At 69.6% G+C, this 57,242-nt stretch carries 52 protein-coding genes and 1 tRNA gene (1 of these 53 running past the window's edge); 23 read left to right on the top strand and 30 right to left on the bottom strand.

Going from position 1 to position 57,242, the window contains the following annotated elements:
- The 6 genes from ACFY1H_RS10620 to ACFY1H_RS10595 all read right to left on the bottom strand — a co-directional run.
- Window positions 1-7 carry the beginning of an ATP/GTP-binding protein gene (locus ACFY1H_RS10620; RefSeq protein WP_366577912.1) on the bottom strand. 524 nt of this gene lie to the left of the window's left edge, so 7 of the gene's 531 nt are visible here — the first part of the coding sequence; its start codon is at window positions 5-7; its stop codon lies off the left edge, out of view.
- Window positions 8-59: 52 nt separating this feature from the next.
- A complete protein-coding gene (locus tag ACFY1H_RS10615; protein ID WP_386946024.1) occupies window positions 60-419 on the bottom strand; it encodes a DUF742 domain-containing protein in 360 nt (119 codons plus the stop codon).
- On the bottom strand, window positions 416-829 hold the full coding sequence (locus ACFY1H_RS10610) for a roadblock/LC7 domain-containing protein (protein WP_366577603.1): 414 nt from the start codon (window positions 827-829) through the stop codon (window positions 416-418). The genes ACFY1H_RS10615 and ACFY1H_RS10610 overlap by 4 nt, the downstream gene beginning before the upstream one ends.
- 67 nt (window positions 830-896) lie before the next feature.
- Complete coding sequence (locus ACFY1H_RS10605; RefSeq protein WP_386946022.1) at window positions 897-2,348, bottom strand: ATP-binding protein; 1,452 nt, start codon at window positions 2,346-2,348, stop codon at window positions 897-899.
- Between the two features lie 494 nt (window positions 2,349-2,842).
- On the bottom strand, window positions 2,843-4,054 hold the full coding sequence (locus ACFY1H_RS10600) for a glycosyltransferase 87 family protein (protein WP_386946021.1): 1,212 nt from the start codon (window positions 4,052-4,054) through the stop codon (window positions 2,843-2,845).
- A 149-nt stretch (window positions 4,055-4,203) separates the two neighbouring features.
- Window positions 4,204-4,911: a LysR substrate-binding domain-containing protein gene (locus tag ACFY1H_RS10595; protein WP_386946019.1), complete on the bottom strand. Its 708-nt coding sequence runs from the start codon at window positions 4,909-4,911 to the stop codon at window positions 4,204-4,206.
- Between the two features lie 37 nt (window positions 4,912-4,948).
- On the opposite strand from ACFY1H_RS10595, the gene ACFY1H_RS10590 reads away from it, so the two are divergent.
- The 4 genes from ACFY1H_RS10590 (at window position 4,949) to ACFY1H_RS10575 (ending at window position 7,000) form a co-directional block, all read left to right on the top strand.
- A complete protein-coding gene (locus tag ACFY1H_RS10590) occupies window positions 4,949-5,320 on the top strand; it encodes a DUF5997 family protein (RefSeq protein WP_386946017.1) in 372 nt (123 codons plus the stop codon).
- Between the two features lie 116 nt (window positions 5,321-5,436).
- Window positions 5,437-6,240, top strand: coding sequence for a metalloregulator ArsR/SmtB family transcription factor (locus ACFY1H_RS10585; protein ID WP_386946015.1), 804 nt, complete (start codon window positions 5,437-5,439; stop codon window positions 6,238-6,240).
- Entirely contained in the window at window positions 6,237-6,824 is a 588-nt protein-coding gene (locus ACFY1H_RS10580) for a dihydrofolate reductase family protein (RefSeq protein WP_386946013.1), read from the top strand. Before ACFY1H_RS10585 ends, ACFY1H_RS10580 begins: the two co-directional genes overlap by 4 nt.
- A 100-nt stretch (window positions 6,825-6,924) precedes the next feature.
- Window positions 6,925-7,000: transfer RNA gene (locus ACFY1H_RS10575), tRNA-Lys, on the top strand.
- A gap of 11 nt (window positions 7,001-7,011) precedes the next feature.
- On the opposite strand, the gene ACFY1H_RS10570 is transcribed toward ACFY1H_RS10575, so the two are convergent.
- Window positions 7,012-7,509, bottom strand: a complete 498-nt coding sequence (locus ACFY1H_RS10570) for a contact-dependent growth inhibition system immunity protein (RefSeq protein WP_386946011.1) — start codon at window positions 7,507-7,509, stop codon at window positions 7,012-7,014.
- 376 nt (window positions 7,510-7,885) lie between these two features.
- Here ACFY1H_RS10570 and ACFY1H_RS10565 point away from each other — a divergent pair, with 376 nt between their 5' ends.
- Window positions 7,886-9,148 (top strand): MFS transporter, encoded by a 1,263-nt coding sequence (locus ACFY1H_RS10565; protein WP_386946009.1) that lies wholly within the window; start codon window positions 7,886-7,888, stop codon window positions 9,146-9,148.
- Here the strand turns inward: ACFY1H_RS10565 and ACFY1H_RS10560 are convergent.
- The 9 genes from ACFY1H_RS10560 to ACFY1H_RS10520 form a co-directional block, all read right to left on the bottom strand.
- On the bottom strand, window positions 9,145-10,011 hold the full coding sequence (locus tag ACFY1H_RS10560; protein ID WP_386946007.1) for a GNAT family N-acetyltransferase: 867 nt from the start codon (window positions 10,009-10,011) through the stop codon (window positions 9,145-9,147). The two genes, ACFY1H_RS10565 and ACFY1H_RS10560, sit on opposite strands and share 4 nt — an antisense overlap.
- 7 nt (window positions 10,012-10,018) lie before the next feature.
- Window positions 10,019-10,474, bottom strand: coding sequence for an AraC family transcriptional regulator (locus ACFY1H_RS10555; RefSeq protein WP_386946855.1), 456 nt, complete (start codon window positions 10,472-10,474; stop codon window positions 10,019-10,021).
- A gap of 178 nt (window positions 10,475-10,652) precedes the next feature.
- Window positions 10,653-11,627: a GlxA family transcriptional regulator gene (locus ACFY1H_RS10550; protein ID WP_386946005.1), complete on the bottom strand. Its 975-nt coding sequence runs from the start codon at window positions 11,625-11,627 to the stop codon at window positions 10,653-10,655.
- Window positions 11,624-12,982 carry an MFS transporter gene (locus ACFY1H_RS10545; protein ID WP_386946003.1) on the bottom strand — a complete coding sequence of 453 codons (1,359 nt, stop codon included), beginning with the start codon at window positions 12,980-12,982 and terminating at the stop codon, window positions 11,624-11,626. The genes ACFY1H_RS10550 and ACFY1H_RS10545 overlap by 4 nt, the downstream gene beginning before the upstream one ends.
- Window positions 12,983-13,203: 221 nt before the next feature.
- On the bottom strand, window positions 13,204-13,644 hold the full coding sequence (locus tag ACFY1H_RS10540) for a nitroreductase family deazaflavin-dependent oxidoreductase (RefSeq protein WP_386946001.1): 441 nt from the start codon (window positions 13,642-13,644) through the stop codon (window positions 13,204-13,206).
- 101 nt (window positions 13,645-13,745) lie between these two features.
- Window positions 13,746-14,348, bottom strand: a complete 603-nt coding sequence (locus ACFY1H_RS10535; protein WP_386946000.1) for a TetR/AcrR family transcriptional regulator — start codon at window positions 14,346-14,348, stop codon at window positions 13,746-13,748.
- A gap of 156 nt (window positions 14,349-14,504) precedes the next feature.
- Window positions 14,505-15,209, bottom strand: coding sequence for a GAF and ANTAR domain-containing protein (locus tag ACFY1H_RS10530; RefSeq protein WP_366577581.1), 705 nt, complete (start codon window positions 15,207-15,209; stop codon window positions 14,505-14,507).
- A gap of 118 nt (window positions 15,210-15,327) precedes the next feature.
- Entirely contained in the window at window positions 15,328-16,047 is a 720-nt protein-coding gene (locus tag ACFY1H_RS10525) for a glutamine amidotransferase (RefSeq protein WP_386945998.1), read from the bottom strand.
- Complete coding sequence (locus ACFY1H_RS10520) at window positions 16,044-16,586, bottom strand: helix-turn-helix domain-containing protein (RefSeq protein WP_386945996.1); 543 nt, start codon at window positions 16,584-16,586, stop codon at window positions 16,044-16,046. The genes ACFY1H_RS10525 and ACFY1H_RS10520 overlap by 4 nt, the downstream gene beginning before the upstream one ends.
- Before the next feature lie 127 nt (window positions 16,587-16,713).
- Between ACFY1H_RS10520 and ACFY1H_RS10515 the strand changes: the two genes are divergently transcribed.
- The gene (locus ACFY1H_RS10515; protein ID WP_386945994.1) at window positions 16,714-18,159 is read left to right on the top strand and encodes an amidase; all 1,446 of its coding nucleotides are present in this window, start codon (window positions 16,714-16,716) and stop codon (window positions 18,157-18,159) included.
- Here the strand turns inward: ACFY1H_RS10515 and ACFY1H_RS10510 are convergent.
- From ACFY1H_RS10510 to ACFY1H_RS10500, 3 genes are all read right to left on the bottom strand, one after another.
- The gene (locus tag ACFY1H_RS10510) at window positions 18,156-19,226 is read right to left on the bottom strand and encodes a WxL protein peptidoglycan domain-containing protein (protein ID WP_386945992.1); all 1,071 of its coding nucleotides are present in this window, start codon (window positions 19,224-19,226) and stop codon (window positions 18,156-18,158) included. The genes ACFY1H_RS10515 and ACFY1H_RS10510 overlap by 4 nt on opposite strands.
- Window positions 19,227-19,315: 89 nt before the next feature.
- Complete coding sequence (locus ACFY1H_RS10505; protein ID WP_386945990.1) at window positions 19,316-20,920, bottom strand: fibronectin type III domain-containing protein; 1,605 nt, start codon at window positions 20,918-20,920, stop codon at window positions 19,316-19,318.
- 121 nt (window positions 20,921-21,041) lie between these two features.
- Window positions 21,042-22,142, bottom strand: coding sequence for a HupE/UreJ family protein (locus ACFY1H_RS10500; protein WP_386945988.1), 1,101 nt, complete (start codon window positions 22,140-22,142; stop codon window positions 21,042-21,044).
- 293 nt (window positions 22,143-22,435) lie between these two features.
- Here ACFY1H_RS10500 and ACFY1H_RS10495 point away from each other — a divergent pair, with 293 nt between their 5' ends.
- The gene (locus tag ACFY1H_RS10495; RefSeq protein ID WP_366577567.1) at window positions 22,436-23,089 is read left to right on the top strand and encodes a hypothetical protein; all 654 of its coding nucleotides are present in this window, start codon (window positions 22,436-22,438) and stop codon (window positions 23,087-23,089) included.
- A gap of 61 nt (window positions 23,090-23,150) precedes the next feature.
- On the opposite strand, the gene ACFY1H_RS10490 is transcribed toward ACFY1H_RS10495, so the two are convergent.
- Both ACFY1H_RS10490 and ACFY1H_RS10485 read right to left on the bottom strand, forming a co-directional pair.
- Window positions 23,151-24,041 (bottom strand): SDR family oxidoreductase, encoded by an 891-nt coding sequence (locus ACFY1H_RS10490; RefSeq protein WP_366577565.1) that lies wholly within the window; start codon window positions 24,039-24,041, stop codon window positions 23,151-23,153.
- 42 nt (window positions 24,042-24,083) lie between these two features.
- Window positions 24,084-24,827 carry an SDR family oxidoreductase gene (locus ACFY1H_RS10485; protein ID WP_220245805.1) on the bottom strand — a complete coding sequence of 248 codons (744 nt, stop codon included), beginning with the start codon at window positions 24,825-24,827 and terminating at the stop codon, window positions 24,084-24,086.
- Between the two features lie 321 nt (window positions 24,828-25,148).
- Here ACFY1H_RS10485 and ACFY1H_RS10480 point away from each other — a divergent pair, with 321 nt between their 5' ends.
- Entirely contained in the window at window positions 25,149-28,490 is a 3,342-nt protein-coding gene (locus ACFY1H_RS10480; RefSeq protein WP_386945985.1) for a phosphodiester glycosidase family protein, read from the top strand.
- Window positions 28,491-28,541: 51 nt separating this feature from the next.
- On the opposite strand, the gene ACFY1H_RS10475 is transcribed toward ACFY1H_RS10480, so the two are convergent.
- The 3 genes from ACFY1H_RS10475 to ACFY1H_RS10465 form a co-directional block, all read right to left on the bottom strand.
- A complete protein-coding gene (locus ACFY1H_RS10475) occupies window positions 28,542-28,922 on the bottom strand; it encodes a DUF427 domain-containing protein (protein WP_386945984.1) in 381 nt (126 codons plus the stop codon).
- 156 nt (window positions 28,923-29,078) lie between these two features.
- Window positions 29,079-29,450: a hypothetical protein gene (locus tag ACFY1H_RS10470; RefSeq protein WP_386946853.1), complete on the bottom strand. Its 372-nt coding sequence runs from the start codon at window positions 29,448-29,450 to the stop codon at window positions 29,079-29,081.
- Between the two features lie 22 nt (window positions 29,451-29,472).
- Complete coding sequence (locus tag ACFY1H_RS10465) at window positions 29,473-29,838, bottom strand: hypothetical protein (protein ID WP_366577557.1); 366 nt, start codon at window positions 29,836-29,838, stop codon at window positions 29,473-29,475.
- Window positions 29,839-30,372: 534 nt separating this feature from the next.
- On the opposite strand from ACFY1H_RS10465, the gene lanKC reads away from it, so the two are divergent.
- From lanKC to ACFY1H_RS10425, 8 genes are all read left to right on the top strand, one after another.
- Window positions 30,373-32,919: a class III lanthionine synthetase LanKC gene (gene lanKC / locus ACFY1H_RS10460; protein WP_386945982.1), complete on the top strand. Its 2,547-nt coding sequence runs from the start codon at window positions 30,373-30,375 to the stop codon at window positions 32,917-32,919.
- Window positions 32,920-32,951: 32 nt separating this feature from the next.
- A complete protein-coding gene (locus ACFY1H_RS10455) occupies window positions 32,952-33,104 on the top strand; it encodes a SapB/AmfS family lanthipeptide (protein ID WP_220245799.1) in 153 nt (50 codons plus the stop codon).
- Window positions 33,105-34,185: 1,081 nt separating this feature from the next.
- Window positions 34,186-35,817, top strand: coding sequence for an ABC transporter ATP-binding protein (locus ACFY1H_RS10450; RefSeq protein ID WP_386945980.1), 1,632 nt, complete (start codon window positions 34,186-34,188; stop codon window positions 35,815-35,817).
- Window positions 35,818-36,445: 628 nt separating this feature from the next.
- Complete coding sequence (locus tag ACFY1H_RS10445; protein WP_386945978.1) at window positions 36,446-38,161, top strand: ATP-binding cassette domain-containing protein; 1,716 nt, start codon at window positions 36,446-36,448, stop codon at window positions 38,159-38,161.
- Between the two features lie 418 nt (window positions 38,162-38,579).
- On the top strand, window positions 38,580-41,006 hold the full coding sequence (locus tag ACFY1H_RS10440) for a nitrate- and nitrite sensing domain-containing protein (RefSeq protein ID WP_366577551.1): 2,427 nt from the start codon (window positions 38,580-38,582) through the stop codon (window positions 41,004-41,006).
- Between the two features lie 51 nt (window positions 41,007-41,057).
- Complete coding sequence (locus ACFY1H_RS10435) at window positions 41,058-41,483, top strand: roadblock/LC7 domain-containing protein (protein WP_285970952.1); 426 nt, start codon at window positions 41,058-41,060, stop codon at window positions 41,481-41,483.
- A 34-nt stretch (window positions 41,484-41,517) separates the two neighbouring features.
- The gene (locus ACFY1H_RS10430; RefSeq protein WP_285970953.1) at window positions 41,518-41,886 is read left to right on the top strand and encodes a DUF742 domain-containing protein; all 369 of its coding nucleotides are present in this window, start codon (window positions 41,518-41,520) and stop codon (window positions 41,884-41,886) included.
- Window positions 41,867-42,457 carry an ATP/GTP-binding protein gene (locus ACFY1H_RS10425; RefSeq protein WP_285970954.1) on the top strand — a complete coding sequence of 197 codons (591 nt, stop codon included), beginning with the start codon at window positions 41,867-41,869 and terminating at the stop codon, window positions 42,455-42,457. The genes ACFY1H_RS10430 and ACFY1H_RS10425 overlap by 20 nt, the downstream gene beginning before the upstream one ends.
- Window positions 42,458-42,527: 70 nt before the next feature.
- On the opposite strand, the gene ACFY1H_RS10420 is transcribed toward ACFY1H_RS10425, so the two are convergent.
- Together ACFY1H_RS10420 and ACFY1H_RS10415 are read right to left on the bottom strand one after the other, a co-directional pair.
- Complete coding sequence (locus ACFY1H_RS10420) at window positions 42,528-43,901, bottom strand: tryptophanase (protein ID WP_366577549.1); 1,374 nt, start codon at window positions 43,899-43,901, stop codon at window positions 42,528-42,530.
- Window positions 43,902-43,946: 45 nt separating this feature from the next.
- Window positions 43,947-45,080, bottom strand: a complete 1,134-nt coding sequence (locus ACFY1H_RS10415) for a tryptophan dimethylallyltransferase family protein (RefSeq protein ID WP_366577547.1) — start codon at window positions 45,078-45,080, stop codon at window positions 43,947-43,949.
- 341 nt (window positions 45,081-45,421) lie between these two features.
- On the opposite strand from ACFY1H_RS10415, the gene ACFY1H_RS10410 reads away from it, so the two are divergent.
- Entirely contained in the window at window positions 45,422-46,243 is an 822-nt protein-coding gene (locus ACFY1H_RS10410) for a methyltransferase domain-containing protein (protein WP_366577545.1), read from the top strand.
- Between the two features lie 78 nt (window positions 46,244-46,321).
- Here the strand turns inward: ACFY1H_RS10410 and ACFY1H_RS10405 are convergent, their stop codons facing one another.
- The 3 genes from ACFY1H_RS10405 to ACFY1H_RS10395 all read right to left on the bottom strand — a co-directional run bounded on the left by ACFY1H_RS10405 (window position 46,322) and on the right by ACFY1H_RS10395 (window position 49,935).
- A complete protein-coding gene (locus ACFY1H_RS10405; RefSeq protein ID WP_366577543.1) occupies window positions 46,322-47,632 on the bottom strand; it encodes an MFS transporter in 1,311 nt (436 codons plus the stop codon).
- A 36-nt stretch (window positions 47,633-47,668) separates the two neighbouring features.
- Window positions 47,669-48,994, bottom strand: a complete 1,326-nt coding sequence (locus tag ACFY1H_RS10400; RefSeq protein WP_366577541.1) for an MFS transporter — start codon at window positions 48,992-48,994, stop codon at window positions 47,669-47,671.
- A gap of 170 nt (window positions 48,995-49,164) precedes the next feature.
- The gene (locus ACFY1H_RS10395) at window positions 49,165-49,935 is read right to left on the bottom strand and encodes an IclR family transcriptional regulator (RefSeq protein WP_366577539.1); all 771 of its coding nucleotides are present in this window, start codon (window positions 49,933-49,935) and stop codon (window positions 49,165-49,167) included.
- 217 nt (window positions 49,936-50,152) lie between these two features.
- Here ACFY1H_RS10395 and ACFY1H_RS10390 point away from each other — a divergent pair, with 217 nt between their 5' ends.
- From ACFY1H_RS10390 to ACFY1H_RS10365, 6 genes are read left to right on the top strand one after another with little or no spacing between them, the layout of a single operon-like run.
- Window positions 50,153-50,755: an SRPBCC domain-containing protein gene (locus ACFY1H_RS10390; protein ID WP_366577537.1), complete on the top strand. Its 603-nt coding sequence runs from the start codon at window positions 50,153-50,155 to the stop codon at window positions 50,753-50,755.
- A complete protein-coding gene (locus ACFY1H_RS10385) occupies window positions 50,752-51,636 on the top strand; it encodes an FAD binding domain-containing protein (protein WP_386945973.1) in 885 nt (294 codons plus the stop codon). The genes ACFY1H_RS10390 and ACFY1H_RS10385 overlap by 4 nt, the downstream gene beginning before the upstream one ends.
- Window positions 51,593-53,911: a xanthine dehydrogenase family protein molybdopterin-binding subunit gene (locus ACFY1H_RS10380; protein WP_366577533.1), complete on the top strand. Its 2,319-nt coding sequence runs from the start codon at window positions 51,593-51,595 to the stop codon at window positions 53,909-53,911. Before ACFY1H_RS10385 ends, ACFY1H_RS10380 begins: the two co-directional genes overlap by 44 nt.
- Entirely contained in the window at window positions 53,908-54,387 is a 480-nt protein-coding gene (locus ACFY1H_RS10375; protein WP_285970963.1) for a (2Fe-2S)-binding protein, read from the top strand. Before ACFY1H_RS10380 ends, ACFY1H_RS10375 begins: the two co-directional genes overlap by 4 nt.
- A complete protein-coding gene (locus ACFY1H_RS10370; RefSeq protein ID WP_366577531.1) occupies window positions 54,384-55,169 on the top strand; it encodes an alpha/beta fold hydrolase in 786 nt (261 codons plus the stop codon). The genes ACFY1H_RS10375 and ACFY1H_RS10370 overlap by 4 nt, the downstream gene beginning before the upstream one ends.
- Complete coding sequence (locus ACFY1H_RS10365) at window positions 55,166-56,611, top strand: UbiD family decarboxylase (RefSeq protein WP_386945971.1); 1,446 nt, start codon at window positions 55,166-55,168, stop codon at window positions 56,609-56,611. Before ACFY1H_RS10370 ends, ACFY1H_RS10365 begins: the two co-directional genes overlap by 4 nt.
- An 88-nt stretch (window positions 56,612-56,699) precedes the next feature.
- Here the strand turns inward: ACFY1H_RS10365 and ACFY1H_RS10360 are convergent.
- Window positions 56,700-57,242: transposase family protein (locus tag ACFY1H_RS10360; RefSeq protein ID WP_386945969.1), on the bottom strand; the 543-nt coding region annotated here is incomplete at its 5' end.

The raw sequence follows: 57,242 nt of genomic DNA, 5'->3' as shown, positions 1-57,242 counted from the left end.
CGATCACGATCTTCAGCCCGTCGGCGGCGGTGGCGGCCAGCGGGGCGCGAGGGGTGCGTTCAGAGATTGCGGAGTCCAACGAGCACCTTCTTGAGGAATTCGGAGTCGGGGATGGACGCGCGCTGCAGCGCCGACGAGGGGTGGCGGGCCGAGACCTTGCCGCTGTCGAGCAGATCCGTGACCAGGATCTTCACGACGCTCACCGGCAGCGAGAGCTCCGAGGAGAGCTCGACGACCGACGTCGGGTGCAGGGTGATCCGCAGGATCCGCACGTGCTCGGACTGCATCCCGGCCGACGGCGCCGACTCGGCGACGATGATCGTGACGAGGTCGAGCTCGATGTCGTCGGTGCGGCTGCGCCCGCCGGTGAGCGTGTAGAGGCGGTCGGGGTCCTCTTCCTCGACAGCGCGGCGGATCATGCCGTCGGACCGGCCTGCGCGTAGCGCGGAGCGGCGGTCAGGAACGCGCCGATCTGCTCGACCAGCTCGTCCATGTTGTGGCCGATCAGGCCGACGTCGGCGTCTTCGGCGGCGATCACCGCGAGGTGCGCGCCGATGCCGGCCTCGACGATGAACAGGATGCCGCCGTGGAACTCGGTCATCGAGTTGCGGATGCCGCCGCTGCCGTCACCGAACTCGGCCGACGCGCCGTGTGAGAGCGCCTGCACGCCCGCGGCGATCGCGGCCAGCTGGTCGGCCTTGTCGACGCTGAGGCCGGCGGTGTGGCAGAGCTTGAGGCCGTCCTTCGACAGCACCAGCGCGTGGACGGCTCCCGGCGTGTTGCCGACGAGGTTCTCCAGGAGCCATTCGAGGTTCGTGTTCTGGGTCATCGAGGATCCGGGGGCGGAAAACGCGCGCCCCCTCACTCCAATCTGGGGGTTCCGGTGCGGCAGGGGCTCAGTCGTTGTCATCGGCGTCCGCCTGCGACTCGGCCGGACTGGTGGCGACCCTGCGGGTGCGGCTCTGCTGGAACGCGCCGAACCGGGCGCCGCTGTCGCCGTGGCTGCGGTTGGTCGGCCGCGGGCCGGGGCTCGGCGCCAGCTGGCGCGACGCCGCGAGCGTCTGCCCGCGTGGGCGCTTCGGCAGGCCGCCCGACTCGCTGAGCGCGGGCTCCAGCGTGCCGCGCGTGGACTCGCGTTCCTCGACGCGCACGGCGCTGACCACCGCTTCGCGGCGCGACGGCGTGTCCAGGACCGGGTCCGAGAACGGGTCGGTGCGCGGCTGCGTGATCAGGTGGTTGGGGATGCGCAGGACCACGCCCGTGCCGCCGCGCGAGGACGGGCGGAAGAACACGTGCAGCTGGTGCTTGCGGGCGAGCTGGCCGACGACGGCGAGGCCGAGGCGCGTGCCGGAGATCGTGGTGAGGTCGAGCTTTTCGTTCTGCGCCACGGCGAGCTCGGCTCGCATGAGCGCCTGCGGCTTCATGCCGAGGCCGCCGTCCTCGATGGTGATCACGGCGCCGTTGTGGAGGTCCTCGACGTAGACGTGGACCTCTTCGGAGGGGGCGGAGAACTTGGTGGCGTTGTCCATCAGCTCGGCCAGCGCGTGCATCACGTCCTCGGCGGCGTACCCAGCAATGGCGCTGCCGCTGGTGGAGTGGATGCGGACTCGCGTGTACGCGCCGATGCGGCCCATGGCGCCGCGCAGGATGCTCTCCATGCGGATCGGCTTCGCCCAGCGGCGGCCCGAGCGCGCGCCCGTGAGCACCGCGATGGAGTCGGCGAGGCGGCCGGCCTGGGCGGTGCTGTGGTCGACCTTGAGGACCTCGCCGAGCATGTCCTCGGGGCAGTGGTTCTCCATCTCGCGCAGGTCGGCGAGGATGCTGGTGGACAGCGCCTGCACGCGGCCGGCGGCGTTCGCGCACGCGGCCGTGGCGGCGGCGCGGCGGCGTTCGCCCTGGGCGACCTCGTCGATGAACAGGCGCATGATCCGGTTCTGGAACGGGTCTTCCGGCAGCTGCGTGGAGTTGTAGACGTCGGCGGCGCTCGTGCCGTCGCGCAGGCGGTTGGCGACGGCCGGCAGGATCTGGTCGACCATCATGGAGAGCTCGAGGTTCACGGCCGTCGTGTGCCGGGCCTCGACCTCGGCCCGGTGCTCGGCGTGGCGGGCGCGCTCCTCGATCTCCGTGAGCGCCGACGACCCGCGCGTGGCGAGGTAGACGGCGACGACGAGGGCGACCCAGGTGACGGCCGCGACGACCGCGACGAGCACCCGGCTCTGCTCGGGCACCTCCAGCGTCACCCACGCCCACAGCGCACCGGCGACGACCGCCGTCACCGGGACCGCGACCGCGGCCGGGACGGCGCGCCCGCGCTGCTGCGCGTGGCGGGCGGGCAGTTGTTCCGACATGGCTTCAAGTCCTCGCGTCCGGTTGGTGGCAGGCCGTGCGCCGGGTTGGTGGTGTTGCTTGCTGTTCCGGTTCGTCGTTCTGGCTCGTTGTTCGGGCTCTTCGCTGGTTCACGGCTTTCGGCAAAAGCGCGGTTTTCGCTTCCCGCCGGTGGCGCCGCTCCCCCATGCCTGGATGACGGGACCCGGATATTAGCGCCATCACATCCAGGCTGCGAGCACCAGTGCCCTGGCGAGGTGCTAATAGGGCCTCACGGCAGTGGTTTGACGAGGGATTTCCGGCCTGTCGCCACTCTTCGCGTTTCCCGATGTGACGCTGCGTGTGATCACGGCGCACCGCGGGACCTTTCGCGCGGCCCGGGCGTTGTGCGTAGCAATTCCCCCGAACAGAGCAGTGCGTTCACCGACTCAGCCCTGGCGGGCTCGCGGCGGGGTGACCGATTGTTTGGCGCGGTCACTCGACGGGGAGGAAAATTGTTCTGTTTCGGCGGTCGCGATTATGAATTCTGTTCGGTGAGTGGGGAAAAGCGTCCGGCGGCGGTTTGCGCCGGTTCTTCGAGGCGGACCGCGGCCGGTTGCGTGACGACCAGCAGCCAGGTGAGGAAGCCGAGGGCGAGCAGGAGGTAGGAGTCGCCGACGACGTGCTGCCAGGGTGTCCAGGCGAGTTCGCGCATGTCGCTGTTGGGCAGGAAGGCGTGAGGCGCGGCGATGAACACGAGCGCGCCGGCGGCGAGGGCCGCGCCTTGGCGGGTGGTGCGGACGCGGGTGGCCAGGATGATCAGCGCCGGGGCGACCCAGACCCAGTGGTGGGACCAGGAAATCGGCGAGAGGACGAGGACGGCCGTCGCGTTGACGACGAAGGCGAGCGGCGGGTCGACGCGGCGCATCACGGCCACGGCGGCCGCGATGACGAAAGCGGAGATGCCGAGCCAGAGCACGTCGTACGCCAGCGGCGGCAGGTTGAGGCGGTGGAGCGCGCCTTCGATGGTCTGGTTGGTGGCGTAGGGCGAGCCGCTGAGGCCGGCCGCGCCGGTGAGGCCGCCGTGGAAGAAGTACTTCGCGGAGGCGGCCGGGGCGACCAGGAAACCGAGGGCGGTGGCCGCGGCGCCGGCGATCAGGGCATTGCGGGCGGAGCGGAAGTCCTTGGTGAGCAAGAAGAACAGGAGGAAACCCGCGGGGGTGACCTTGATGGCGGCCGCGATGCCGACGCCGATGCCGCGGGGCCGGCGCGGGTGGGGCATGAGGATGTCGACGGCGACGAGGGCCATCAGGACGAGGTTGATCTGCCCGAAGGAGAGCGTGGAACGGACGGGCTCGAAGGCCAGCGCGGCGACGGTGAGCGCGGTGGCCGGGAGCACGGCGTTGAGGCTCGGTTTCACGCGGCGGACGGTCGCGTAGAGCGTGACCCAGAGGGCGACGACGGAGACGAGGTCCATCAGCACTGCCGAGACGGCGAGCGGCGGGAGCGTCATGACCGTGAAGACGACGGCCGCGAACGGTGGGTAGATGAAGGGCAGAGGGGTGCCAGCGGTGGTGGCGGGGAGCTGTCCGTAGAGGTCACCGCCGTGGAGGACCGCTTCGGCGCCGAAGCGGTAGACCTGCAGGTCGACGCGGCCGAAGCTGCCGACGACGGCGAGCACTCCCCCGACGATCACCGCTGCGGCGGCAGCGAAGAGCAGTTTTCGCTTGGCGGGTTGGTCTTGCAGCATGTCCCCAGTCACCTCGTGCTCCGGTGTGCTTGATCCGGAGTCCGAGCTTGCTGGGAACGGCGTTTTTGTTGATCATCTGAACGGCCGGGGTGGGCCGGCCGTTTGGCTGGGGTTCGCGGGTGAGGTTCGGCCGAATGGCCGAGGCGGAGTCAGCCGCGGCGGCGGGGTTTGCCGCGCTTGGGAGGCTGTTGGGGTTTCTTGGGGTTCTTGGTTTTGGCTTTGGCCTTGGGTTGTTTGGGTTCCGGCGCTTTTCCGCGGGTGCTGTTGACGGTGCGGCCGCGGACGATGCCGATGAACTGTTCCATCAGGTCCGTGGTCTCGTCTTCGAGCCAGGACAACGCGACCTGGGATTCCGGGACGTCGGCGAGAGGCCGGTAGGTGAGGTCGCGGCGGTGGTGCAGCCGGGCGAGCGACTGGGGCACCACGAGCAGCCCGACGCCGGCGGCGACGAGCTCGATCGCGTCGGCCGTGGTCTCGGGCCGGTGCTCGGCGAGCTTGCCGGGCGGGTGGGGCCAGTCGAGGGTGTCGTCGTGGGGGTGGAGGAAGAGCTCGTCGGCGAGGTCTGCGAGCGTGACCTCGTCGGCGGCCGCGACGACGTGGTCCTTCGGCACGACGACCACGGTGGTCTCGATGTAGAGCGGGATCGCGTGCAGCCCGGTGCGGTCGATGGGCAGGCGCAGGAGCGCGGCGTCGACTTCGCGATCGTGGATCTTCTGGGTCGCTTCGGGTGGGTCGATCGTGTTGAGGATCAGCGGCACCTTCGGCAGGCGCTCCTGCCAGGTGCGGACCCACTTGCCGGGCGTCACGCCCGGGACGTAGCCGAGCGTGAACGAGGGCGGTGCGTCCGGGCCGGTCACGCAGGCCAGGTTACCGACGGTGGTTACCCTGGGCCCCATGACCTCGCGCAAGACCCCTCAGACGATGAAGCCCGCCACCGCCGCAAAGAAGCTCGGCGTGTACCTGGAGGCGACCCCCTCGTCGTTCCAGGAGGGCGCCGTGTCGCGCGACGAGCTCAACGCCCTGCAGACCGACCCGCCCGAATGGCTCCGCGACCTGCGCCGCAACGGCCCCCACCCGCGCCCCGTGGTGGCGGCGAAGCTGGGCATCTCCATCGGCGGCCTTTCGCGCGCGGGCCTCACCGAGCCGCTGACGACGGCCCAGATCGACGAGATCAAGGCCGCGGAGCCGGAGTGGCTGGAGCGGGAACGCGCCACGCACGCTGAGGTGCGCCGGGAGGCGGCTCGGGTGAAGGGGTCGGAAGGCTGAGTCTTCGGGCTCTGCGGACTTCTACCGGCTGATTTTTCTTGGTAAACCTGCAGGCCAGGGGTCTGTTTGCGTATATTCCTTGACAAGAATATTCTTGTCGAGGAATACTTCTCCGCATGAACGAGATCGCAGCAGCTTTGGGTGACGGGGCGCGGTGGCGCATCGTCGAGTTGCTGGCGGGGCGGCCGAGGTCCGTGGGGGAGCTTGCGGAGCTCACGGGGCTGCGTCAGCCGCAGACGACGAAGCACCTGCAGGCGCTCGCGAAGGTCGGGCTGGTGTCCGTGACGCCGCTCGGGCAGAGGCGGGTGTACGCGGTCGACGCCGTGCCGCTGAGGGCGTTCACGGATCGGCTGGAGGTCATCCTCGGCAAGGTCGAGGCGCACGCCGGCGAGCGAGACGTGCTCGAGCGGTACCGGGCGGCCGTCGAGGCCGAGACGGCGGCCGCGGATCGGGACAAGTGGGCGGACGGGCGGGAGTTCTCGTTCGAGCGCCTGGTGCCCGCGCCGCCGGACGTGGTGTGGCGGTACTGGGTGGAGCCGGCGAAGCTAGCCGGCTGGTGGGCGCCGCCGGCGTTCTCGGTGGTCGAGGTCGTGCTCGACCCGGTGCCGTGTGGCGCGGCCGTGGCGGAGTTCCGCGACGCCGAGGCCAGCTACCGGTCCGAGGGCCAGGTGCGGGAAGCCACCGAGAACGAGCGGCTCGTGTTCGACCTGGCCGTGCTGGGCGACGCGTCGTTCACGACCGAGTACGACCTGGAGCTCGACGAAGTCGCCGAAGGCACCCACCTGCGGCTCGGGCTGCGCATCACCGACACGACCGTCGAGGCGGCGCCGCACATCGCCGGCATCGCGACCGGCTGGGGCCAGGTCCTCGACAACCTCATGGACACCATCAAGACCGACACCCTGGGAGCACAGAAATGACCCGCACGGTTTCCGCCAACATCAGCATCACCCTCGACGGCCGCTACAACGGCGCGGGCGGCCCCGGCGACCTCGCCGCGATCGTCCCGTACGCCATGACGGAGGTCGCCCGCAACCACCTCGCCCGCCTCCACGACGGCGCCACCACGGCCGTCCTCGGCCGCGTGAACGCCGAAGGCTTCCTGGGCTTCTGGCCGACCGTCATCGACAACGAGGACGCCGACCCCCGCGACCGCGGCTACGCGAAGTGGCTGGTGGACACGGAAAAGGTCATCCTGTCGACCACGCTCACCGAGGCCCCATGGCCCCACGCGCGCATCGCCAACGCCCCCGCCGCCGACGTCATCGCCGACCTGAAGGCCAGCGGCGAGGGCGACATCCTGGTCAACAACAGCACCACCGTGATCAAGGCCCTCCTCCAAGCCGACCTCCTGGACCGCCTCTACCTCATGCTCACCCCCGAAATCGCCGGCGCCGGCCAACGCCTCTTCGACGACGGGCTGCCCGCCACCAAGTGGCAGCTCTCCCTGCAGGAAACCGGCGCCCTCGGCGAGATGGCCATGGTCTACGACCGGGCCCGGTGAGCCCCTGTCCACTGTGGATCCCCCACCCCACCCACAAGGTGACGAGGATCAAGGCCCACCCTGCTGATGAGACGGCGACCGCCCGCTAAACTGACCCCGCGGGCCGCTAGCTCAGTTGGTAGAGCAGGAGACTTTTAATCTTCGGGTCCAGGGTTCGAGCCCCTGGCGGCCCACCACTTTCCGCAGGTCAGAGCTCTGATTCAGTCGAACGACCTGTCTTCGTGGCGTGTTCTGCCCGAGTGTCTCGTGGGTCGCTTTCGGCGCGACGGAACTCGTCGATCTGGTGCCAGATGGTGTCGTGTGGCGCGTCGTGGTCGTCAAGGTTGCCCAAGGCTTCGACTGCTCCGATCACGGCCGACGCACGACGATGTTGGTCGGGGTGCTGCTGCCAGTACGGCTGTGGGATCTTCAGGACCGCCACGAGCAGGTCGCCGGGGTAGAAGTCGCCTTCGGAGAGTGGGCGCTGGTCGAGGCGGGACAGGGCAAGGGGCATCAGGACGTCAACGCTTTCCTGCTGAAGCAGCAGCACGCGAAGGTCTTCGGTGTCCATGGCACCGATTGGCTTCTGCCGCAGCTCGTAGACGGTTTCGACCAGCCGGGTTGCATCGGCCGGCGGGTTGCCCCAGTGACTGTTTTCGATCTGCTCGAGAGTGAGCGACTTGTCGACATCAGGACTGGTCCCCATGGCTCCTCGTGTCAACTTTCGTGGCCATCTGCTGGAAGGTGCTGTCCGCGCGAAACCCAGCGTTCACGGTAGTCGAGTAATCGGCTTGCTTCGGACAGGTCAGCCTCGGCAGTAGGGGTCTTCCGACGTCAGACGGCTCGCTAGTGCCCTCGTACTCACTTCGCAACGATCATCGACGGTTCAACCGTCGGCCGGGATGGGGTGCGTTTTCGGAAGAATGCAGTGCTCGTCTCTACGTCAGAGGAGAGACCATGAAGGGCGAGAACCGTTGTTTCCGACGATAACCGCCGCATAATCAACCCAGTCAGGAACAACCGCTGATTGTCAAGCCTGGCAATTGCAATTCTCCGCACGGTAAGATCATTCAGTGTCGAGCGTGGCGAAACAGAAAATGGGCGTGCTGTTCCGACATCGCGATTTCCGGCATTTTTGGCTGGCCGACGCGATCAGCCAAGTCGGCACAAGGGTGAGTGGCACCGCGATCTCGCTGCTGGTCGTGATCACGCTGCACGCCACGACGTTCGAGGTTTCGGTGCTGCGGACGCTGCAGACGTTGGCGTACTTACTCATCGGACTGCAGGCGGGGGCGTGGTGTGACCGGGTGCGGAATCGGCCGGTGCTGGTGGGTGCGGATTTGGGGCGGGCGGTGGCGCTGGGGTCGATTCCGGTGGCCGCGGTGTTCGGGGCGTTGACGATCTGGCAGGTGTACGCGGCGGTTTTCGTCGCGGGGGTGTTGACGGTGTTTTTCGATGTGGCGCACCAGTCGTTTCTGCCGAGGCTGGTGGCGAAAGCGGATTTGATCGAGGGGAACGCGAAGCTGAAGTTCAGCACGTCCGCGGCGGCGTTGGTGGGGCCCGGGCTCGGTGGGCTGCTCGTGCAGTGGCTGGCGGCGCCGGTGGCCGTGCTGGTAGATGCGGTGAGTTACCTGTGGTCGGCAGCGTGGTTGAGGACGGTGCGGGTGCGGGAGGTCGTCGCGCCTGAACAGCGGGAAGCGGCGTTGCGGGAGCAGATCCGGGAGGGGTTGCGGCTGGTGCTGCGTCATCCGGTGTTGCGGGCGATCGCGTTGAACAACATGGTGTCGGCGTTGTTCTCGAGCGCGTACCTGGCGATTTCGACGCTGTTCCTGGTGCGGGTGATCGGGCTGTCCGCCGGAGCGGTGGGGCTGCTGGGGAGCCTCGGCCTGGTGGGGGCGTTGCTGGGGTCGGTGCTGGCCAGGCGGCTGAGCAGGAAGGTCGGCGCGGCGCGGTTGCTGGTGACGGTCGTCGTGGTGGAGGGGCTGGCGTACCTGCTGGTCCCGCTGACCGGGCCCGGGTGGCAGCTGGCGTGGTACGTGGTGGCGGGGCTGTTCACGAGCACGTGCGTGATCATCGTGATCGTCGTGCAGGTGAGCTTCCAGCAGACGCTGTGCCCGGATCACCTGCTCGGCCGCATGAACGCGACGATGAACTTCCTCTACTGGGGCGCCGCGCCGGTCGGCAGCCTGCTCGCGGGCGTGCTCGCGACCGGGATCGGGTTGCGGCCGATGCTGTGGGTGGCGGGCGGCGGGATGCTGCTGGCCGCGGTGCCGCTCGTCTTGTCGCCGTTGCGGAGGATGGTCGATCTGCCCGCGGGTGAGGTGAGCGAGACGTCGCCGAGCTAGGCGGGGCGGTAGCGGTCGTGGATTTCGGGCAGGGCCTCGAAGCCCGCGGACCGGTAGGTGGCCACCGCGCCCGTGTTGGAGCTCAGCGTGTAGACGAGGGCGCTCGACGACCCCAGCGACCGGAGGGTGGCGGCCGCGGCGACGGTGATCGCGCGACCGTAGCCCTGGTGGCGGTGGTCGCGGTGGACGCCGAGGGGTTCGATGAGGCCGGGGCGACCGGGGCCGGCCGACCAGACCGTGATGGCGGCGACCGGGGTCCCGTGGGGGTCGGCGGCGAGGAGACAACGGGCGTCGGCGTAGGGGGCGCCCGCGGCCATCGTGTGCCAGGCGTCGGTGGTGAACGTCGACGCGGTGAAGGCGGCACGTTGGACGGCGGCGCGCGCGGTCGCTTGCGGCGGGCCGACGATCTCGAAGCGCACACCGGGCGCCTCCATCGGGGCCGAAAGGTCGCGGCGAAGCGGGGTCCACGGCTCGTCGAGCGGCCAGCCGGCGTCGGCGAGCAGGCCGTGGAGCAGGGCGTCGGCGGGGACCTCCAGGTTGACGCGGCCCGCGGGGAGGACGCCCCGATGAGGCGAGGTGACGTCGGCGAAGAGCCGCTGGGCCAGGCCGTCGTCGCGACGGGTGTCGGGCGACGTGGTGAGGCGCAGCAGTGTGGGGCCGTCCTGAAGACCGACGGCGACGAGCCGCCCGGCGCGGCGCCAGGTGCGCAGGGCCTCGGCCGTCCGCGCAGCGCCGGCGCGCCAGAACCAGCCCACGTCACCCGGGTGGAGCTGCCACGGGGCGCGGTCGCGCTGCCACCCGCGCAGCGCGTCCACGACCTCGGGCAGCTCAGCGACGGCCGGGGCGCTCAGCACGATCGACATGGCCCGATCAGACAAGACCACGCAGACAGCGGCAAACGATTAACTCAGCCGCCAGTACTGGTGAACCGCCTCGCGAAAGGCTCGGTGGTCGCCCGAACCGGCAGGCGAAAGCGCGCCGCAACAACGTCCGAGCGAACCTGACCTCGCGCGCAATGGTGGCGATCGGAAGGCCGCTGGGGCCACACCGAACCGGCGGGCGAACCCGCGGCCCAACGACGACGGCGAACCCGCCCAGCGCACGATGGCCGCAACGGCATCGTCGAACGATCCACTCGGCCACCCGCGCTGGTGCAACGCTCCCGAAAGCCGCCGGGGTCACGCCGAACTCACGGGCGAAAGCCCGCCGCAACGACGACGGCGAACCAAAACCGACCTCGTGCGCACTGGTGGCGATCGCGCCGTCGCCCGACCAACTCAGCCGCCAGTGCCGGTGAGCGCTCGCGGAAGGTCGTGGGGGTCGCACCGAACCGGCGGGCGAACGCACGGCCCAACGACGACGCGAACCCGACCAGCGCACGATGGTCGCAACGGCATCGTCGAACGATCAGCTCAACCCCGCGCCGGGGCAACGTTCTCGAAAGCCGCGCGCGTCATACCGAACTCACGTGCACTGGCGGCGAGCAGACCGTCGAACAACCAACTCAACCCCCCGTGCTGGCGAACCGCTCCCGAAAAGCCGTAGGCGTCACACCAAACTCACGCGCAAAAGCGCGACGCAACGAAGCCGGCGAGCCGAACCCGACCTGGCGCGCGATGGTGGCGATGGCGTCGTCGCAGGATTCGAGGCGGGATTTGGCGGCTTCGATGCGGAGTTGTTCGACGTAGTGGGCCGGGGTGGTGTCGAGTTCGTCGCGGAAGAGGCGGTTGAGGTGGCGGACGCTGAGGCCGGCCGTGCGGGCCATGCTGGCGAGCGAGTGGGGCGCCGCGGGGTTGGCGGTGATGGTGTCGAGGAGTTTGCGCAGTGGCTCGTGGCGCGGGTGTGTGATCCTCGATCGGACGCTGAACTGCGACTGCCCGCCCGGGCGCTGCATGAACACGACCATGTCCTTCGCGGCGGCGCGTGCGACGTCGGCGCCGAACTGGCGTTCCACCAGGGCCAACGTCAGGTCGATGCCGGCGCTGACGCCTGCGGACGTGACGACCTTGCCGTCCCACACGAAGAGGGCGTCGGGGTCGACGGTTGTCGTCGGGAAGCGCGTGGCGAGTTCGCCGGTGAAGCGCCAGTGCGTGGTGGCGCGGCGGCCGTCGAGCAGGCCCGCGGCGCCGAGGAGGAAGGCGCCGGCGCAGATCGACGCGACGCAGCCCGCCCGAGCTGCGAGGGCGCGCACCGCGTCGACCATCGGCGGTTCGAAGGCGCTCGACGCCCAGTCCGCGCCGCCCGCGACGAGGAGGACGTCGCAGGTGCCGGTGACGTCGGCGATGCGGCCGTCGACCGCCAGCGCGGTGCCGTTGGACGTCGCCGCGGGGTGGCCGTCGGGTGAGACGACCGTGATGTCGTAGCGCGCGCCGAAGTCGTTGGCGGTGGTGAGGACTTCCAGCGGCCCGGTGAGGTCGAGCAGCCGGACGCCGTCGTAGGCCAGCACCACGACCCGGCGCGCACCGTTCGACGCGCTCACCCGCCACCTCCGTTCAGGGTCGGTTTCGATGCTAGCCGCGGCTTCGGCAGGAAGACGGCCGCGACCAGCGCGGTGAAGGCCATCAGACCCGCGGTGACGGCGAAACTCAGCGCGTAACCACCGGCGGCGGCATGGGCGCCGTCGGCCCCGGACGAAAGCAGCGAACGGGTGTGCGCGTCACCGACCGCGACGAGCGTGGCCAGGCCCAGGGCCATGCCGATCTGCTGGGACGTGTTGTTGATTCCGCTGGCCGTACCCGCGTCGGCGCCCGTGGTGCCGTCGACGCTGGCGATCATCCCCGAGATCACCGCGAAGCCGGCGCCGAGCGGGAAAAGCAGCATGCCGATGAGAACGTCACGGACATAGGAACCACCGACGTCCACGCCCGCGAACATCACGAACGCGGCGGTGAGCAGCAGCAGGCCGAGCACCATGACCGCGCGCTGGCCGATGCGCGGGATGAGCCGGGCCGTGAGCCAGCCGGTGAGCATGAACAACGGGCCGATCGGCAGGAACGACAACCCGGAGTACAGGGCGTTCAGGCCGGCGACCTGTTGCAGGTACAGCGCCATCGTGAAGAACAGCACCCCCATGGCCGCGCTGAACGTCAGCAACACGAAGTTGCCGATCGCGCGGCGCCGGGAAAGCAGGAAACCCAGTGGCACCAACGGGTTGCTCGCCTTCGACTGCCACCAGCCGAACACGAGGACCAGCACTACACCCACCACCGCGGCCCACCGGCCGGCGGACGCGAGCAGGCCGTAGACGATCAGGGTCAGGCCCACGGTCGCGAGCACGGCGCCCGCGATGTCAGGACGGCCGCGCCGCGGGCTCCGGCTTTCCGGCACCAACGCGGGCGCGCACACGAAAGCGACCACCGCGATCGGCAGGTTCACGAAAAACACCCAGCGCCACGACAGGTACGTGACCAGCACGCCGCCCAGCACCGCACCGAGCGCGGCGCCCAAACCGCGCAGCACGCCCCACGTCGACAGCGCGCGGGCGCGTTCGGCGGGTTCGGTGAACAGCACCGTGACCAGCGACAACGCGGCGGGCGCCACCAACGCGCCGCCGACACCCTGGAGCACGCGGCTCACGACGAGCATCGCCGGCGTCACCGCCACGCCGCCGATCGCCGACGCCACCGCGAACAACGCGAGCCCCGCCAGGAACACGCGGCGCCGCCCGAGCGCGTCGGCGATCCGCCCGCCCAACAGCAGGAGACCGCCGAACGGGAGCGTGTAGCCGTTGACCACCCACGAAAGCCCGACGTGGGAGAAGGCGAGGTCGTGCTGGATCGGGGCGAGCGCGACGTTGACGACGGTGGTGTCCAGCAACAACATCAGTTGCGCCACGGCGAGGACGATCAGCCCCCACCACCGCCTCCGGGCGGCAGTGGGGGACGCCGTGCTGGGCAACGCTGAGGACATCGAAGGCACTCCCAAGACACTCCACGGGCCGGCGCTGATCGCCGGCCCGTGGGTTCCAACTGCCACCGATGCCCGGGCGATGGTCCAGAACGTGCCGTGCGACGGGCAGTTCTGGCCACCGTCACCCGCGACGAAGTCGAGAGCGCTCAGGCCTCGATCGGGCTGAGGACGAAGATCGGCATCTTGCGGGTGGTCTTGGTCTGGTACTCGGCGTAGTCGGGCCACACCTCAACTGCGCGGTCGTACCAGGTGGCGTACTCGGCGTCGTGGACTTCGCGGGCCTCGTAGTCCTTCTTGACGGGGCCGTCCTGCAGCTCGACGTGGGGGTTCGCGACGACGTTGTAGTACCAGACCGGGTTCTTCGGCGCGCCGCCGAGCGAGGCGACCACGGCGTACTCGCCGTCGTGCTCGACGCGCATCAGCGGGGTCTTGCGGAGCTTCCCGGTCTTGGCACCCACCGAGGTCAGCACGATGACGGGCTTGCCCTGGTTGTCCGTGCCGTCCTGGCCACCGGACTTCTCGATCAGCTCCGCCTGGTCACGGCTGAAATCGAAGGGGCTCGGCTCGTATTCGCCGGTCAGCGGCATGTCCGCACCTTTCGTATCGGGGGCCTCGCCCTGAGACCCTTAAACGGACTATACCCCGCTTCGCCGAGTGGACGTGACCGCGGCAACACCGACGGTGAAGATCAGCCGCAGACGCGTTCGACCAGGGTTTTCCAGCCGGCCGCGAGATCCCGCGGCATGGTGGCGGGGGCGGTGCCGTCCGGGGCGCGCAAGTAGAGCAGGAGCGGGCCTTCGAGCGCGGCCGTCAGCTGCAGGGCCAGCGCGTGGACTCCCGGGACGTCGGGGCAGGCCTCGCGCAGCAGCATCTGCAGGTGGAACAGCGACGGGCTCGCCGAGACCGGGATGGGCTGCCCCGGGTCGAGTGCCGCGCGGGCCAGCACCGTGTGCTCGATGAGGAACGCCATGCGCGCGTGGCCGAAGGCGACGAGGCGTTCGACGGCGGGCGCGCCCGGACCCAGCGGCGGCGGGCCGTTGAGCACGCGCTCCTGGAACGCCGTCTCCTCCACGTCGAGCAGCGCGAGAAAGATGCCGGCGCGCGTGCCGAAGCGGCGGAAGACGGTGCCCTTGCCGAGGCCGGCGCGCTCGGCGAGGCCGTCCATCGTGACCTTGTCGGCGCCGAGTTCGTCGACCATCGCGCGCGCGACCTCGATCAGGTGCGCGCGGTTGCGGGCCGCGTCGGCGCGCTCCTCGCGCGGGCCGCCCAGGGGGATCGCGATGGGTTCCACGACCGGCACGCTACCCGTCGCGGGTCACCCAGCTCCACGGTCTCGCAGTGCGACTCGGACGTGCGCACCCGGCTGAGCCGCACAGGAATCGCGGCTGCGCGGGAATGTCCGGTCGATCCGGTGGTACCGGTTTCGCCGGCGCCGCGGCGGGATGGGTCAGCGGTCGGACACCGTGGTCACGAAACGCGTGGCGATGTCGCGGAGTTTCGTGTTGGTCGTCTGCGATTCGGTGATCAGGCGTTGCATGGCTTCGTCCGCGGTGATGCGGTGGATGGCCATGAGCATGCCCTTCGCCTGTTCGATCACGGCGCGCGACTGCATCGCGTGGTCGAGCTGTTCGGCGCGGCCGCGGGCGGCGCGGTAGCGGTGGTGGGTGCGAAGGCCGAAGGCGACCATGGTGACGTAGACCTTGAGCAGCTGGCTGTCGAGCTCGCGGAAGCCGTGGTCGCCGAAGCCGAAGAGGTTGAGGGCGCCGGAGAGCTCCTCGTCGATGCGCAGCGGGGCCGCGAGGTAGCTGCCGAGGCCGAATTCCTTGGCGACGTCGGTGAACTCGGGCCAGCGGTAGTCCGCGGCGGGCAGCGACAGGCGCACGATCTCGCCCGTGTCGGCGGCCTGCAGGCAAGGGCCTTCGCCGGCGGCGTACTGCGCGGCGTCGACCTGGGTGGCACGCGGGTCGGTGGTCGCGGCGGTCTCGCCCTTGCCCGAGCGGATCACGGTCACGCTGGCCAAGTCGGCGCCCGGCACGGCGCGCACGGCTTCCGCGCAGATCACCTCGAAGAGCGCGGTTCCCTGCTCGTCGTCCTCGAGCGCGCGGGTGAGCCCGTGCATGGCCTCGGTGAGCTCGTCGAGCTCTTCCGACATCTTCGTCTCCTCATCCACTCCGCCTGTTCTCCTGTCGTGCCCGTGCAGGCGGGTTCCGATCCCGCCGGCCTCCGTGAAGCCGCTGGGATCCCAACGGAACTTTCCCGATTTTACCTGGTCACGCGAGACCGGCGAGCATCTCTTCGGCTTCGTCGAGCCACGACGCGAAGACGGTTCGCGCCGCGCGGGCCAAGGCCGAGCCATGGGTAGCGGCGTCGGCGCGGAGGGTGCGGGGATCGACGCCCGCGGCGGCCAGTTCCGCACTGTGGCCGATGAGCCAGGGTTCGAGGCGGGTGTGGTCGGCCTCCAGGTGGAACTGGAGGGCGAGGGTGCCCGGGGCGGGGCTGAAGGCCTGGTGCGGGAAGCCCGGGGTTTCGGCCAGCGTCGTCGAGCCGGCGGGGATGGCGAACTGGTCGCCGTGCCAGTGCAGGACCGGGACACCGTCCAAAGGAGACAGAACGGAGTCGCGGCCGGCGGGGGTCAAGGTCAGCGGGGCGTAGCCGATTTCCTTCTTGCCCGTCGGGGTGACGTCGGCGCCGAGGGCGGCGGCGATGAGCTGGGCGCCGAGGCAGATGCCCAGGGTGGGGCGGCCCGTCGAGAGCCGCGCGGCGATCGCGGTGAGTTCGGCCGACAGGTTGGGGTACAACGCGGTGTCGCCGACGCCGATGGGGCCGCCGAGGACGACCACGAGGTCCGGGGCGGACAACAGCTCCGGCGTGATCGGGTCGACGCCGGCTTCGAGGTAGTCGACGGTGTAGCCGTGGGCCAGCAGCAGCGGTTCGAGAACGCCGAGGTCCTCGAAAGCCACGTGTCGCACCGCCAACGCGCGCCTGGTCACGGTTGCTCCTCCGGGGCCGCGATCACCACGAGCACCTCGGCGGGCTCGGCGCTGATCGACTTGACATAGTGGGGAATCCCGCCGCGGAAGTACACCGAGTCGCCCGCGGCCAGGCGTTCCGTGCGGTCCGGGAAGCGCATCTCGATCTCACCGGAGCGCACGAGGATGAGCTCGTCGCCGGAGTGGGCGCGGTAGAGGCACTCGACCTCGTCGGTCGGCGGGTAGATGAGGAACGGCAGCATCTGCTTGCCGACCACGCCGCCGGCGAGGTACACAAAGCTCGAGCCGGAGTCGGGGACCGTCGGGTCCGCAGCGGCGCCGGCGCGGCGGACTTCGAGGTTGGCGCTGTCCTGCGCGTCGCCGAAGAGCTGGGTGACGTCGACGCCCAGGGCCTCCGCGAGGCCGATCGCGACGGCGATGGAGGGCGTGCTGTTTCCCCGCTCCACTTTGGACAGATACGACTTGGTGAGGCCCGTCCGGCGGGCGAGCTCGTCGAGCGTCCAGCCGCGTTCCCGGCGCAGCATCCGCAGGGTCCTCACGTGTCGAAGCCTCTCACCTGGTCGATGTCTCATAATGATACACGGTTGACGATAGGAAACCTTGTGTCATGGCACCGCGGTGTCCTACCTTCGAAAAGCCCACCAGCCGAACAGGAAGGGCACCGCGATGAGCAGCACCGCCGCTGTTGACGAGTCCCTCTGTTACCTGCCCGCCGAAGAAGCCCTGCGCCGGTTCAAGGATCGCACCCTCGCGCCCAGTGAACTCATGGCCGCCGTGATCGAGCGCTGCGAAGAGGTCAACCCGCACGTCAACGCGATCACCAACCGGTTCTACGACCAGGCCCGGCAGCAGGCGGCCGATGCCGACCAGCGCTACCGCGACGGAACCGCGCGCCCGCTCGAGGGAATTCCCTTCGCCGTCAAGGAACTGCACCCGGTGAAGGGCGTGACGACTTCGTGGGGCTCCAAGATCTTCGAAGGCGTCGAAGCCGACCACACGCTGCCGGCCATGCAGCGCATGTTCGACGCCGGCGCCATCATGCACATCCGCACCACCACGCCGGAGTTCGCCCACTGCGGCCACTGCCACAGCCCGCTCTACGGCATCACCCGCAACCCGTGGAACCTCGACTTCAGCAGCGGCGGCTCGTCCGGCGGCTCGTCCGTCGCCGTCGCGACCGGCATGGCCGTGCTGGCCGGCGGTGACGACGGCGGCGGCTCGCTGCGCATGCCCGCGTCGTCGTGCGGGATCGTCGGGTACAAGGCGCCGTTCGGGCGCAACCCCTCGGCGCTGCTGGACACGATGTTCGAGGCCATCGTGCACGTCGGCGTGCTCGGCCGGACCGTCGGCGACGTCGCGCTCGCGCAGAACGTCGTCTCCGGCCAGCACCCGGACGACATCACGACGCTACGCGAGCGCGTGACCATTCCCGCCGGTCCGGGCTCTGTCGAGGGCCTGCGGATCGCGTACTCGCCGGACCTGGGTTACGTCGAGGTCGACACCGAGGTGGCGCGCAAGACGGAGGAAGCCGTCGCGAAGCTCGCCGAGGCCGGCGCCGTGGTGGAGCAGGTGGACCTCGGCTGGAACGAGAGCACGTACGACGCCTGGGTCACGCACTGGCAGGGGCTGTTCGCGGCCATCGCCGGGGAGCACATCCCGCAGTGGCAGTACAAAATGGACCCGTTCGTGCGCCGGCTCATCCGGCAGGGCCAGCAGCTCGACCACGTGCGGGTCAAGAAGACGGAGCTCGTGCGCACGGAAATGTGGACGAAGCTGTCCGCCGTGTTCGCGAACCACGACCTGATGGTGTGCCCGACGCAGGCCGTGCCCGCGCTGGCCGCGGACCACCAGAACGACGACAAGTCCTTCACCGTCAACGGAAAACCGGTCGACGCGTACCTCGCGTGGGCGCTGACCTACCCGTTCAACCTGTTGAGCCAGCTGCCGGTGCTCACCGTGCCGTCGGGCGTCAGCGACTCGGGAGTGCCGACGGGCCTGCAGATCGTCGGCAAGCCGTACCACGACGAGACGGTGTTCTCGGCGGCGAAGGCGTTCGAAGCTGTCGCACCATGGGCGCAGCGACACCCGAACCTTGACGACACAGCGGTTTAGGACACAGCAGTTTCGGACTCGGCGGTTTCGGGCTCCGCAGCGGTTTCAGGCGTCTCGGAGGGGAGCTCGACCGGGCTTCCTTCCGCCGAGCCCGCCCGGCGCTTCCGCAGCCGGCGAATCACGAAAACCACAACGAGCACCAGCAAAACCAGCACGACCAGCAACGTCCACGGAATCGCCCAGCCACCGGCCGAACCCGTCACGACCGCGAGCGGCGCGACCGAGCCGGACGCGTCCGTGAGCAACGGCGTCAGCGAGACGTCGGCGGACAGCCGCACCCCCGGAACCACACCGTGGACGGGCACCGAAACGTGCCACGTCTCCCCCGGCAGCAGCTGCGGCGAGTCCGGGATCGTGGCGGCCGGAGCGGTCCAGGCGCCGAACAGGCTGGAGACCGACGCGCTCTGGCGCGCGGCGGTGATGGCGTTGCCGGTGTTGTGCAGGGTGTAGGACAGCGTGGCGTCGCCCGAGCCGAACGGGTTCGCCGTGCCCGAGTAGTCGACGTGCGCGTCCTCGACGGACAACGCGGGAGCCAGGTCACCGCCCACGCGCAGGCGGATCCGGATGCCGAGGCGGCGCTCGACGGTGCCCTGCTGTACCGAGGTCACGATGCCGCCCAGGAAGTCACCGGCCTTCGTGCCGGAGGGAACGGTGATCGTGAAGGGCACGTCGGCCGATTCGCCGGGCCCGAGCTTCACGTGGTCGGCCGCCGCGCGCGCCCACGCGCCGACGCCGACGGACTTCTTGTCGCGCGCGAGGAGGTCGACCTGCCCGTCGGGCCGGGTGAACGCGTCCGCGGTGTACACGGCCAGCTCCAGCGGCGCGGTGCCGTTGTTGACGACCTTGAGGCCGTCGTGCACCTGCTCCCCGGCCCCGGCGGTGTAGCTGTAGTTGACACGGTCGGCGCCGAACTCGTTGGCCGCGGTGCTGACGGCCCAGGGGACGGTGTCCTGGGAAGCCGTGTCCTGGGAAGCCGTGTCCTGGGCGGCGGCAGGCATCGCCGCCGTGGCGGCGAACCCGGCGGCGAGCAGCACCGCGGCGAGCGCGCGGGTGAGCGTGGAACGCATGTGCAGTCCTCGGGCAGGTGGGCAGAGCGGGGTGGGCGGCAGGGGCGGGTGCCGGCGAGCACCCGCCCCTGCCTGGGGGATCAGGCGAGTCAGCTCAACGCGGTGAGCGTGGAGCCGAGCTTGCCGAGGGTCTGGCTGACCCAGCGCGGACCGTCGTGGTCGTCGTGACCGTGACCGTCGTTGCCGTGGCCGCCGTTGCTGCTGCCACCGCCGTTGTTGCCGTGGCCGTTGTCACCCTTGGTGTGGATGACGACCTGGTCGATCACGGAACCGACCTTGCCCGCGGGCGAAGCGCCCTCGTTCGGGCCGCACCACTTGACGTTGCCGCGCTCGACGGCGGCGTTCGGAGCGGCACAGGTGCCGCTGCGGACTTCCTGGACCTCGAGCTTGTCGTCCCGCACCTGGACCTTCACGTACGTGCGCACGTGCTCCTGGTTCTCGACGGAGTTGGCCCAGTGGTTGTCCGGGTTGAGCGGGTCGGCCCCGTAGTTCGGGTCCTTCGTGGTGTCCGGGTCGGTGAGGTCGTAGTACTTCGACCCCGACGCGGAGTTCGCCGTCACGTAGACGACACCACCCGGGCCCTGGACCACCGAGGTGGCGCCGGGCTGCTCGGCCGGGTTGGCCTTCTTGCCGTTCTTGATCACGTAGCTACGCGAGTAGCTGTGGTCGTGGCCCTGCAGGACCAGGTCGACACCCAGGTTCGAGAACGCCGTCGGGAAGTCCTGGCGACGCAGCTGGTTGTCACCGTCGTTGGCGTGGTCGGCCGGCGAGTAGATGGAGTGGTGGTACACGAGCACCGTGTACTTGGCGTCCTTGCCGTGTTTCTTGATCACGTCGGTGACGTACGCGATGTGCGCGTCGTCCGCGCCGTTGGCGTAGGCGTTGCTGTTCAGGTCGATGAACAGCACACCCTTGTAGGTGTACCAGTAGTCGCCACCGGAGTTGGTGTTCTGCGAGCCGTTGTAGAAGGGCGTCGAACGGTCGGTGTTCGGCGTCCAGAAGTGCTGCTCGTAGGACTTGCCACCCACGTCGTGGTTGCCGATGGTGGCGGCCCACGGGTACTGGCGCAGCTTGTCCGAGCCGAGGAACGCGTCCCAGTCCGCCTCGGTGTTGGCGGTCTCGACCTGGTCGCCACCCGACACGAGGAGCTCGGCCTTCGGGTTGGCGGCGAGCGACACGTTCAGGGTGTCGGCCCAGCCGGCCCCGTCCTTCGCGACGTCGCCCGACGAACCGATCTGCGGGTCACCGTAGAACAGGAAGTCGAAGTCGCCCTTGAAGGACTGCGTCTTGAAGGAGTACGTCGGCGACCAGCCGTCACCGTTGCCGATGCGGTAGGAGTACGCCGTGTTCTGCTGCAAGCCGTCGAGCGTGGCGTGCGCGTTGAACCCACCGTTGACCGCGTTGCTGCCAATGACCGCCGCGAACTTCTTGGCGTTGGTGGGGAACTTGCCGTGGTTGAGCCAGTTGGTCGGCACCAGTTCGACCGTCTGGTCGGCGTTGGTGTCGGTGTACCACGACAAGACGCGCTGCGATTCCTTGGCACCGACGCCGAGGACGATGGTGTTCGCCTTGGCCGGCGCGGTCGGCGTCCAGGTGGCGGCGGTCGCCGAACCGTTGCCGAACGCCAGCAGGAGGCTCACGCCCACCGTGGCGACACCGAAGGCGAGGTTACGCCCGGTTCTGAGTGGTTTCATCGGATTTGCTTTCCCTTTCGGGTCAATGGGTCGGGAAGACCGATTAGTAGCGTTATCGCCCTCGGTGTGCGGTAGGTGAACTTCGCCCGAAGGACGGGTGGACCACCCAGGAATAGCGCGGTCACCCAGCCGCGATGCGCTGCACGAACCAGGTGAGCCCCATCACTGAAACGGCCGCGGCGATCACACCGGTCGTCCACTGTGGAGCGAAGGTCGCCCGGCGGCGGATCAGCACGAGAAGCGGGAAAACGATCGCAATGATCGCCAGCTGCACCGTCTCGATGCCGACGTTGAACACCAGCAGCGACCACAGGAGCGTCCAAGACCACGCCGTGTCGATGCCCAGCGCCGAAGCGAACCCGAGGCCGTGGCAGAGACCGAAGCAGAAGACCACGGCGAGCCGGGTCCACCCGGTGCGGTCGAGGCTGAAGTGGCCTTCGCCGAGGAGGTCGTCGTCGATGCCGTTGACCTTGCGCCGCCACAGGCGCCAGAGCGGCCAGGCCGCGACCACCGCGATCGACAGGGCGATGAGGGGTTCGATGATCGCTGCGGGCACCGTGACCAGGCCGAGTGCCGCCAGCACGAAGGTGACGGAGTGGGCGAGGGTGAACGTGGTCGCCGCCAGCACGATCTCGCGCAGGCGCCGGGAGCCGGCGATGAGCGCGAGCAGGAAGAGGATGTGGTCGAGACCAGTGAGCAGGTGCTCCGCACCGAGCCGGAAGAACTCCCAGAACCGCTCGCCGAACGACTGCTGCGTGGAGAACGACGGCTGGTGCGCATCGAGCGCGGCACTGCCCGAGGTCAGGTCGAGGTCGTAGGTGACGACCGTCTTGGTGTCGCGGACGTATCCCTCGGCGTCGGGGAACAGCGCGCTGCGCACCTCGTGGGCGTCGGCACTGCCGCAGCGGTAGTCGAGGTCGAGCAGCGCGTACGGGACGCCTTCCCGCTGCTCCATGCGGAAGCCGCCGTCTTTCGTTGGCGCGCAGGGACTTTCCGTGCTCACGTGGAAGCGTTCCGTCACGTACTTGATCACCGCGGCCGAGTGGTCTTCGAGCGCTTTCGCCTGTGCGGCCGAATCGCGTGCGTCGAACGCAGCAGTGCCCTGCTGGAACAGCGGGTCGTCGTGTTCGGCGTCCGCGACGGAAACCACCAGCAGGTCGTACTCGAGGCCGAGCTCCGCCCGCACCTGTCCGGAGCCGGGTGAGGTGACGCCGGCGTACACGACCGATGAGAAACCATGCGCCGAAGCGGTGGAAGTACCGAGAATAACCGCCAGCGCGGCGAACGCGAAAACTGTTGCCAGGCGGGCGAAACTTCTGATGCGGCGGGGCATGGACTTCCTCTTTCCCGGTTGCTCGCCCGCACTTTGCTGGGCTCAAGCGAACAACTGGCGGAGAGCGGGCGAACATGCAGCGACCGGATTCCGACGGAAGAAAGCGGCGCACCGGAAACCGACGGCGATCGGGTAGGAAGGAGGCCGACTCGCTCACCACTGCCCTGAAAGGACGATCCGGCTTGCGTTCACGATTCGTGGTCGTCGGTGCACTGACGGCAGTGCTGCTGAGCGGATGCGGCGCCACCGACGATTGGTCGGGACCACATCCCGCGCCCACCGCCGTCGGCGTGCTCGGCCAGGGCTTCACCAGCACGCCGCCGACGCCGGAAGCGACGATCACCCCGCGGCCGGGCTCGTGGGACACCGTGCACCCGGCGCCCGGCTACCGCGTAGTGCTCCTGACCGCCGGCGCCGACCCGCAGACGAAGACGCTGGTCGGCGCGGTCAAGGACTGGGCCGCGCAGGAGAAGGTGAGCCTCAAGGTCGTCACGGCCGACGACCCCGCCCGCCACATCGACAGCATCGTCGAGGCCATGAACCTCGCCCCGGACCTCATCATCACCGCCGGCAGCGAGCTGATCGACGCGGTGACGGTGGTCACGGCCAGCCACCTCGACCGGCAGTTCCTCGTGCTCGGCGCGGAGATCGCCGAACCGACCTTCAACGTCACCGCCGCCAACTGGGCGGGCGCCACCTTCCGCGGCTCCGGACTCACCGCGGCCACGGGCGACGACCCCGGGTCCTTCACCCCGGCCCGGGCGGCGGCGGCCGTGCGCGCGGGGGTGGCGAGCATCCTGAGTGGACTCACGGGGATCGTCATCCGGGTGAAGTAGACACGGCGAAGGGAAGGAAGCCGGAGCTCCCCTCCCTTTACCCACGGTCCCTTCCGGACGGTCACTTCCGGATCGTGAGCAGATCCGCCAGGTCGATGCGCTCGTAGAACTCGCGGTGGATGCGGTCGGCGACCGCCGAGACCTCGGCCGACCCGTCGTCGGACGGGTCGATGATCACGCGGTACGGGCGCTCGCCGCGGGGCAGGGCGACGATGCGGGCGATCTCGGCGGCGACCGACGAGACGTCGGCGTCGGCCGGCTCGAGGGCGGCGAGCTTGCCCGAGACCTGCTCCATCAGGCCGGCGTACTTCGTCTCGTAGTCGGCGACCACGGCGTCGTCGGCCGGGCGGCCCGAGTGCGCGAAGTGGTTGGTGCCCGAGGTGAACGCGCCGGGGACGACGATCGAGGTCTCGATGCCCCACCGCGTCAGCTCGGTCGAGTAGCTCACGGCGAGGGCGTCCATGCCGGCCTTCGCGGCGAAGTACGGCGCGAGGTACGGCGGGGTGCCGCCCTTGACGCTGGAGCTGGAGACCCACACGACCAGGCCCTCGCCACGGCGGCGCATGCCGGGCAGCACGGCGCGGTTCACGCGCTGGGTGCTGAGCACGTTCACGTCGTAGAGCTCCGCGAGCTGCTCCGGTGTGAAGGCCTCGGCCGGGCCGGTGACCATGTGGCCCGCGTTGTGGATCAGCACGTCGATCGAGTCTCTCTCCGCCTCGATCTTCGCGACGGCCGCGTCGATGGACTCCTGCGAGTTCACGTCCAGCTCGACGGCCCGCAGGTCGACGCCGTGCTCCTTCGAGTAGTCGGCGACGGCCTGGACCTGCGGGGCGTTGCGGCCGGTCGTCTCGCGCATGCCGGCGTAGACGGTGTGGCCTTGGTCGGCCAGGGCGCGGGCGGTGAGGGCGCCGAAGCCGCTGGAAGCACCGGTGATGACGATGGTCTGGGACATGGGAGTTCTCCTTCGAAGCCTCAGTTGCCGGGACGGGGTGACTCAGATGGCTCCGCCGTTGGCGTAGATGACCTGGCCGTTGACCCAGCGGGCCGGGCCGGCGAGGAAGGCGACGGCTTCGGCGACGTCTTCGGGCACGGCGAGGCGCTCGAGCGGCGGGACCTTGGCGAGGCGGTCGATGACTTCCTGCGGCTTGCCTTCGAGGAACAGGGCGGTCGCGGTGGGTCCGGGGGCCACGGCGTTGACGGTGATGTCACGTCCGCGCAGCTCGCGGGCCAGGATCAGGGTGATCGCGTCGACCGCACCTTTGGAAGCGGCGTAGGCGGTGTAGTTGTTCAGCGCCAGCTTGGTCACCGACGTCGAGAAGTTGATCAGGGCGCCGCCGGAGCGCAGCCGGCGGGCGGCCTGCTGGTCGACCACGAAGGTGCCGCGGATGTTGACGCGGTGCATGCGGTCCAGGTCGTCGAGCTTGAGCTCGGTCAGCGGGGCCAGGAGCATGATCCCGGCGGTGTGCACCACCACGTCGACCCCGCCGTAACGCTGCTCCGCGGTGTCGAACAGGGCCTCTACCTGGGCCTCGTCCGCCACGTCGGCTTGCGCCGAGCTCGCGGTGCCACCGGCGGCGGTGATCGCGGCCACGACCTCGTCGGCGCGCTGCGGGTTGCCCGAGTAGTGCACCAGCACCTGCATGCCGTCCTTGGCCAGGCGCTCGGCCACGACCCGGCCGATCCCGCCCGACCCGCCGGTCACGATCGCGACGCGCTGCGTGGTCTCGTTGCTGGTCATCTCAGTCTCCGTATCGTCGTTTCGCTCTGTTAGTACCAACGTTACATCTGAACTCGTATCCGCGCTAGAGAATTCCCGTATCAACGTTATGACCTAGGCAACACCAGCGCGTAGCGGCGCTTCTCACGGCTACCCCCGCTCATGTGGCGCAACCCACGCGGCGTTTCGCCCGGATCGGCACCGCCCGTTCCCTGCCGCACCCCTGCGCGCCGACGACGGGACATCTTGTTTTCACGGGGCGGTGCTGGGGTGACGTGCGCACATCCCCGTGCACCGGAACGAGGAGCTGTCTTGAAACGCAGTCGAAGAAGCAGCGCGGTGGTGGCCGCTCTGCTCGCGGGAAGCGTGGTCACCTTCGGGGCCACCGGAACGGCGGAGGCCGCGGCACCCAAGCCGTGGCTGCCGGCCACTCCCGCGAACTGGAGCCTCGTCGTCGACCAGACGAAGACGACACCGGTGACCGTGACTCGCGGCGTGACCCAGTACTCCGAGACCTACGACACCGTCGGCGGCCGCCAGCACACCCAGGTGCTCGACGTGAACCTCGCCGACCCGAACGTGCGCCTCGGCGTGGTCGAAGCCGGCGACGTGATCACCAACCCGGCCGACGAGACGGTCGGCTCGATGGCCGCCCGCACCCACGCGGTGGCCGGCGTCAACGGCGACTTCTTCGAGATCAACGCCAGCGGCCGCCCGCTCGGCGGCGTGATCACGAACGGCAAGCTGCTCAAGAGCCCGCGCCCGAACTTCAACGCGCAGCTCGGCGTGCGCGCCGACGGCACGATGGTGCTCGGCCCGCAGACGTTCTCCGGCTCGATCACAGACGGCGCTGCCAGCACTCCCCTGACTTCTGTCAACGTTGTCAACGACGTGGCGTCCGGCGGTATCACCGAGATCACCCCCGACCTCGGCGGCGCGACGGCTCTCCCGGCCAGCACGCTCGTGCTCGGGCACGAGACGAAGGCGGGCACCTTCGTCGTCGACTCCGTGCAGCCGGGCGTCACCGCGGCGCCGGCCCTGACGAAGGGCCAGCTCGGCCTCCTCGGCGGCGGCGCGGGCGGCACGTGGCTGTCGACCACCGTCCACAGTGGAGACTCGGTCTCGGTCACGGCCGACACCGGCGGTCTCAAGCAGCTGCTGTCCGGCTCGACCATGCTGGTCAAGGACGGCGCGGTCTACAACGACCCCACCGGCAACCCGCCGGGCGGCGTCAACCCCGAGACCGTGGTCGGCGTGAGCAAGGACGGCAAGCACACGATCATCGCCACGCTCGACGGGCGCCTCGGCGCGAGCGCCGCGCTGGGCGTGACGCCGGCGCAGGTCGCGGGCTACATGGTGACCCACGGCGCGTACAACGCGGTGCTCTTCGACGGCGGCGGCTCCACCGAGATGGTGGCCCGAAAGTCGGGTGACCCGGCCGTCTCGGTGATGAACAGCCCGTCCGACGGCCACGAGCGGCCCGTCGCCAACGGCCTGTTCATCTACTCGACCGAGCAGGCCCCGGGCTTCGCGCGGTCGATGGTCGTCAACGGCAACAAGGGCGTGGACACCGTGCCCGGCGCGACTGTGCCGGTCCCCGCGTTCGGCCTCGACTCGCTCGGCAACCCCGCGCGGGAGAAGGCGTCCGTGCAGGTCGTGCCGTCGACGCTCGGTTCGTGGCAGGACGGCCAGTTCACCGCGGGCCGCGCGGGCACCGGCGTGCTGATCGCCCACGCGGGCATCGCGGTCTCCGTGCAGCCGCTGCGCGTCGTCGACCGGCTCGGGTCGCTGCAGATCTCCCCGACCGACCCGGATCTGAACAACGGTGGGACGCAGACGTTCGCCCTGTCCGGTTCGACGTCCTCCGGCACCGCGGTCGCCATCCCCGCGGCCGCGGCTTCGTGGTCGGTGAGCGACGCGTCGCTGGGCGGCGTCGACAAGTCCGGGGTGTTCACGGCGGACGCGGTGAACTCGGGCCTGGAGAAGGTGACGGCGAAGGTCGGCGGCGCCACGGCGACCGCGACCGTGGCCATCGGCAGTGTGTCGCAGGAGCTCAACGACTTCAGCGACCCGTCGGCGTGGAACCTGCGCAACACCACGGGCCAGCCGGCCACGATGGTCGCCGCGCCGGGCGTCGTCCCGCCGGGGTCGACGGCTTCGGCCTCGACGCAGCTGACGTACACGATGCCCGCGGGCTCCGGCGTGAAGCAGCTCGTGCTGTCGCCGAAGGCCACGATCACGGCCGGCGCCAACGCCGGCGGCCAGAACCCGACCGGCATCGGCGTGTGGGTGAAGGGCGACGGCACCGGCATCCAGCTGGCCGAGTCGTACATCGGCATCGACGGCGCCACCACCACGCTGTACCCGACCACGGTGACGTGGAAGGACTGGCGCCTCGCCATCGCGACGTTGCCGCCGGGGCTGAACTTCCCGCTGCGGATCAGCTTCGTCGACTTCCTCACGATCAACCCGAGCCAGACGACGTCGGGCACGCTGAACGTGAGCGGTCTGCAGGCGCTGTACTCACCGCGTCCGCTGGTCACGCCGCCGTACCAGGCGATTCCGCAGAACCCGTCGTGGCTGAAGTTCTCGGAGAACGCGGCGGACTTCTCTCGGTCGGGCTCGACGATGCTGCTGGGCGACGACGCGCACCTGGTGGCGAGCGACCCGGGTTCGGCGTCGTCGAACGTGATGGACACGATCAAGGGCCGGCTGCCGGCGTTGCCTTCGCAGGCGCGGCCGTCTTCAGTGCAGGCGCTCGGTGACATGTCGGACGACGGTGCGGTGCCCGACCTGCAGTTCGCGCAGCAGAAGATCGCCGCGCTGGGCGTGCCGTACCACGACGTGGTGGGCAACCACGAGATCAGCCAGGGCGTGCTGCCGGAGAACGGCAACTTCGCCCAGGTCTTCGGGGCCACGCACTACGAGTACCAAGCCGGCGACGCGCAGGTGATCGTCACCGACAACGCGCACGGCAGCCTGCAGTCGTCGGACGCGTTCCAGTCGCCGGCCGAAGCGCAGTACCCGTGGCTGGTCAAGCAGCTCACGGACGCTTCGTCGCAGACCGTGCTGGTGACCACGCACATGCCGGCGTACGACCCGCACCCGGTGGCCAACAGCCAGTTCAGCGACCGGTGGGAAGCGCGCATGTACGTGCGGCTGGTGCAGCGCTACCAGCAGACGCACCCGGACAAGCACGTGGTGATGCTCTACGGCCACGCGCGCGGGTTCGCCGACCAGGTCATCGACCCGCTGGGCAACCCGACGTCGCCGGCCGCCGGGGGCATCCCGCAGCTGACGATCGCGGACCTCGGCATGCCGGCGTACGCGCCTTCGGACGAGGGCGGCATCTACCACTTCGTGCTGCTGCACACCGCCCGCGGTGACGTGCAGTTCTCGGTGGAGCCGGTGCTGTCGTCGATCGCCGTGACGGTGCCCTCTTTGCAGGTGGGCGCCTCGGCAGTGGCTTCGGCCACCGGTGCCGAGGTCGGCGGTGACAACCTCCCCGCGGCCACGATGCCGATCGCCGATCCGGCCTCGCACGTGTGGTCGTCGAGCGACACTCGCGTCGCTTCGGTGGACGCCAAGACGGGCAAGATCACCGCTCGCCGCGCGGGCACCGTGACGATCTCGGTGACCAGCGGTGGCGTGACGGGTTCGGCGTCGCTGACTGTGACGCGCTGAGTTCTATTGCCGGGCGCGCTCCTTGGGGGCGCGCCCGGCTTTTTTCCTGCGTCAGGCGGGCAGTTCCTCGATCGAGACGCGGTCGGCGTAGAACGCGAGGTGGTCCTTGATCGGGGACACCGCGTCGTAGGGCTCCTCGTACGTCCAGACGGCGTTGTCACCCTGGGCGCCGGCCGGGGTCAGGGAGTAGTAGGACGCGTTGCCCTTGTACGGGCAGTACGTGTGGTGCTCGGTGCGCGCGAGGGCGGCGAAGTCGACGTCCTCCCGGGGGATGTACTGCACCGCCGGGTACGTGGACTCGCGCAGCACCTGCGCCCGCGTCGTGTCGGCGATGACCGTGTCGCCCAGCTTCACGACCACGCGCGCCGGGTTGACCTCGACCGTGATCGGGTGGTCGGGGCCGGGGACCTTCTGCTGCGTTGCCTGGGACATGGGTCTCCTCGTTCCGCTGCGGGTTCTGTAGTGCGTAACGACGAAGTGGCGCGGACCCTTCCCGTCGCGGGCGGGCCCGGGCCACCGTCCCCGGAGGGCAGCGGCCTGGTCACGATCCGTCAGACGCCCGCGACCTGCGAGAACCAGCTGCGGGGCTCAGGCCGAGACGCGCTTGGGGGCGGTCCGCCACAGCCAGTACAGGCCGACCAGCGGCAGGACGAGCGGGATGAAGACGTAGCCCTGGCCGTAGACCGACCACACGGTCGCGTCGGGGAAGGCCTGGCGGTCGAAGATGCTGAGCGTGCCGATGGTCAGCACGCCGAGGAACTCGATGCTGCACGCGACGAGGGCGACGCGCCACCAGCGTTCGCCGCCTTTGGCGAGGGCGACCGTGGCGAGGATGTAGACGACGGCGGCGAAGGCCGAGAGCACGTAGGCCAGCGGCGCTTCGTGGAACTTCGTGCCGATCTGGACGCCGGCGCGCGACGTCGCGGCCAGCGCGAAGATCGCGTAGACCGCGACCAGCACCCGGCCCGGGCCCGTGGCCGTCTTACGCGCTTGCTCCACTCCACACCTCGTTCAGTCGCAGCACCATCACCGGGATGGCCAGGCAGGCGATGCCGAGCACGACCGTGCTCGACCGGCTCCGCTCGGCCAGCGCCCACGCCGCCCCGACCGGCAGCACGACCAGGCAGCCGATCAGGTAGGCCAGGAACGTGGCGAGACTGCCCGGCTTCTCGCCGCTCACGAGCAGCACGATGCCGACCACGAGCTGGGCGACGAGCAGCACCTCCACCACACCGAGCGCGACGAGCAGCGGGGTGTCCGGCAGGCGCTTGCGCGCGGCCTGCACGAAGCTCCACAGCGCGACCAGCAGTGCGCACACCGCCACCGCCACCGCGAAACCGAGAATCACCCGTTCCTCCTTCTGCCGCGCTGGCCACAAGGTACCCGCTGGCGTTTCCGGGGCTGTTCGCCGAGGGCTGCCGACGTGGCCGGCGCCACGGCCGTCGGTCTCGTGTGGACTGAGCCCTCCCCCAGGTCCACGCGGCCGTCGAAATCGGACACGGGAATCCGTTGATGGCATTCTGCCAATTTCACGGTACAGTTACTGATCCGGCCAAAAGTAGGCCGACCCCCACGCGGCACGTAACCGCCGCCACGAAGGCATTCGGCCGTGACTGTGGTCGGATCAGTAACGATCGGCACAGTACGCCGCAGTTCGCCGGACCTGCATGAACAATGCGCGGCACCGGGTGTTACACCACGACCGAGTGGTCGAGTAATCCGTGAAATCACACAGGGTCCCCGGTTTCGGACTCCGGCGGCACTTCTGTCTACCCTGATCAGCCCAGCCGAACCCCCGGGTTGGCGGATTGGCCTGTGCACCTCCGGCGTGCGGGAATATTCCTCGTCAGGGAGTGCGGAAGTACGCGGAGGGTGCGGTTTCATGGACATGCGGTATGAAGCGTTCTGCTTCGCGGATCCGCTGTTCTTCGACGAACAACGCGAAACCGGAGCGCCCGCCGACGACTTCGCCGCCGCGCTGCCGGCGCCGGGACCGATGTGGACGGTGGGCACCCGCGGCATCTGGCGCGTGCTGCACCCGCAGGGCGTTGACCTGCCCGAACAGGGCTGGAAGGTCCACGTTTCGGCCGGAATGGACAATGCGGACCGCGTGCTGGCGGCGGTGCACGAGTACTGCGTGGACCGTCGCGTGGCGTTCAAGCACCTGCGGTCCCGGACGATCCTCCTGGCGCGGAATTCGAAATACGCACCTCGCGACGGAAGCGGAAAGTTGATCACGCTTTATCCGGTCGACGAGTGCGAACTGGCGCGAGTTCTTCAAGATCTTTCCGAACGGCTGAGTGGCGAACACGGCGCTTATGTGCTCAGCGACCTTCGTTACGAATCCGGACCGTTATACGTACGTTATGGCGGATTCGCCGAACAATGGGTGGAACACGACGGCACTCGAGTGCTCGCGATCCGCAAACCCGACGGTACACCCGTGCCCGACCGGCGCGAGCCCGTTTTCTCGGTACCCGATTGGGTGAAGATTCCGGCGTGTCTGGACGCGAGCGTCGCGGCTCGCAAAGGCGGCGATCCGGGGCAGTTCCCCTACCGCGTGACGAGCTCCCTGCACTTCTCCAACGGCGGCGGCGTGTACCTCGCGGAGCACAAACAGCACGGCCGGCCGGTCGTGCTCAAGGAGGCGCGGCCCCACGCCGGGCTGGACCGCGAGCTGGTGGACGCCGTCGAACGGTTGCGGCGCGAGCACGACGTGCTGCGGCGACTGGCGGACGTTCCGGGCGTTCCGGACGCGTACGAGCACTTCACCGTGTGGGAGCACCACTACCTGGCGATGGAGCGGATGCCGGGCACGTCGTTGGGCAGCTGGCTCGCGCTGCACTACCCGCTCACGCGCCGCGACAGCACCGAAGCCGACCTGCTGGCGTACCGCGACCGGGCGCTGGGGGTGCTCGTGCAGGTGGAGCGGATCGTCGCCGACCTGCACGAACGCGGGGTGGTGTTCGGCGATCTGCACGCGCTGAACGTGCTGGTGGCCGACGACGACACCGTGTCGCTGATCGACTTCGAGATGGCGTTCGACGTCGCCTCGGGTTCGCGGCCGGCGCTCGGTGCGCCCGGGTTCCGCGCGCCGGCCGACCGGCACGGGTTCGACATCGACCGGTACGCGCTGGCGATGCTGCGGCTGTGGCTGTTCCTGCCGTTGGCGACGCTCCTGGAGCTGGCGCCGGCGAAGCTGCGCGGTGCGGCCGAGTTCGCGCAGCGGCGGTTCGGGCTGCCGGACGGGTACGCGGACGAGCTGGTGCGGGTGCTGGGCTCGCCGGGCGTCGGCGTGACCCACACCGCGCTCGACGAGGAGCGGCCCGACTGGACGCTGGTGCGCAAACAGGTCGTGGAGGGGATTCTCGCTTCGGCCACCCCGTCGCGGCTGGACCGGTTGTTCCCGGGCGACATCGAGCAGTTCCGGGTGGGCGGCGCGTGTTTCGGCTTCGGCGCGGCGGGCGTGCTGTGGGCGCTGGACGTGGCGGGCGCCGGCCGGTTTCCGGAGCACGAGCAGTGGCTGCTCGACGCCGTGCGCCGCGAGCCGCCCGCGCGGCCGGGGTTCCTCGACGGCAGCCACGGGATCGCGTACGTGCTGGAGCACTTCGGCCACCACGACGCGGCTTCGGCCTTGCTGGCCTCGTCCCGGGCCCTAGTGGACCAGACCACTGATCACGCGTTCGAAGGCGGGCTCGCGGGGATCGCCCTGACGCAGCTGCACTTCGCGACTTCGCGCGGCGACAACGAATACGGGCGGCAGGCGTTGGCAACCGCGGTGTCTTTGGCGGAAACCCTGGAGACGGCCGCGCCACCGGGGAAGTTCGCGCGGGCGGGGCTGTTGAGCGGCTGGTCGGGGCCGGCGTTGCTGTTCATCCGGCTGTACGAACGGACCGGTGAGCCCGCGTGGCTGTCGTTCGCGGACCAGGCACTGCGCCGCGACCTCGAAGAATGCGCCACGGCGGACGACGGCTCCCTGCAGGTCCGCGACGGCGAGCGGCGGACGCTGCCGTACGCGGGCATCGGCAGCGCCGGGATCTTGCTGGTGCTGGAGCAGCTAGCGCGGGTTTCGCCGTCCGCCCTGGCGTGTTCCAACCTGCCCGCGCTGCGCGAGGCGTGCCGCGGCGAGTTCGTGATCCAGCCCGGCCTGCTGCACGGCCGCGCGGGACTGATGGCGGCGCTGTCGTTCTCCGAGGCGCCTTCTGACCGGGTTCGCTCCGCCATCGACCTGCACCTGGCGCGCCTGGCCTGGCACGCCGTCCCGTACCGCGGCGGCCTGGCCTTCCCGGGCAACCAGCTGCTGCGCCTGTCGACCGACGTCACCACCGGGAGCGCGGGCGTGCTGCTCGCGCTGTCGGCCCTGCTGGACGGCTCGGAGGTGCTGCCTTTCCTGGGCGCCACGCCGTCCCCCCACACCTCCGGCCGCTGATGGCCGGCGGAAGAACACGAGAAGGGATCACCATGGAACTGGTTCTCGACCTGCAGGCCCTGGAAGCCCCCGAAGCCCTCGAAGGCCACGGCGGCGGCCACGGTCACGGCCACGGGGCGCCGAGCAACCTGAGCCTGCTGGCGTCGTGCGCGCACAGCACGCTCAGCCTGCTGACCTGCCACTGAGTTAGCTGACCTACTGACCCTTCGATCCTTGTCGACCTTCTGACGTTCTTCCGGCGGTTCGGGTGTTCTCGGGTGCTTCGGCTCCCGGGTGCCTTGCGCCGGGCGTCACGGACCGGGTGCGGGAGCGGCGCAGGCCAAGTGCGCCGCTCCCGCCTCACCATTCTGCCCCGGGGCTGCGGGTTTGGTCACCGGGTTCGCTGGGTTCTGCCGCGCGGTTGGCGACAGGTTGGGCTGGTTGGCTCGTTGGACGAGGAGTGAGATGCCCGGGTACGGAGCACCTTCCGACAATCCCGTCGACGCGGTGCCTACCACCGGCCCCGCCACGCCCCGCACCGATTCGGCAAGCACCGGTTCCGAGTGGCAAGTTGCCACAACACCCTTCGCCTTGCCACACCCCACGGCACATCGCCACTCGACGCCCGCCCCACCACCGGCAAGCACCAGTTCCGATCGGCAAGTTGCCACCCCACACAACGACCTGCCACGACCAACGGCACACCCCACCCCCACCGCACGACCCCGCCCGGCAACTGACCGCCCTGAGCGGCAAGTTGCCAAGTCTCACTCCGACTTGCCACAGCCAACGGCACGCCACGACCGGGCGGCACGAGCTCAACCGGCATCTGGCGGGGCCAAGCGCCAAGTTGCCGAACCACCGGCAAGCGCCGCACCGACGGCATCCCCGCAAGCGGCAAGCAACCGAGCGCGACGGCAGTTCTCCGAGTCGAATGGCGACTTGCCACAGCCGACGGCACGCCAGCGTCGAACGGCACGAACCCGGCTGGCATCCGGCGGAGCTGCGCGACAAGACGCCGCAACACCACCCGACTTGCCGCGGCCGACGGCACGCCACGACCGTGCCGCACGACCGGCACGCGGCGGAGTCGAACGGCAAGTTGCCGAACCATCACCCGACTTGCCACAGCCAGCGGCACACCGCAGCCGAGCGGCACGAACCCGGCTGGCATCCCGCGGAGCTGCGCGGCAAGTTGCCGAATCACCCGCCAGCTTGCCACCGCCCGTGGCAAGCCGCAGCCGAAAGGCCGGGAAAGCGCCGAAACCAACCTCGCCCGGGGATCGGTTGCTGCGCGAAGTCGCCAAGCGGGATCCGTGGCGGGTGGGGGTGCTCGTCGTGGTGGGGTTTGTCGCGGTGGGGGCGAGTTTGTTGTTGCCCGGGGCGTTGGCGGGGGCCACCGATGCCGTGATCAGCGGTGGCGGTGCCGCCAAACAGATCGGCTGGTTGGTGGTCGTCGGTGGGGCCGAGGTTGTGGCCGACGTGGTCGGCGGGGTGGTCGTCGTGCGGGTCACCAGTGGCGCCGGCGCGTGGTTGCGGCGCAGGATGATCGATCGGCTGCTCGCCCAGAAGACGAAAACCCCCTTCGCCGAAGGGGATGCGGTGAGCCGGATGGCCGGGGACGCCGTGGGGGCGGGCGGCATCGTGCCGGTCGTGGTGCAGCTGGTGTCCGCCGCGGTGATCTCCGTCGGGGCGATCGTGCTGCTGGCGGTCCTCGACTGGCGGCTGGCGCTCGTGTTCCTCGGCAGCATCCCCGTGGCGCTGCTCCTCGCGCGGTCACACCTCAAGAACACCGCCGACGACGTCCTCACCTACCAGCGCGTCTCCGGCGAGCTCGCGGCGCGACTGCTCGACGCCGGCGCCGGCCTGGCCACGATCGCCGCCTCCGGGACCGCCGGCCGGGAGGCCGAGCGGGTGCTGAAACCGTTGCCCCGCCTCAGTCTTGCCGGGCGCGGGATGTGGCGGACGCAGGCGAAGATGGTGTGGCGCGCCGCGTTGCTGTTGCCGGCCGTGGAGCTGGCGGCGCTCACCGCGGCGGGGTTCGGGGTGCTCGACCACCGGCTGACGGTCGGCGACGTGCTCGCCGCCCTCGGCTACGTCGCCCTCGGCATGGGGCTCGTGACGCAAATCCCGTTGCTCACCACGGTTTCGCGCGCCCGCGGCTGCGCCCAGCGCGTCGCCGAGGTGCTCGACGTCCCCACCCCCGAACGCGGCAAGTTCGGCCTCCTGCCGGGCAACGGGACACTCACTCTCCGCAACGCCACCGTCCCAGGTGCCCTGCACCCCACCACGCTCACCATCCCCGGCGGCACATTCACCGCCATAGTGGGGAAATCCGGCTCCGGGAAGTCCACTGTGGTCAGTCTCCTCGGCGGCCTCACCACCCCCGACGCCGGCGAAGCCCACCTCGACGGCCGCGACCTCACCACCCTGCGCCCCGAGGAACTCCGCGCCGTCGTCGGCTTCGGCTTCGCCCGGCCGCACCTGCTCGGCGCCACCGTCGCCGACGCCGTGGGCTACGGCAGCTGGGCCGGCGACACCGCCGTCCGCACGGCCTGCCGCACCGCCCGCATCCACGACGTCATCACCCGCCTCCCCCACGGCTACCACACGCCACTCGCCGAAACCCCGCTCTCGGGCGGCGAAGCGGCGCGCGTGGGCCTCGCGCGGGCCATCGTGCACAACCCGCGCGTCCTCCTCCTCGACGACGCCACCGCCGGCCTCGACACCGTCACCGAACAGTCCGTCCTCACCGACGTCCGCGCGCGAACCCTGGTGGTCGTCACCCACCGCGCGGCCCTCGCCTCCCGCGCCGACACCGTCATCTGGCTCGACGACGGCCACGTCAGAGCCATCGCCCCGCACGACGCCCTGTGGCAAGACCCGCGGTACCGCGCCGTATTCACGGAGGCGGGATGACCAACGCTCTCCGCCGCACAACGCCCCCTCGCCAACCCTGCGCCGCCCTGCTGCTCACTGCACCGCAAGGCCACCACGCCCACGCGAAACCAGCCGACCGGCGACGCAACGACCTCCACCGCACAACAGACCGCCCGCCAACGCGACGCCGCCTGCCACTCGCGGCAGAACCCGCGGTACCGCAGGGCCAGCGCGACCGCAACACGAAGGCAGCGGGGATGACCAACAACCTCCGCCACACGACGCCCGCTCGCCAACTCCATGCCGCCCTGCCACTCGCGACACAACCCACGACGCCGCAAGGCCAACGCGACCGCGCGAATCCAGCCGCCCGGCGACGCAACGACCTCCACCGCACAACACCCGCCCGCCACCTTCGCATCACCCCGTCGCTTGCGGCCGAACCCACGGTGCCGCAGGGCCAGTGCGGCCACACAAACCCCAGCCGACCGCAACGCGAAGGCGGCGGATTGACCATCGACCTCCGCCACACGACACCCGCACGCCAACCCTGCGCCGCCCCGCCACTCGCGGCACAACCCACGGCACCGCAGGGCCACCACGCCCACACGAAACCAGCCGACCGTCCACACCAAGCCGCGGCCGAGTACCCCGCGAAGGCGGCACGATGAGCGTCACTCACCTCTACCGCACGACGCTCCTCCGGCAATGGCGCGGCGGGCTCGTGCTCCTGGCCTGCTCCGCGCTCGAAGGGGCGCCGGCGTTTTTCTCCGGGCGGTTGGTGGAGCTGGCCGTCGATCGGGGGTTTGCGGTGGGGGCGCCGGGGGTGGGCGTTGGTTATCTGGCGTTGTTCGGGGTGGCGGCGCTGGCCGGGGCGTTCGGGTCGCGATTGGTGTGGCGGCAGCTCGGCCGGGTGGTGGAGCCGTTGCGGGACGCGCTGGTGACGGCGGTGGTGCGCGGCGTCCTGCACGACCCCAGCCCGCCGCGGAATGCGGCTGATGCGAGTGGCGTCGCGAGGATCACGCAGCACGTGGAGGTGGTGCGCGACGCCACGGCGGGACTGCTGGTGCAGGCCCGCGCGATGGTGGTGACGACGGCGGCGGCGATCGTGGGGCTGGCGACCGTCGCGGGGCAGCTGCTGCTGCCGGTGGCGGTGCCCGTGGTGGTGGCCGTCGCGGGGTTCGCGGCGCTGCTGCCGTCGCTCGCGCGGAGGCAGCGGGCGCTGGTGCTGGCCGACGAGCGGACCGCCGAGACCACCGGCGCCGTGCTCGGCGGGATGTGGGACGTGGTGGCCTGCGGGGCTGAGCCAGGGGCGGCGTTGGCGGTGTACGACGCCGTCGAGAAGCAGGCTGAGGCTGCCGTCAAGGTGGCGTATTCCGGGGCGGCGAGGTCGTTGGTGATCTCGCTCGGGGCGTTCGTCCCGTTGATCGCGAGCCTGGCGGTCGCACCGGGGTTGGTCGAGAGCAAGCAGCTGACAGCCGGGGCGGCGCTCGGTGCCTTGGTCTACCTGGCGACGACGATGCAACCGGCGCTGCGAGGCTTGGCCGCCACCGCGAGCACCGTCGTGCTCCGGCTGATCGTGGCGCTCAAGCGGCTGGCCGAGACTGCGGAAGTACCACCGCCGAAACTCGAAACCCGAAAAGCCCACGGCACCGACCTCGAAGTCCGCGGCCTCACCTTCCGCTGGGGTGCCGCGCCCGAACCCGTCGTGCGTGGACTGGACCTCGACCTGCGCGCGGGCGATCACCTCGCCGTCGTCGGGCCGAGCGGAATCGGCAAGTCGACACTCGCGGGCCTGCTCACGGGACTGCTCACACCCCAGGCCGGCCGGGTACTGCTCGGCGGCGTGCCCGTCGCCGAAGCCGCCAACCGGCACGAGCTCGTCGCCCTCATCCCCCAGCAGGCCTACGTTTTCGCCGGCACGCTGCGTGACAACCTGGGCCTCTTCGCTCCCACCGCGTCGGACGAGCACCTCCTCGACGCCGCCCGAGCCGTCGGCGCCGAGGAGCTGCTCACCCGCCTCGGCGGCCTCGACGCCGAGCTCGGCCACGAAGCCGAAGGGCTCTCCGGCGGCGAGGCCCAGCTCATCGCCCTCGCCCGCGTCCACGCGAGCGCGGCGCGCATCGTCATCCTCGACGAAGCGACGTCCACTTTGGACCCCGCCGCCGAGGCCCGCGCCGAACGCGCCTTCACCCACCGCGGCGGCACGCTGGTCGTGATCGCGCACCGCCTGTCCTCAGCCATGCGGGCGCGCAGCGTCCTGGTGCTCGACGGACGAGAGACGCTGCTCGGCAGCCACGCCGAACTACTGGTCCAGTCAAGTCGATACGCAGCGCTGATGCAGGCCTGGCTACCCGCCGAACCAATCCGGACAGGACACTGACCCGCCCAGCCCACCGAACACTCGGACACAGTCGACTCGTATGTCGACAAATCAATTCGGCGACTACCCGGCCAGTGGGATTCACCACCTTCCCCCGGATTTCGCATTCACCCGTTCAGCTCAGCACACGTCCAAGAGGTTGCCTGCTGGGGTCATCACCACCAGAAATGCCGGTAATCGACTCCTCACGCGAAGTGATGGGTCACGGTGGGCCACTCATCGGCAGGTCGAGCTTCCGATCAGTGGCACCATGATGGCCCGGTTCATGGTAAAAAACGGACCCTGATCTGTTCCGTGGTGAAACGAAGGGTGAGTCGAGGACTCGTGACGACGGCCGCCCCGGTCCCACCGTCGTGTCCGCTTCCCCTGCCGGCTTCCGGCTTTTCGCCGACTGTGACTCAGGAGTTCGTGAATCGTCGTGGAGAACAAAGATGAGTCCGACAAGGCGTACGACAAGTCGATCCGGAAAAGGCTGACCAGGACCGTTCTCATCCCGAGCATCACGCTGCTGGTGCTGGTGGCCGCGGTCTCGTCGTACTTTTTCATCAACGGCCTGTACGTGCGCCTCGTCGCTGTCTCCGTGCGTGAGGTGTCGATCCCCGCGATCCAGGCGCTGTCGTCACTGCAGCAGGAGCGCCAAGTCGCGCTTCAGTTCCTCGACACCCCCAACGCGGGGATCGGCGAGCTCCAGCAGCTGCAGAAGGGCACCGACGAGAAGCTCAGGGGCATGCAGGACGCCTTCGCGTCCACCATCTCGAGCGCGCCCGCCGAGATCGCCGACAAGGTCACCGCGCTGAAGACCCAGCTCGACCAGCTGCCGGTGCTGCGTTCGCAGATCAACTTCCGCACCATCGGCCGGGCGCAGGTGAACAGCTACTTCAACGGCGTGCTCGACACGGCGTCGACGCTGTTCGACACGCAGGCCCGCATCGTGCCCGACGCGACGGCCGTGCAGGGCGCGATCTCCGCGACCTCGCTGTTCCGGGCGACGGACCTGATGTCGCGCGAAACCTCGCTGGTGACCAGCGCGCTCGCGAGCGGCACCTTCGCACCCGACGACTTCGTGCAGTTCACGCAGCTGACGGGCTTCTACCGCACTCAGGTCAGCCAGATCGCGCCGTTCCTCGAGCCCGCGGTGCGCGACGACTACCAGGCGCTCGTGGCGAGCCCCGGCTGGAAACAGCTCACCGACGCGGAGAGCGCACTGGTGAAGCACGGCCCGTGGACGCCGGAGGACCGGGACACGGTGCCAGTCACCTCAGCGGACTGGCTGACTCTCACCGGCCAGGTCTCGAACAGCCTCACCCAGCTGACGATCGCCCAGGGCGACGAGGTGTCCGCCGCCGCCATCGATTCCGGCGACTCGCAGCTACGCAACGCGATCATCGGCAGTATCGCGGCCCTGATCGCCTCTCTGGTCGCGATCATCGTCGCCGTGCGCGTGTCCCGATCGCTCGTCGACCGCACCCTGATGACGCGGCTGGCGCGCCTGCGCAACGACTCGCTCGACCTCGCGCGCAACCGCCTGCCGAACATCGTCGACCGGCTCAAGAACGGCGAAGCCGTGGACGTCGGCGCAGAGCTCCCGCAGCTCGACCACGGCCGCGACGAGATCGGCCAGGTGGCGGAGGCCTTCAACGCCGCCCAGCTGACCGCCGTCAACGCGGCCGCGAGCGAGGCGAAGGCCCGCAGCGGTGTGCACAACGTGTTCCTCGGCATCGCCCACCGCAACCAGGTGCTGGTGCACCGGCAGCTGCAGATCCTCGACGAGATGGAAAGCCGCGAGGAGAACTCGACGCAGCTGGCGTCGCTGTTCCAGCTCGACCACCTCGCCGCCCGCGCGCGCCGCACCACGGAAAACCTCATCATCCTCGGCGGCAAACAGCCCGGTCGGCGCTGGCGCAAGCCGGTGTCGCTCATGGAGGTCCTGCGCGCCGCCGTCTCGGAGACCGAGCAGTACTCGCGGGTGCAGGTGGAGCAGGTGCCCGACGTGTCGATCGTCGGCTCGGCCGTGGCCGACGCCATCCACCTGATCGCCGAGCTCGTGGACAACGCCACGTCGTTCTCCCCGCCCGGCTCGCCGGTCGAGGTGACCAGCCGCATGGTCGCGCGCGGCGTCGTCGTCGACGTGTCCGACCAGGGCCTCGGCATGAAGGAAGCCGTGCGCGAGTGGGCCAACGCGATGATGGCCGACGCGCCCGAGTTCGACGCCATGGCGCTACGGGCCGACTCGAGCCTGGGCCTGTTCGTGGTCGCGCGCCTGGCTTCGCGCCTCGACATCACGGTCACGTTCGACCCGTCCCGGTACGGCGGCACACGCGCCACCGTGCTGATCCCGTCCCAACACCTGGCCGGCAACGAGTCGGTCGACGCCGTCGGCAACGCCGAGTTCCGGTCCGAAGCCCCGCGTGAGCAAGCCGGGGTGCTGGAGCCGGTGGGCGGTGCCGCGCGTCCGGCACTGGAAAGCTCACCGCGTGTCATGGAACCCACCAGCTCGTTCACCGGCCAGATCCCGATGAGGCGAGACGCCAAGCCGAGGCCGTACCCGGCTCGTGCGTACACCCCGGGCGAGCCGGAACCCCCGCAACCGCAACCGCCGGTCCAGGTGCCGGTCGCCGCGCCGGCGGAACCGGCCCGCGAGCCCGATCAGAGCCTGCTGGTCGGCGACGACCGGCCCCGGCTGCCCCGGCGGCAGCCGCAGCAGAACCTCGTCGCACAACTGCAGCAGGACGACCCGGGTGACCAGGACGTCGACGTCGCAGGCACCGGCGAAGCCACGGCCCGCACGCTGCTGGCGTTCCACAAGGGCACCCGCCGCGCCCGTGGCGGCACCGACGATGCCTAGTCCGCGACAGCACACAGGAAAGTCCACACAGGAAAGTCAAGGTCTCTCCGCATGAACGAGTACGGGAACTCCAAACCCGACCTCAACTGGCTCCTCGACGATGTCGTCCACCGCGTCGTCGGCGCGCAGAACGCCATCGTGCTGTCCGCCGATGGGTTGCTGCTCGGCAAGTCGAGCGGCATGAGCAAGGACGACTCCGACCAGTTGTCGGCGATCGCGTCCAGCCTGCAGAGCCTCGCCAAGGGGGTGAGCCGGCAGTTCAACCGCGGTCCCGTGCTGCAGAACATGATCGAGATGGAGGGCGGGTACCTCTTCGTGTCGGCAGCCGGCCAGGGCGCGTGCCTCGCGGTGCTGGCCGGCGCCGATGTGGACGTGGAGATGATCGCCTACGAGATGAACCGGCTGGTCAAGCGCGTCGGCGACTACCTCGCCTCGGCGCCGCGCGAAGCCGCCACCATGCTCAGGGAAGCCACGTGACGACTGCCGACCTACCTGTTCCCGCGGAGGCGGTATGACAGACGACAACTGGTACGACGAGGCCGCCGGACCGCTGGTGCGGCCCTACACGATCACCAGCGGCCGCACGCCGTCCGAAGGCGCGCAGCTCGACGTGTCCACGCAGGTGATGACCCTGCAGTCGGAACAGGAGCCGGCCGGCCTCGGCCCGGAGCACCTGGCGATCACCCGGCTGTGCCGGCGGCCGCTGTCGGTCGCGGAGATCGCGGTCTACGTGAAGCTGCCGCTCGGTGTTGTCCGGGTGTTGTGCGGCGACCTGATCGAGCGCGGCCTCGTCATCACGCGGTCCCCGTCCCACCAGCCGGCCCAGGCGCCGGACCACGAAACTCTCCAGGCGGTTCTCGATGGCCTCATCAAGCTCTGACGGCAAGGGCGCCGACTCGGTCCCCACACCGGTCAAGATCATCATCGCCGGTGGGTTCGGCGCCGGGAAGACCACCATGGTCGGCTCGGTCAGCGAAATCCCGCCACTGTCCACCGAGGAGGTGCTGACCGAGGCGAGCCACGGCGTCGACGACCTGTCCGGTGTCGAGCGCAAGAAGACCACCACGGTCGCACTCGACTTCGGCCGGATCACGATCTCACCGCGCCACGTGCTGTACCTCTTCGGCACGCCGGGCCAGGAACGCTTCTGGTTCATGTGGGACGACCTCGCGCGCGGCGCGATCGGGACCATCGTGCTCGCGGACACGCGCCGCCTGGAGACGAGCTTCGCGGCCGTCGACTTCTTCGAGCGCCGGCGGATCCCGTTCATCGTCGCGGTGAACTGCTTCGACAACGCCCCGCGCTACACCGCCGACGAGATCCGGGAGGCGCTGGTCGTGCCCGACCGCGTGCCGATCGTCATGTGCGACGCGCGGCAGCGGGACTCGAGCAAGATCGCATTGATCCGCCTCGTCAAGCACGCGATGACCGTGGTTCCGCAGCCTGCGTGAGACACCGGCTTCCATGGAACGCAGTGGAGGGTCACTCCCGACCGGAAGTAACCCTCCACTGTGGACTGGATCAGACGACGGGTGCCATCGTCAGGTTGAAGTGCCGAAGGATCTTCGGCGCCTCGACGATCCGGTAGCCCGGCACGCTTTCCGGGTTCTTCGCGATGTCACTCAGGATCTCGGCGACGTAGTCGTAGTGGCCCCGGGAGTAGGTCCGGCGCGGCAGCGCCAGCCGGACGAGCTCGAACGGCGCCGGCGTCACCAGCTCGTTGTTCTCGTCGAGCTCACCGATGTAGAGCGAACCCAGTTCCGCACAACGGATCCCGCCCGCCAGGTACAGCTCGCACGCGAGCGAGTGGCCCGGGAACCGGCTCGCCGGCAGGTGCGGCAGCAGGCGGCCGGCGTTGAGGTACAGCGCGTGGATGCCGGGCGGCTGCACGATGTCCACGCCCGCGTCGTTCGCGAGCTGCGCCAGCCGCGCGGCCTCGGCCGCCCGCGCCTCGAGGTAGTGCGGGTCGAGCACCTCCTGCAGGCCCCTGGCGAGACGGTCGAGATCGTGGGCGCCGAGGCCGCCGTAGGTGCGGAACCCCTCGGTGGCGATGAGAAGCGCCTCACAGCGCTGCGCGAGCTCGGGATCGCGCAGACCGATGAACGCGCCCATCGGCGAGATGCCGTCTTTCTTCAGGCTGGCCACGCAGCCGTCGACGAGGCCGAACGCCTCCTCGGCCACCTCGCGCGGCGTCTTGCCCGCGTAGCCCTGTTCGCGCTGCACCACGAGCCAAGCGTTCTCCGCGAACCGCGCGGCGTCGAGGAAGATCGGCACGCCGTGCGCGCGGGCCAGGCGGCTCGCGGCGGCCAGGTTCGCCATCGACACGGGCTGGCCACCGCCGCCGTTGTTGGTGATCGTGACGAGCACCATGCCGACCCGGTCGGCCTCCGGGCCGGTGAGCAGCTGCTCCAGAACGTCGAGGTTGATGTTGCCCTTGAACGGTTCCAGGCTGTCGAGGTCGCCGAACTCCGCGCACGGCAGGTCGCGGGCCTCGGCGCCGAGCAACTCGACGTTGGCGCGCGTGGTGTCGAAGTGCGTGTTGCTCACCGAGATCTTGCCCGGCCCCAGCACGTTCGTGAACAGCACGCGCTCGGCCGCACGGCCCTGGTGCACCGGCAAGAGGTGGGGGTAGTGCGTGAGCTCGCTCAGCGCCTCGCGGAAGCGGAAGAACGACTCGGAGCCTGCGTAAGAGCGATCCGCCGCCGCGGCCGCCGCCTCCTGCTTCGCGGAGACCGCGCCGGTTCCCGAGTCCGTGAGGAGGTCGATCGAGACCATGTTGGCCGGCAGGTTGAACGCGTTGTAGCCGGCCGCGGCGAGCGCGCGCTCACGCTCCGCGCGGGTGGTGACCGGGATTTCGGCGACAACCTGGGCCCGGTAGGGCGGGAAGGTCCGCATCAGGTATTTCCTCCACTGTCTGGTGTCGGTGAAAAACTACCGCAGTCACGAAACCGGTCCGAGGACCGGCCTCTTTCGAGCCGGCAGAACCTGATATGCCTCGGACGACAGGTAGACGGTGATTCCCGAGCCGAATTCCCCCATTCTCAGAGCAACGTGCGCGATCAGCCCGACACCGGCACTCAAAGGCCGCTGCGAAACCGCTGCCAGGGCTTTGTCCAGTTTTGTCCCGTCGAAGCCGTACTGCGCGAGAACGGCGTGCGTGCGGGCGTTCGCCACTTCGTCATCGGGCACATAGCTGCGAATGGGAAGATAGACGCTGTAGTTGGCCGGCCGGGCTCCTGATCCCTCGACGAAAGAATAACTGGAGACCAGCGGCCGGCCTTCGAACGGACCTTTCCCGCCGCCCAGCACGGCGAGGAACTCGCGGATCAGCAGTGGGTCGGCGCCGGCCACCAGCTCCCCCGCGAACTCGACGTCGGACGAGTCCGCGGCCTCGTGCGACACGTACACCTTCACCCGCGAGAGAGGATCGTCGTCGAGGTCGAGCGCGAAGAACGAGAAGTTGTCCCGCTCGCCGCGGCGCAGCGCGTGCTCGATCATGGGATCGAACGCCTCGTCGATGTTCAGCCGGCGCAACCCTTCACTGACCAGAGAATCGGCCATCGAGGGGCCGCTGATCTGCGGGTTCAGGTAGACCTTGATCTTCGGCGCGCGGCCGGGCCGGAAAATCAGGGAGTACCACAGCGTGAACGGTCCCTGCCGCTCCTCGTGCGGCAGGAACAGGTCGGCGACGGCGTCGAGCCGGTCGGTGACCAGGCCGTACTCGCCGGCCACCTGGTCGAGGAACTCGCGGGGACTCCTCGACCCGACGGTCTCGCCGAGGACCCGCACCACGCATTCGCCCGTGGTGTCGAAGGCGAGCGAGAATTCGACGGGAGTTGTGTCGTCCGCCACATTCGAGGGGAATTCAGGAGGTGTCGCCAGGCTTTTTTCTCCCTGCGGGCCCAGCAGGCCGCGCAATAAGCCCAGGTGACGGCCGTCCGTGCCGTCGAAACCGACTACTTCACAAAGCCGCTCGAGTTGTCCGCTGAGGTGGGTGTACATCGATAAATCAGCCATCGACACACTCGCTCCGACCATGACGCCGTATTCACCATTCATTCGTGCTTTGCGCATTCGGCCTAACGCTGCCACCGCCAGTTGGCGGGCAGACAAGAGAGCCGTCGATAGATTAGACGGAGGAATACTGCGCCGCTACGTCTGACGGGGCGATCCGGCCACGAAAAGCTGTGTCTGAGTGTGCCTGCGGGGCCAAAGAGTTCACCTGAACAACGCATCGACACGAAGCCGTACTGGAGGTACGCGGGCGCGCACACGCGAGTCGGTGCCCGGCGCGCAGCCCGGTTGGCGGCTGGACGCGTTCCGGGGCCGATGCCATCATCATCCGCGCCATCAGGCGGGTCCGAAGGGGTGCAGAAGTGACTTCAGTGACAAACACTGGCGGAGTCGAAGAGTCCGTGCGTGGCTATTACAACGCAGCCATCGACGCCTATGCCGTGATGATGCCCCAGGATGCCTGGCATCACGGCGACGAGCGTGCTCACAACGCGGGACTGTCCTCGGAGGAAGCCGCGCTGGACATGCAGCGCCAGTTGGTCGCCGCGACCGGGATCACCGCCGGCGACCTCGTGCTCGACTTCGGTTCCGGGGTCGGCGGCGCGGTGGTCAACATGGCGGAGATGTCGGGCGCGCGGTTCGTCGGCATCTCGAACAACGACGCGCTGACGGCGAAAGCCCAGCGGCTGGCCGCGGCGCGCGGCTTGGCGGACAAGGCGTTCTTCCACTCCGTCGGGGACACCGAGTACCGGACGCTCGGGGCGTGGCCGGACGCCGCGTTCGCGGCCATCACCTACCAGGAGTCGGTGGTCCACCTGCCGGACAAACAAGCCTTCTTCAACGCCGCGTTCCGGGTGCTGCGCCCGGGCGGCACGCTGGCCGCCGTGGACTGGATCCAGCGCCCGTGGGGCGATCACCGCAGCCCCGAGCAGATCGAGGCGGTGATGGCCGAGGTCAACCGCGGGTTCTGCATCCCGTACCACGCCACCGTCGAGCAGTACCGGGACATGCTGGTCTCCGCCGGGTTCGACGTGCGCGAAGCGGTGGACCTCTTCCCGTCCGGCCCTTGCTGGGGCTCGACGCCCGAGGAGGAGCGGGACAAGTGGCTCACTTACGAAGGTGACCGCAACGATCTCTTCCACGACTCGAAAATCGCGCTCGACGCGGCCCGGGCCGCCGGCGTGTTCTCCGTGGCCAAGCTGGTCGCAACCAAGCCGGCCTAGGGTCCATCCCTTGCAGGACAGCGTTTTGCCCGGTCCGCCGAGTGACGACGGACCGGGCAAGGCACCACAGCTGGAGACCTATTCGACGGCTTCGATCCGCCGCCCGGTCGAGTCGGGCGCGGCCAGGGAGAGCACCGCCGCCGCGACCGGGCCGACGATGCCGAACGCCAGTGCGAGCGGCACCGTGCCGGCGATCGACAGCGCGATGAGCGGGAACAGCCCCGCGCCCAGTCCGCGGCCGGCGTAGTAGCTGAGGTTCGAGCCGGTCGAGCGCACGCGCGTGGGGAAGAACTCGGCCATCCACACGCCGAGCACGCCGAAGCCGCTGGCACCCGCGGCGCACAACATCAGCGCCCAGAACGTCGGCGCACCCCAGAAGTTCGACCCGATCTTCGCGTTGTGACCCACCACGAGGATGAGGAACCAGGCGAAGCCGACCACGCCGAACGCGCCGGCGACGAACATGGCCCACTTGCGCTTGATCTTGTCGGACAGCGCGCCGGCCATCGGATAGGTGACCGCCGTGACGATGAGGTTGAGCAGCACGATCAGGCTGGCCGTGCCCAGCGGCACCTTCTCCACCTTGATCAGGAACGTCGACAGGTACGAGATCATCGAGTTCGTGGTGAGGAACAGCGCCGTCGCGATGCCCATGAACAGGATGGTGCCGCCTGCATAGCCGTTGCGGAACAGGTCCAAGATCGGCACCTTGGTGCGCCGCTTGTCCTCGGGAACGCGGCCCTCGCGAAGCTCCCGCTGATAGGTCCGCCACTGCTCCGACTCCGGCAGCATGATCGCCGACAGCACACCGATCAGCAGCGTCACGCCACCGATGACGATGTAGCCCGCGCGCCAGCCAGTCGCGGTGCCGAACTGGACGATGCAGAAGTAGATGACGCCCTCGGTCACGATCTGCCCGACGATGTACATCGACTGGATCGAGCCGCCCATCAGGCCGCGCTTGCTCGTCTTCCACGCCTCGGCGAACATCGAGTACGACAGGCCGAACAGGCCACCCATGCCGACGCCGGCGAGCAGCCGTGTGAGCAGGAACAGCAGGTAGTTCGGCGCCAGCCCGCCCAGCAGCGCGGCGAGCCCGAAGACGACCACCGAGCCCGTGTAGGTCCAGCGGCGGCCGTAGAGGTCACCGAGCCAGCCGACGAGGATGCCGCCCGCGATCGAGGCGAAGCCTTGCAGCGTCGCGACCTGCACGATCTGGATGGTGCTCACGTGCAGGCTTTCCGACAGGTACGCCAGCGGGTAGCCGACGAGGTTCAGCTCCGCACCGTCGAAGAGCGTGCCGAGGAAGGCGAAGATGAGGATGCGCGCGGTTGCCGGGTGGACGCCGGTGCCCCCGCCGGTTGGGGCGGAGATGCGGACGGTCGACATGCGGGGGCCTTTCGCGGGGGTCGGGAGGAACGAGGATCAGTCGGGCAGCTGTTGGCCGCGCGTCTCGGGGCAGAACGGGGCGACGACGAGGCCGAGGATGTAGATGAGCCCGACGACGGTGGCGGCGACGCCGTACCCGCCGAGCTGCGAGATGATCGCGCCCGCGGTGAGCGGGCCGAGGAAGGCGACGAAGCGCGCCGCGTTGAACACGAACGCGGCGCCGGTCGCGCGCAGGTGCGTCGGGTAGAACTCGGGCAGCCACACCGGCATCCACGTGTACTGGCCGAGGGTGAAGAAGCCGTTGACCACGAGCACGACCACGATCAGGCCGAGGCTGTGCGTCCACAGGAACAGCACGGGCGTGAGCACCAGCGACGCACCGAAGAACAACAGCACCGCGGGTTTTCGGCCGAAGCGGTCGGCGATGAAGCCGAACGAGATGTACCCGGCGATGGCGCCCGCGTTGTAGATCATCCCGGCCGCGCTGGCCCACGACTGGCCCGAAGCACCGTTCTGGGCCGCGACCGAAGAGACGTACGCGGGCACCCAGGTGGAGATGCCCCACCAGCCCAGCGTTGTCACCAGGGACATGAGCGACCCGAGGATGGTCAGCTTGCGCAGCTTGGGGTCGATCATGATCTGGCGCAACGTGAGCCGCGTGAACGACTGCTCGTGCTCGGTGAGCGCCTCGCCCTTGCGTTCCTTCAGTTCCTTGCGCCGCTTGTGCGCGCTCTTCCAGTTCTCGGACTCGGGCACCGACTTGCGCAGCCACAGCGCGAACACCGCCGGCAGCACGCCGATGAGGAACATGTAGCGCCACGAGTCCGCACCCAGCGGCGCGATGAACAGCCAGCAGGCCGACGCGATGAAGAAGCCCAGCCCGAGCCCGCACTGCATGAGCCCGGCGGCCTTGGCCCGCGCGTTGGCCGGCCAGGTCTCGGCGACCAGCGACGTGCCCGTGCCCCATTCGGAGCCGAGCGCGAAGCCGGTGATGAAGCGCAGGACCAGGAACGACGTCCACGACCACGACACGGCGGTGAGGCCCGTGAACGCCGCGTACAGGACCATCGACGTCAGCAGCGCCCGGCGCCGGCCGAAGTAGTCGGCGAAGACGCCGCCGAGGATGCCGCCGAAGCCCCAGCCCAGGAGCGTCACGGCGATGGTCGCACCGGTCAGGAACGCGACCTGGCTCGCGGGCGCGCCGGGGTCGAGCCGCTTGAGCACCACCGCCGCCGTGAGGATCAGGGCGTAGGTCTCGAAGCCGTCGAACAGCCAGCCGAGGTTGGCTGCGATCAGTGACCGCCACTGGGTGCGGGTCAGGGTCTTGGTCCACGAGGTGGGTTTGACGGCTACGTCGCTCATGGCCATCTCCTTTCCGGGCCGCCATGGGCCGGATCGAGATTCGAAGGGCGGGACACGTTGTCCTCTATTGAGGACATTGAGTCCCGCATGCGGCACATTAAGCGAGCCGGTCGACAGCGGTCAAGAAACGCGCGACCAGGCAAGATCGGAATACTTCCGCAGATGCGGAACTATTCCTCGATTTTCACCGCACCTCCGGTGCGATCGGTGATTCTGAGTCCGCATTCGCGGATCAGCGAGCCATGTTGATCCACAGTGGACTCGTTCAGCTCCGAGGAGAACGCGAGCGTGCAGACGACCATCGACACGCGCCGCTGAGCGTCGAACACCGGCGCCGCCAGCCCGGACTGACCGAGGTCGAACTCCCTGATGCTGACGCTGTAGCCGCGCTCGCGCGTGGCCGCCAGCTCCGCACGCAGCGCGGCCCGCGTGGTGACGGTTTCGGCCGTGAAGCCCTCCAGCCCGTAACGATCCGCGAGCCGCTCGACGTTGGCCGGGTCCTCCCACGCGTAGAACGCGCGCATGATCGCGGGCGCGGAGAAGGGGAACGTGTCGCCGATGCCGACGGTGATCCGCACGCCCTTGCCGCGGTCACCCTTGGCCAGCACGGAGTACTCGGCGGCACCGTGGCGCTGCACGGCGAAGACGATGAAGCCCGTGCGCTGGCTCAGCGAATCGAGCTCCTGCTGCACGATGTCGGTCATCCAGTCCTCGGACACGCGGGCCATCGAGAGCAGCCGCGGCCCCAGCGACCAGCCCCCGCGGTCGCCGCGCGTCGCGGTCCAGCCGGCTCGCTGCAGGGTGCCGAGGATGTTGTACGCCGTGCTGCGGTTGAGCCCCAGCTCCTCGATCAGCGCCCCGGAAGACACCGGCTCCGGCCAATCGCGGGCAATTCGCTCCAGGAGCCGCACCGCGTTCAGCACCGCCGGAACGTCGCTCATGATCCGTCACCCCTCGCCATTCTGCTTGAGCGCACGGTAGCCGAGCCCTTTCCGGACTCGCCAGGACCTGTTGCTGGTCCGGCCAAAAGCAGGCCGACCCCGCTACGGCACGCAACCGCCGCGACAAGGTCATTCGGCCGTGACTGTGGCTGGATCAGCAACCATTGATACAGTAACGTCCTGTGGAGCAGACACTTAGTCCTCTATGGTGGTCATTATGAAGCTTGGATCCTCCTTTGTCGTCCCCGCGGACCACAAACGCGTGTTCGCCCATTTCCTCGACCCCGACACGATGCGGGTCGCCATCCCCGGCGCCGCGGAGCTGGTCCGTTCGGACAGCACGCACTACCGCGGCAAGCTGGTCAACGAGATCGCGCACGTGAAGTTCAGCGCCGGGTTCTCCGCCGAGATCACGGAGCTGACCGAGCCCGAGGAAGTCAAGGCCCTCCTGAAGGGCGAGGACCACAAGCTCGGCAGCTCGATCAAGATCGACGCCCGGCTCGGCGTGCAGCCCGACGGCGCCTCCTCGTCCAAAGTGGACTACAGCCTCGACGTGGCGATCTGGGGCAAGATCGGCCGCATGGGCGAGTCGATCGTCCGGCGCCGCTCGCAGGAGGTGGAGCGGGAGTTCGTGGCCGCGTTCGCCGAGATCTGCGCCGCGGGCCCGCCCGGGCCGGACAACCCCGGCCTGGCGAGCGTGATCGCCAAGCGGGAAGGCCCGAAGAAGCGGGTCGCCGAGACGCCGGCCGGTGACGCCGCGCCCGCGAAGGAATCGTGGTGGCGCCGCCTGCTCGCCAAGCTGTTCGGCGGCAAGAAGTGACCGCCTACCACTACCCCACCACGCTCGACGAGACGTGCGCGCTCCTCGACGACGGTGAGGACACGATGGTCTACGGCGGCGGCACGGCCGTGCAGATCCTGCTCAAGCAGGGTGTGCTGTTCGCCACGGACCTGGTCGACATCGGCGGCGTGCCGGGCCTGGCCGAGATCACCGAGACCTCGAAGGGGCTGCGCGTCGGTCCGCTGGTCACGTTGCGGCAAATGGAGACCAGCCCGATCGTCCGCCGGGTCGCCCCGCTCGCGGCCGAGGTGTACAGCCGGGTGGCCAATCCGCGCGTGCGCAACACGGCGAGCGTCGGCGGCAACATCGCCCACGGCGACTACCGGCTCGACCCGCCGACGGCGTTGATGGTGCTCGACGCGACCGTGGAGCTCACCTCGCGCCGCGGCTCGCGCAAGGTCGCCGCGCGCGAGTTCTTCGTCGACTTCCAGCAGACCGCGCTGGAGCACGGCGAGCTCGTGTCGGCGATCGAGATCCCCAGCCAGCCCGAATCCGCCGGCGCGCACTTCGCGAAGCTCTCCAGCCTCGCGGCCAACGACTGGCCCGCGGCCTCGGCGGCGGCGCTCGTCGTGGAACGCTCGCGCGGCAAGCGCGACGTCCGGCTCGGCCTCGGCGCGTTGAGCCACGTGCCCGTGTTCCTGCAGTTCGAGGCGGCGGCCGACACGTCGGTGGACGACGTCGTCACCGCGGCGAAGGACGCCGCGACGCCGCTGCTCGACCCGCTTCCCGACGTGCGCGGGAGTTCCGACTACAAACGGCGCCTCGGTCTCGTGGCCGTCGAAGAAGCCATCCGCAAGTCCTGGAAGGAGGGCAGCGATGACCACCGTCGAGTCTCGATCTTCGGTCGCCGCCGTCGGTGAGCGCTGGGCGCGTGTCGACGGCCGGGCCAAGGTCCGCGGCGAGCTGCGCTACGCGGCAGACCAGCCCGTGCGACCGTGCCTGGACGTCGCCGTGCACCGCAGCACGCGCCCGCACGCGACGATCACCGCCATCGACACGAGCCGCGCGCTCGCGGCCGAGGGCGTGGTCGCCGTGGTGACCGGCGCCGACCTGTACGCGGAGTTCGGCGACCGGCTCATGACCGGGCCCGCGTTCTCCGACCAGCCGTGCCTCGCCTACGGCAAGGTGCGCTACGTCGGCGAACCGATCGCCGCGGTGATCGCCCACGGCGTCAAGCAGGCGCGGGAGGCGGCCGAGCTGATCGAGGTCTCCTACGACGAGCTCGAGCCGGTGCACGACGTCGACAAGGCCGTGCAGGGAGCACCGTTCGTGCACGACGAGCTGCGGCCGTCGATCGTCTTCGGCGACCTGAAGCACCTGCGCGGCAAGCGCGACACGAACGTCAACTACGAGTACAACCTGCGCAAGGGCGACCCGTCGAGCGTCAGCGGCACCACGGTGTCGTACGACTTCTGGTGCCCGCCGACGCACCACGTGCCGATCGAGCTGCCGTACGCGGCCGCCTGGTGCGAGGGTGACCGGCTGGAGCTGATGGCGACCACGCAGACGCCGTCGTACGTGCGCCAGTCGCTGGCCGACCTGCTGGACCTGCCGCTGAACCGCGTCCGCGTGCGCACCGCGCCGCTGGGCGGGAGCTTCGGCGCGAAGATGTACGACCGCCTGGAACCGCTGGTCGCGGCGCTGGCGTGGACGCAGAAGGCGGCCGTGAAGATCACGGCGACCCGCGAAGAGGCGTTCCTCCTCACCACGCGCCACGGCTGCGCGGTGGCGGGCAGCATGACCGCGGACGAGAACGGCATGATCGTGGCGTCCACTTCGGACGTTCGCTACGACACCGGCGCGTACGCCGACGTCGGCCCGCGCATCACCGCGAAGTCGGGCCTGGTCGCGCCGGGTCCGTACAAAGTGGACAACGTGCGCGTGCGGTCGCGGTGCGTGTACACGAACAAGCCGTCGGCCGGGCCGTTCCGCGGGTTCGGCGTGCCGCAGGTCACGTGGGCGCACGAGTCGCTGGCCGACGAGCTCGCGCGGCAGCTCGGTGAGGACCCGGTGGAGTTCCGGCGCCGCAACATGCTGCGCGAAGGCGACATCGCACCCGTCGGCACGCCGATGCACAGCGCCGACTTCCTCGGCAGCCTCGACGCCGTGACCGAGGCGATCGAGTGGGGCACGCCGTTCGTCAAGCAGGAGGGCACGCTGGTGCGCGGCCGCGGAGTCGCGGTCGGCGTGAAGGCCGTGCTGACGCCGACGATCTCCAACGCCGTGGTGCAGCTCAACCAGGACGGCTCGGCGTCGCTTCTGATCAGCACCATCGACATGGGCCAGGGCAGCGACACGATCATGGCGCAGATCGCGGCCGAGGTGCTGTGCCTCGGCGAGGGCGACGTGCGCGTGATCCAGGCCGACACCGACGTGACGCCGTACGACACGATCACCGCCGGCAGCCGCTCGACCTACCACACCGGCAACGCCGTGCGCCTGGCCGCGGAGAACATGCGCGACAAGCTCGTGGAGCTGGCGGCGGAGCGCTTCGGCGTGGAGGCGACGGACATCAAGCTCACGTCCGACGGTCTCGTCAGCGCGCAGACGCAGGAAACCGTCTCTGTGTCGGAGCTGCTGCACGGGCACTTCGGTGCGCGGGGCACGACGTTGACGGCGGAGGCCAACTTCACCACGTCGTGGCAGCCTTACGACCACGAGAACGGCCTGTCGCCGCAGGTCACCGAGCACTGGTTCGCCGGCGCGGCCGCGGTGCAGCTCACCGTGGACACGGCGACCGGGCGCATCCACATCGAGCACCTGGCCGTGGCCGGTGACGTGGGCCGGGCGATCAACCCCGCGATGGTGGAGCAGCAGCTCTCGGGCGCGGCGATCATGGGCATCGGGCACGCGCTGTTCGACCAGATGGTGTTCGACGAGGGCCAGATCGTGAACGGCACGCTGCTGGACTACCAGCTGCCGTCCATCAAGGACATGCCGGACAAGCTCACGCCGATCATCATCGAGAGTCCACACCGGACGGGCCCGTTCGGCGCGAAGGGCGTCGGCGAGACCACCATCATCCCGCTCGCGCCGGCCATCGCCAACGCCGTGCGCGACGCGACCGGCGTGCGCATCACCACGCTTCCCCTGACGCCCGAACGCGTCCTGACCGCGCTGGAGGAACAGCCGTGAGGGAGATCGAACTGAAGGTCAACGGCCTGCGCCGCAAGCTGGGCGTGGCCGACGACGAGCTGCTGCTCGACGTGCTGCGCCGCGAGTTCGGCACCACGAGCGTGCGCGAAGGCTGCGGGGTCGGCGCGTGCGGCGCCTGCACGGCGCTGGTCGGCGGCAAGAGCGTGTCGACGTGCCTCTCGCGGGCCGCGCGCTTCGACGGTGCCGAGATCACCACCGCCGACGGCCTGCCGGACGACGACGAGGTGGTGGACGAGTTCGTCGCCAACCGCGCGATGCAGTGCGGCTACTGCATCCCCGGGTTCGTGATGATGGCCCACGAGCTGCTGGGTGAGAACCCGCAGCCGACCGACGAAGAGGTCGTGGAGCACCTGGAGGGCAACATCTGCCGTTGCGGCACGTACTCCGAGATCCACGCCGCGATCAAGGCCGCGGCCACGCGCCGGGCCGCCAGGAACGAAAGGGCCACCGCGTGAACGTCGAAACCTCGCAGGGCACGCTGCACGTCCACCGGACGGGCACGTCCGGCCGGCCGCTGCTGCTCCTGCACCCGCTCGCGCTGTCCGGAGCGGTCTGGGACCCGGTCGCGCGGTTCTTCGAGGACAAGGCCCAGGTCCTGGCGCTGGACGCACGTGGCCACGGCGAGTCCACTTGGAACGGTGCCGACTTCACCGTCGACGACATGGCGGCGGACGCGGCGGCGGTTCTGGAAGCCGCGGACGCCGGTCCCGCCGACGTCGTCGGCCTGTCCATGGGCGCCAGCACCGCGCTGGCCCTCGCGGCGACGCGGCCCGAACTCGTGCACCGGCTGGTCCTGGCCGACGGCACGGCTTACTACGGTGACGACGCCGTGCCCGTCTGGGCGGAGCGAGCCGAGCGCGCGACGACGGTGCCCCGGGACAAGCAGCTCGACTTCCAGCGGGACCGGTGGTTCGCCGAGCCCTTCCTCACCGGCCACCCGGACGAGGTCGAGCGCGTCTGCGAGATCTTCCTCAAGACCGACTCCGCGGCTCACGGCGCGGCCTGCCGCGCCCTCGGCGGTCTGGACGCACGCACCCGCCTCGGCGACGTGAAGGCCCCGACGCTCGTGGTCGTCGGCGAGGAGGACTACGCGACTCCGCCCGCGATGTCCGAGGCACTGGCGGCGGGTATCGCGAACGCCGAGCTGCGGGTGCTGGAGAAGACGCGGCACCTCAGCCTGCTGGAGCGACCGGACCTGTGGCCCACGCTCGCCTCGTTCTTCGGCGGCACGCAGTGACGGACGAACCCCTCCTCAGCCTCCGCACCCACCTCGACGCGATCGCCGGCTACGGCGAGCTGCGCGACGTGAAGGGCGCCGACTGGGACCTCGAGCTGGGCGGCATCGCCGAGCTGAGCTACCGGATGGACCCGCCGCCCGCGTTGCTGTTCGACGACATCAAGGGCTACGCGAGCGGCCTGCGCGTCCTGACGGGCAGCACGGGTTCCCCGCGCCGGCTGGGCCGCACGCTGCGGCTCGGCGAGGACCTCGACTCCGTCGGCGTGGTGGACGCCCTGCGCGGCAAGCCGTCGCAGTGGTCGGCCACGGCGCGGGACTTCCCCGTGCTGCCCGTGACGGACGCGCCGCTGCTGGCCAACTCAGTGCCCGGATCCGAGGTCAACCTCCTCGACTTCCCCGTGCCCCGCTGGCACGCGGACGACGGCGGCCGTTTCATCGGCACCGGCTGCTTCGTAGTGACGTCCAACCCGGAAACCGGCGTCCACAACGGCGGCTGCTACCGCATGGAGGTCCAGGACGACGGCCGCGGCGTCACCGTGGCCATGGTCCCCGGCAAGCACGGTGACCAGAACGTGCGCGCGTGGTTCGAGAAAGAGGGCCGCGCGCCGGTCACGGTGTCGTTCGGCCACGACCCGCTGTTGCTGGTCCTCGGCGGCACGGAGGTGCCGGGCGGCGTTTCGGAGCTGGAGTACGCGGGCGCGGTGCTGGGTTCTCGGGTGCCGGTGGTGCTCGGCCCCGACACCGGGCTCCCCATCCCCGCCGGCAGCGAGATCGCCATCGAGGGCTGGCTGCGGCCGGACCACCAGCGCGACGAGGGCCCGTTCGGCGAGTGGACCGGGTACTACTCGGGCAAGCGCCGGCCGAACCTGGCCATCGACATCACGCGCATGTACTACCGCGACAACCCGATCCTGCTCGGCGCGCCGCCCGGGAAACCGCCGCACGACTACTCGTACATGCGGACCGTGATGAAGTCGGCGATGATCCACGACGAGCTCGCCGCCACTGGCGTGCCGGGCGTGGTGAAGGCGTGGGCGCACGAATCGGGCGGCGGGCGGCTGTTCATCGCCGTCTCGCTGCAGCAGAAGTACCCGGGACACGCGCGACAGGTCGCGTACCTGGCCGCCCAGTGTCCCGCCGCGGCGTACATGAACCGCTACGTGGTCGTCGTGGACGACGACGTCGACCCCGCCGACCCGGACGAGGTCATCTGGGCCATGTCGACCCGCAGCGACCCGTCGCGCGACATCGAGATCATGAAGCAGACGTGGGGCAGCAAGCTGGACCCGCTGTACGTGGACGGTTCTCCCGCCTACAACAGCCGCGCCATCATCGACGCCTGCCGCCCCTTCGAGCGCCTGGCCACCTTCCCCAAGGTGGCCACCAGCGACCCGGCGTTCCTGACCTCGCTCGCCGACAAGTGGCGTGACGTGCTCGGCTGACCCACCCCGATGCGGCGTTGGTTGCGTTGAACGCATCCGATGTGGCGTTCGGTGCGCTCAACGCACCGAACGCCACATTGAGGTTTTCTCAGTAGCGGCCGTGGTGTTCGTGGTGGGTGAGGACGAGTGCTGCTTGGACGATGGTGCCGATGCGTTTGGGGCAGAGGGTGATCCGTCGCAGTGCTGACCAGCGGGTTTTCAGCATTGCGGCGGCTCGCTCGCCGAGGCAGCGCAGTTGGCTGTGCAGCAGGTTGTAGCTGTGGTGGTCGGTTGCCAGGGGCGGTTGGCCTGCGGCTTTCTTGAACGGTGTCAGGATGCCGATGCCGGCTGAGTGATAGGCCCGGTCAGCCAGAGTTCTCAGGCCCGCGGCTGCGGCGGCGGTCAGCGCTCCGACGATGCCGAGATCGCGGGCGGCGGAGAGGTCGTTGCGGGAGCCGGGCAGCACCGGGGACACCCAGAGCGGGAATCCCTCAGCGTTGGCCAGGAACTGGATGTTCCCGCCGAAGCTGCGGTGTTTGCCGGAGTACCACAGATGCACCGTCGTTCCGCGGTTGGTGCCTTTGGTTTTGATGGTGGTCGCGGCGATGCGGGTGGTGGGGATCAGGGTGCCGTCGAGGATGACGTGGGTGTC

Origin of the sequence: Amycolatopsis sp. NPDC001319 (assembly GCF_042896185.1) — a bacterium.
GTDB lineage: Bacteria > Actinomycetota > Actinomycetes > Mycobacteriales > Pseudonocardiaceae > Amycolatopsis.
This window is presented reverse-complemented; position numbering and strand designations above follow the sequence as displayed.

Bases quoted from the DNA above. Each gene is read 5' to 3' on its own strand.
- ACFY1H_RS10615 (WP_386946024.1), bottom strand. From the start codon at position 419: ATGATCCGCCGCGCTGTCGAGGAAGAGGACCCCGACCGCCTCTACACG.
- ACFY1H_RS10610 (WP_366577603.1), bottom strand. From the start codon at position 829: ATGACCCAGAACACGAACCTCGAATGGCTCCTGGAGAACCTCGTCGGC.
- ACFY1H_RS10605 (WP_386946022.1), bottom strand. From the start codon at position 2,348: ATGTCGGAACAACTGCCCGCCCGCCACGCGCAGCAGCGCGGGCGCGCC.
- ACFY1H_RS10600 (WP_386946021.1), bottom strand. From the start codon at position 4,054: ATGCTGCAAGACCAACCCGCCAAGCGAAAACTGCTCTTCGCTGCCGCC.
- ACFY1H_RS10590 (WP_386946017.1), top strand. From the start codon at position 4,949: ATGACCTCGCGCAAGACCCCTCAGACGATGAAGCCCGCCACCGCCGCA.
- ACFY1H_RS10585 (WP_386946015.1), top strand. From the start codon at position 5,437: ATGAACGAGATCGCAGCAGCTTTGGGTGACGGGGCGCGGTGGCGCATC.
- ACFY1H_RS10580 (WP_386946013.1), top strand. From the start codon at position 6,237: ATGACCCGCACGGTTTCCGCCAACATCAGCATCACCCTCGACGGCCGC.
- ACFY1H_RS10570 (WP_386946011.1), bottom strand. From the start codon at position 7,509: ATGGGGACCAGTCCTGATGTCGACAAGTCGCTCACTCTCGAGCAGATC.
- ACFY1H_RS10560 (WP_386946007.1), bottom strand. From the start codon at position 10,011: ATGTCGATCGTGCTGAGCGCCCCGGCCGTCGCTGAGCTGCCCGAGGTC.
- ACFY1H_RS10540 (WP_386946001.1), bottom strand. From the start codon at position 13,644: ATGCCGCTGACCGGCGAATACGAGCCGAGCCCCTTCGATTTCAGCCGT.
- ACFY1H_RS10530 (WP_366577581.1), bottom strand. From the start codon at position 15,209: ATGTCGGAAGAGCTCGACGAGCTCACCGAGGCCATGCACGGGCTCACC.
- ACFY1H_RS10515 (WP_386945994.1), top strand. From the start codon at position 16,714: ATGAGCAGCACCGCCGCTGTTGACGAGTCCCTCTGTTACCTGCCCGCC.
- ACFY1H_RS10510 (WP_386945992.1), bottom strand. From the start codon at position 19,226: ATGCGTTCCACGCTCACCCGCGCGCTCGCCGCGGTGCTGCTCGCCGCC.
- ACFY1H_RS10505 (WP_386945990.1), bottom strand. From the start codon at position 20,920: ATGAAACCACTCAGAACCGGGCGTAACCTCGCCTTCGGTGTCGCCACG.
- ACFY1H_RS10490 (WP_366577565.1), bottom strand. From the start codon at position 24,041: ATGTCCCAGACCATCGTCATCACCGGTGCTTCCAGCGGCTTCGGCGCC.
- ACFY1H_RS10485 (WP_220245805.1), bottom strand. From the start codon at position 24,827: ATGACCAGCAACGAGACCACGCAGCGCGTCGCGATCGTGACCGGCGGG.
- ACFY1H_RS10475 (WP_386945984.1), bottom strand. From the start codon at position 28,922: ATGTCCCAGGCAACGCAGCAGAAGGTCCCCGGCCCCGACCACCCGATC.
- lanKC (WP_386945982.1), top strand. From the start codon at position 30,373: ATGGACATGCGGTATGAAGCGTTCTGCTTCGCGGATCCGCTGTTCTTC.
- ACFY1H_RS10455 (WP_220245799.1), top strand. From the start codon at position 32,952: ATGGAACTGGTTCTCGACCTGCAGGCCCTGGAAGCCCCCGAAGCCCTC.
- ACFY1H_RS10445 (WP_386945978.1), top strand. From the start codon at position 36,446: ATGAGCGTCACTCACCTCTACCGCACGACGCTCCTCCGGCAATGGCGC.
- ACFY1H_RS10435 (WP_285970952.1), top strand. From the start codon at position 41,058: ATGAACGAGTACGGGAACTCCAAACCCGACCTCAACTGGCTCCTCGAC.
- ACFY1H_RS10430 (WP_285970953.1), top strand. From the start codon at position 41,518: ATGACAGACGACAACTGGTACGACGAGGCCGCCGGACCGCTGGTGCGG.
- ACFY1H_RS10425 (WP_285970954.1), top strand. From the start codon at position 41,867: ATGGCCTCATCAAGCTCTGACGGCAAGGGCGCCGACTCGGTCCCCACA.
- ACFY1H_RS10420 (WP_366577549.1), bottom strand. From the start codon at position 43,901: ATGCGGACCTTCCCGCCCTACCGGGCCCAGGTTGTCGCCGAAATCCCG.
- ACFY1H_RS10415 (WP_366577547.1), bottom strand. From the start codon at position 45,080: ATGCGCAAAGCACGAATGAATGGTGAATACGGCGTCATGGTCGGAGCG.
- ACFY1H_RS10405 (WP_366577543.1), bottom strand. From the start codon at position 47,632: ATGTCGACCGTCCGCATCTCCGCCCCAACCGGCGGGGGCACCGGCGTC.
- ACFY1H_RS10400 (WP_366577541.1), bottom strand. From the start codon at position 48,994: ATGAGCGACGTAGCCGTCAAACCCACCTCGTGGACCAAGACCCTGACC.
- ACFY1H_RS10395 (WP_366577539.1), bottom strand. From the start codon at position 49,935: ATGAGCGACGTTCCGGCGGTGCTGAACGCGGTGCGGCTCCTGGAGCGA.
- ACFY1H_RS10390 (WP_366577537.1), top strand. From the start codon at position 50,153: ATGAAGCTTGGATCCTCCTTTGTCGTCCCCGCGGACCACAAACGCGTG.
- ACFY1H_RS10380 (WP_366577533.1), top strand. From the start codon at position 51,593: ATGACCACCGTCGAGTCTCGATCTTCGGTCGCCGCCGTCGGTGAGCGC.